The sequence below is a fragment of the Cernens ardua genome (assembly GCF_051251085.1).
GTDB lineage: Bacteria > Pseudomonadota > Gammaproteobacteria > Pseudomonadales > Halomonadaceae > Cernens > Cernens ardua.
On record NZ_JBPCZH010000008.1, the window covers coordinates 57,672 to 113,712 of the forward strand.

51 protein-coding genes and 3 tRNA genes (1 of these 54 running past the window's edge) are annotated in these 56,041 nt (G+C 48.1%); 31 read left to right on the top strand and 23 right to left on the bottom strand.

What is annotated here, in order from left to right; translation table 11 throughout:
• From LMG33818_RS12390 to LMG33818_RS12400, 3 genes are all read left to right on the top strand, one after another.
• On the top strand, positions 1-354 hold the 3' portion of the coding sequence (locus LMG33818_RS12390; protein WP_442323703.1) for a lysis system i-spanin subunit Rz. It extends 222 nt beyond the left edge of the window; the window shows 354 of its 576 coding nt (coding positions 223-576); its start codon lies off the left edge, out of view; the stop codon is at positions 352-354.
• A gap of 296 nt (positions 355-650) precedes the next feature.
• On the top strand, positions 651-1,433 hold the full coding sequence (locus LMG33818_RS12395) for a DUF4396 domain-containing protein (RefSeq protein WP_442323704.1): 783 nt from the start codon (positions 651-653) through the stop codon (positions 1,431-1,433).
• 368 nt (positions 1,434-1,801) lie between these two features.
• Positions 1,802-3,979, top strand: coding sequence for a TonB-dependent receptor family protein (locus tag LMG33818_RS12400; RefSeq protein WP_442323705.1), 2,178 nt, complete (start codon positions 1,802-1,804; stop codon positions 3,977-3,979).
• 137 nt (positions 3,980-4,116) lie between these two features.
• Here the strand turns inward: LMG33818_RS12400 and LMG33818_RS12405 are convergent, their stop codons facing one another.
• A complete protein-coding gene (locus tag LMG33818_RS12405; RefSeq protein ID WP_442323706.1) occupies positions 4,117-4,350 on the bottom strand; it encodes a hypothetical protein in 234 nt (77 codons plus the stop codon).
• A gap of 182 nt (positions 4,351-4,532) precedes the next feature.
• On the opposite strand from LMG33818_RS12405, the gene LMG33818_RS12410 reads away from it, so the two are divergent.
• On the top strand, positions 4,533-5,165 hold the full coding sequence (locus LMG33818_RS12410; protein ID WP_442323707.1) for a cupin domain-containing protein: 633 nt from the start codon (positions 4,533-4,535) through the stop codon (positions 5,163-5,165).
• Positions 5,166-5,407: 242 nt separating this feature from the next.
• Here LMG33818_RS12410 and LMG33818_RS12415 read toward each other — a convergent pair whose 3' ends face one another.
• On the bottom strand, positions 5,408-7,636 hold the full coding sequence (locus tag LMG33818_RS12415) for a TonB-dependent siderophore receptor (RefSeq protein WP_442323755.1): 2,229 nt from the start codon (positions 7,634-7,636) through the stop codon (positions 5,408-5,410).
• A gap of 865 nt (positions 7,637-8,501) precedes the next feature.
• Between LMG33818_RS12415 and LMG33818_RS12420 the strand changes: the two genes are divergently transcribed.
• Together LMG33818_RS12420 and LMG33818_RS12425 are read left to right on the top strand one after the other, a co-directional pair.
• Positions 8,502-9,686 (top strand): MFS transporter, encoded by a 1,185-nt coding sequence (locus tag LMG33818_RS12420; RefSeq protein WP_442323708.1) that lies wholly within the window; start codon positions 8,502-8,504, stop codon positions 9,684-9,686.
• 73 nt (positions 9,687-9,759) lie between these two features.
• Positions 9,760-10,134: a hypothetical protein gene (locus LMG33818_RS12425; RefSeq protein ID WP_442323709.1), complete on the top strand. Its 375-nt coding sequence runs from the start codon at positions 9,760-9,762 to the stop codon at positions 10,132-10,134.
• Between the two features lie 307 nt (positions 10,135-10,441).
• Here the strand turns inward: LMG33818_RS12425 and nhaA are convergent, their stop codons facing one another.
• From nhaA to LMG33818_RS12440, 3 genes are all read right to left on the bottom strand, one after another.
• Complete coding sequence (nhaA, locus tag LMG33818_RS12430; protein ID WP_442323710.1) at positions 10,442-11,605, bottom strand: Na+/H+ antiporter NhaA; 1,164 nt, start codon at positions 11,603-11,605, stop codon at positions 10,442-10,444.
• Between the two features lie 297 nt (positions 11,606-11,902).
• Complete coding sequence (locus tag LMG33818_RS12435; RefSeq protein ID WP_442323711.1) at positions 11,903-12,448, bottom strand: glutathione peroxidase; 546 nt, start codon at positions 12,446-12,448, stop codon at positions 11,903-11,905.
• A gap of 26 nt (positions 12,449-12,474) precedes the next feature.
• Positions 12,475-13,149, bottom strand: coding sequence for a fumarylacetoacetate hydrolase family protein (locus LMG33818_RS12440; RefSeq protein WP_442323712.1), 675 nt, complete (start codon positions 13,147-13,149; stop codon positions 12,475-12,477).
• Between the two features lie 482 nt (positions 13,150-13,631).
• On the opposite strand from LMG33818_RS12440, the gene LMG33818_RS12445 reads away from it, so the two are divergent.
• From LMG33818_RS12445 to proP, 6 genes are all read left to right on the top strand, one after another.
• Positions 13,632-14,390, top strand: a complete 759-nt coding sequence (locus tag LMG33818_RS12445) for a gluconate 2-dehydrogenase subunit 3 family protein (RefSeq protein ID WP_442323713.1) — start codon at positions 13,632-13,634, stop codon at positions 14,388-14,390.
• Between the two features lie 5 nt (positions 14,391-14,395).
• Positions 14,396-16,189, top strand: a complete 1,794-nt coding sequence (locus tag LMG33818_RS12450) for a GMC family oxidoreductase (protein WP_442323714.1) — start codon at positions 14,396-14,398, stop codon at positions 16,187-16,189.
• Positions 16,186-17,448 carry a c-type cytochrome gene (locus tag LMG33818_RS12455; RefSeq protein ID WP_442323715.1) on the top strand — a complete coding sequence of 421 codons (1,263 nt, stop codon included), beginning with the start codon at positions 16,186-16,188 and terminating at the stop codon, positions 17,446-17,448. Before LMG33818_RS12450 ends, LMG33818_RS12455 begins: the two co-directional genes overlap by 4 nt.
• Before the next feature lie 365 nt (positions 17,449-17,813).
• On the top strand, positions 17,814-18,308 hold the full coding sequence (gene purE, locus LMG33818_RS12460; RefSeq protein ID WP_442323716.1) for a 5-(carboxyamino)imidazole ribonucleotide mutase: 495 nt from the start codon (positions 17,814-17,816) through the stop codon (positions 18,306-18,308).
• A 14-nt stretch (positions 18,309-18,322) separates the two neighbouring features.
• Complete coding sequence (locus tag LMG33818_RS12465; RefSeq protein WP_442323717.1) at positions 18,323-19,414, top strand: 5-(carboxyamino)imidazole ribonucleotide synthase; 1,092 nt, start codon at positions 18,323-18,325, stop codon at positions 19,412-19,414.
• A 569-nt stretch (positions 19,415-19,983) separates the two neighbouring features.
• Positions 19,984-21,561: a glycine betaine/L-proline transporter ProP gene (gene proP / locus LMG33818_RS12470; RefSeq protein WP_442323718.1), complete on the top strand. Its 1,578-nt coding sequence runs from the start codon at positions 19,984-19,986 to the stop codon at positions 21,559-21,561.
• A gap of 161 nt (positions 21,562-21,722) precedes the next feature.
• Here the strand turns inward: proP and LMG33818_RS12475 are convergent, their stop codons facing one another.
• Positions 21,723-22,001 (bottom strand): hypothetical protein, encoded by a 279-nt coding sequence (locus tag LMG33818_RS12475; protein WP_442323719.1) that lies wholly within the window; start codon positions 21,999-22,001, stop codon positions 21,723-21,725.
• Positions 22,002-22,199: 198 nt separating this feature from the next.
• Between LMG33818_RS12475 and LMG33818_RS12480 the strand changes: the two genes are divergently transcribed.
• Together LMG33818_RS12480 and LMG33818_RS12485 are read left to right on the top strand one after the other, a co-directional pair.
• Positions 22,200-22,421 carry a hypothetical protein gene (locus tag LMG33818_RS12480; protein ID WP_442323720.1) on the top strand — a complete coding sequence of 74 codons (222 nt, stop codon included), beginning with the start codon at positions 22,200-22,202 and terminating at the stop codon, positions 22,419-22,421.
• Between the two features lie 157 nt (positions 22,422-22,578).
• On the top strand, positions 22,579-22,887 hold the full coding sequence (locus LMG33818_RS12485; RefSeq protein WP_442323721.1) for a putative hemolysin: 309 nt from the start codon (positions 22,579-22,581) through the stop codon (positions 22,885-22,887).
• Positions 22,888-23,159: 272 nt separating this feature from the next.
• On the opposite strand, the gene LMG33818_RS12490 is transcribed toward LMG33818_RS12485, so the two are convergent.
• On the bottom strand, positions 23,160-24,149 hold the full coding sequence (locus tag LMG33818_RS12490; protein ID WP_442323722.1) for an aldo/keto reductase: 990 nt from the start codon (positions 24,147-24,149) through the stop codon (positions 23,160-23,162).
• A 380-nt stretch (positions 24,150-24,529) separates the two neighbouring features.
• Between LMG33818_RS12490 and LMG33818_RS12495 the strand changes: the two genes are divergently transcribed.
• The 3 genes from LMG33818_RS12495 to brnQ all read left to right on the top strand — a co-directional run bounded on the left by LMG33818_RS12495 (position 24,530) and on the right by brnQ (position 27,627).
• A complete protein-coding gene (locus tag LMG33818_RS12495; protein WP_442323723.1) occupies positions 24,530-25,432 on the top strand; it encodes a LysR family transcriptional regulator in 903 nt (300 codons plus the stop codon).
• Positions 25,433-25,493: 61 nt separating this feature from the next.
• On the top strand, positions 25,494-25,781 hold the full coding sequence (locus LMG33818_RS12500; RefSeq protein WP_442323724.1) for a YciI family protein: 288 nt from the start codon (positions 25,494-25,496) through the stop codon (positions 25,779-25,781).
• A gap of 532 nt (positions 25,782-26,313) precedes the next feature.
• Positions 26,314-27,627: a branched-chain amino acid transport system II carrier protein gene (brnQ, locus tag LMG33818_RS12505; RefSeq protein WP_442323725.1), complete on the top strand. Its 1,314-nt coding sequence runs from the start codon at positions 26,314-26,316 to the stop codon at positions 27,625-27,627.
• 177 nt (positions 27,628-27,804) lie between these two features.
• On the opposite strand, the gene LMG33818_RS12510 is transcribed toward brnQ, so the two are convergent.
• Positions 27,805-29,280, bottom strand: a complete 1,476-nt coding sequence (locus tag LMG33818_RS12510) for a L,D-transpeptidase family protein (RefSeq protein ID WP_442323726.1) — start codon at positions 29,278-29,280, stop codon at positions 27,805-27,807.
• A 650-nt stretch (positions 29,281-29,930) separates the two neighbouring features.
• Between LMG33818_RS12510 and LMG33818_RS12515 the strand changes: the two genes are divergently transcribed.
• The 4 genes from LMG33818_RS12515 (at position 29,931) to LMG33818_RS12530 (ending at position 34,474) form a co-directional block, all read left to right on the top strand.
• Positions 29,931-31,262: an MFS transporter gene (locus LMG33818_RS12515; protein WP_442323727.1), complete on the top strand. Its 1,332-nt coding sequence runs from the start codon at positions 29,931-29,933 to the stop codon at positions 31,260-31,262.
• 205 nt (positions 31,263-31,467) lie between these two features.
• Entirely contained in the window at positions 31,468-32,607 is a 1,140-nt protein-coding gene (locus tag LMG33818_RS12520; protein WP_442323728.1) for an ABC transporter substrate-binding protein, read from the top strand.
• 15 nt (positions 32,608-32,622) lie between these two features.
• A complete protein-coding gene (locus LMG33818_RS12525) occupies positions 32,623-33,705 on the top strand; it encodes a FecCD family ABC transporter permease (protein ID WP_442323729.1) in 1,083 nt (360 codons plus the stop codon).
• Entirely contained in the window at positions 33,698-34,474 is a 777-nt protein-coding gene (locus tag LMG33818_RS12530) for an ABC transporter ATP-binding protein (RefSeq protein WP_442323730.1), read from the top strand. The genes LMG33818_RS12525 and LMG33818_RS12530 overlap by 8 nt, the downstream gene beginning before the upstream one ends.
• Positions 34,475-34,643: 169 nt before the next feature.
• Here the strand turns inward: LMG33818_RS12530 and LMG33818_RS12535 are convergent, their stop codons facing one another.
• From LMG33818_RS12535 to LMG33818_RS12545, 3 genes are all read right to left on the bottom strand, one after another.
• Positions 34,644-35,108 (bottom strand): helix-turn-helix domain-containing protein, encoded by a 465-nt coding sequence (locus LMG33818_RS12535; RefSeq protein WP_442323731.1) that lies wholly within the window; start codon positions 35,106-35,108, stop codon positions 34,644-34,646.
• 237 nt (positions 35,109-35,345) lie between these two features.
• Positions 35,346-35,525, bottom strand: a complete 180-nt coding sequence (locus LMG33818_RS12540) for a hypothetical protein (RefSeq protein WP_442323732.1) — start codon at positions 35,523-35,525, stop codon at positions 35,346-35,348.
• Between the two features lie 579 nt (positions 35,526-36,104).
• On the bottom strand, positions 36,105-36,947 hold the full coding sequence (locus tag LMG33818_RS12545; RefSeq protein WP_442323733.1) for a DUF535 family protein: 843 nt from the start codon (positions 36,945-36,947) through the stop codon (positions 36,105-36,107).
• Between the two features lie 384 nt (positions 36,948-37,331).
• On the opposite strand from LMG33818_RS12545, the gene LMG33818_RS12550 reads away from it, so the two are divergent.
• The 3 genes from LMG33818_RS12550 to LMG33818_RS12560 all read left to right on the top strand — a co-directional run bounded on the left by LMG33818_RS12550 (position 37,332) and on the right by LMG33818_RS12560 (position 39,591).
• On the top strand, positions 37,332-38,552 hold the full coding sequence (locus tag LMG33818_RS12550) for an argininosuccinate synthase-related protein (protein ID WP_442323734.1): 1,221 nt from the start codon (positions 37,332-37,334) through the stop codon (positions 38,550-38,552).
• On the top strand, positions 38,545-39,255 hold the full coding sequence (locus LMG33818_RS12555) for a 2OG-Fe dioxygenase family protein (RefSeq protein ID WP_442323735.1): 711 nt from the start codon (positions 38,545-38,547) through the stop codon (positions 39,253-39,255). Before LMG33818_RS12550 ends, LMG33818_RS12555 begins: the two co-directional genes overlap by 8 nt.
• A 78-nt stretch (positions 39,256-39,333) precedes the next feature.
• The gene (locus LMG33818_RS12560) at positions 39,334-39,591 is read left to right on the top strand and encodes a hypothetical protein (protein WP_442323736.1); all 258 of its coding nucleotides are present in this window, start codon (positions 39,334-39,336) and stop codon (positions 39,589-39,591) included.
• Positions 39,592-39,724: 133 nt separating this feature from the next.
• Here the strand turns inward: LMG33818_RS12560 and LMG33818_RS12565 are convergent.
• From LMG33818_RS12565 to mutY, 5 genes are all read right to left on the bottom strand, one after another.
• A tRNA-Thr gene (locus tag LMG33818_RS12565) sits at positions 39,725-39,800 on the bottom strand.
• 11 nt (positions 39,801-39,811) lie between these two features.
• Positions 39,812-39,886 (bottom strand) — tRNA-Gln (locus LMG33818_RS12570).
• A gap of 4 nt (positions 39,887-39,890) precedes the next feature.
• Positions 39,891-39,966: transfer RNA gene (locus tag LMG33818_RS12575), tRNA-Phe, on the bottom strand.
• A gap of 99 nt (positions 39,967-40,065) precedes the next feature.
• Positions 40,066-40,341, bottom strand: a complete 276-nt coding sequence (locus tag LMG33818_RS12580; protein WP_442323737.1) for an oxidative damage protection protein — start codon at positions 40,339-40,341, stop codon at positions 40,066-40,068.
• A 126-nt stretch (positions 40,342-40,467) separates the two neighbouring features.
• On the bottom strand, positions 40,468-41,532 hold the full coding sequence (mutY, locus tag LMG33818_RS12585; RefSeq protein ID WP_442323756.1) for an A/G-specific adenine glycosylase: 1,065 nt from the start codon (positions 41,530-41,532) through the stop codon (positions 40,468-40,470).
• An 864-nt stretch (positions 41,533-42,396) separates the two neighbouring features.
• On the opposite strand from mutY, the gene hisB reads away from it, so the two are divergent.
• From hisB to hisF, 4 genes are all read left to right on the top strand, one after another.
• Positions 42,397-43,017: an imidazoleglycerol-phosphate dehydratase HisB gene (gene hisB, locus LMG33818_RS12590; RefSeq protein WP_442323757.1), complete on the top strand. Its 621-nt coding sequence runs from the start codon at positions 42,397-42,399 to the stop codon at positions 43,015-43,017.
• A gap of 75 nt (positions 43,018-43,092) precedes the next feature.
• Positions 43,093-43,731, top strand: a complete 639-nt coding sequence (gene hisH, locus LMG33818_RS12595) for an imidazole glycerol phosphate synthase subunit HisH (protein WP_442323738.1) — start codon at positions 43,093-43,095, stop codon at positions 43,729-43,731.
• A gap of 36 nt (positions 43,732-43,767) precedes the next feature.
• On the top strand, positions 43,768-44,508 hold the full coding sequence (hisA, locus tag LMG33818_RS12600; RefSeq protein ID WP_442323739.1) for a 1-(5-phosphoribosyl)-5-[(5-phosphoribosylamino)methylideneamino]imidazole-4-carboxamide isomerase: 741 nt from the start codon (positions 43,768-43,770) through the stop codon (positions 44,506-44,508).
• Between the two features lie 31 nt (positions 44,509-44,539).
• Positions 44,540-45,313 (top strand): imidazole glycerol phosphate synthase subunit HisF, encoded by a 774-nt coding sequence (gene hisF, locus LMG33818_RS12605; RefSeq protein WP_442323740.1) that lies wholly within the window; start codon positions 44,540-44,542, stop codon positions 45,311-45,313.
• A gap of 191 nt (positions 45,314-45,504) precedes the next feature.
• Here the strand turns inward: hisF and LMG33818_RS12610 are convergent, their stop codons facing one another.
• The 3 genes from LMG33818_RS12610 to LMG33818_RS12620 form a co-directional block, all read right to left on the bottom strand.
• Positions 45,505-46,182: a DUF416 family protein gene (locus LMG33818_RS12610; protein ID WP_442323741.1), complete on the bottom strand. Its 678-nt coding sequence runs from the start codon at positions 46,180-46,182 to the stop codon at positions 45,505-45,507.
• A 33-nt stretch (positions 46,183-46,215) separates the two neighbouring features.
• Positions 46,216-48,489: an FdhF/YdeP family oxidoreductase gene (locus tag LMG33818_RS12615; protein ID WP_442323742.1), complete on the bottom strand. Its 2,274-nt coding sequence runs from the start codon at positions 48,487-48,489 to the stop codon at positions 46,216-46,218.
• Positions 48,490-48,717: 228 nt separating this feature from the next.
• Positions 48,718-49,011 (bottom strand): MGMT family protein, encoded by a 294-nt coding sequence (locus tag LMG33818_RS12620; RefSeq protein WP_442323743.1) that lies wholly within the window; start codon positions 49,009-49,011, stop codon positions 48,718-48,720.
• Between the two features lie 120 nt (positions 49,012-49,131).
• On the opposite strand from LMG33818_RS12620, the gene LMG33818_RS12625 reads away from it, so the two are divergent.
• Entirely contained in the window at positions 49,132-49,887 is a 756-nt protein-coding gene (locus LMG33818_RS12625; RefSeq protein ID WP_442323744.1) for a type 1 glutamine amidotransferase, read from the top strand.
• Positions 49,888-49,914: 27 nt separating this feature from the next.
• Here the strand turns inward: LMG33818_RS12625 and radA are convergent, their stop codons facing one another.
• Both radA and LMG33818_RS12635 read right to left on the bottom strand, forming a co-directional pair.
• On the bottom strand, positions 49,915-51,285 hold the full coding sequence (gene radA / locus LMG33818_RS12630) for a DNA repair protein RadA (RefSeq protein WP_442323745.1): 1,371 nt from the start codon (positions 51,283-51,285) through the stop codon (positions 49,915-49,917).
• A 34-nt stretch (positions 51,286-51,319) separates the two neighbouring features.
• The gene (locus LMG33818_RS12635; RefSeq protein WP_442323746.1) at positions 51,320-51,793 is read right to left on the bottom strand and encodes a copper resistance protein NlpE N-terminal domain-containing protein; all 474 of its coding nucleotides are present in this window, start codon (positions 51,791-51,793) and stop codon (positions 51,320-51,322) included.
• A gap of 253 nt (positions 51,794-52,046) precedes the next feature.
• Between LMG33818_RS12635 and hisC the strand changes: the two genes are divergently transcribed.
• Together hisC and gloA2 are read left to right on the top strand one after the other, a co-directional pair.
• Complete coding sequence (gene hisC / locus LMG33818_RS12640; RefSeq protein WP_442323747.1) at positions 52,047-53,108, top strand: histidinol-phosphate transaminase; 1,062 nt, start codon at positions 52,047-52,049, stop codon at positions 53,106-53,108.
• Complete coding sequence (gloA2, locus tag LMG33818_RS12645) at positions 53,105-53,512, top strand: SMU1112c/YaeR family gloxylase I-like metalloprotein (protein WP_442323748.1); 408 nt, start codon at positions 53,105-53,107, stop codon at positions 53,510-53,512. Before hisC ends, gloA2 begins: the two co-directional genes overlap by 4 nt.
• 71 nt (positions 53,513-53,583) lie before the next feature.
• On the opposite strand, the gene LMG33818_RS12650 is transcribed toward gloA2, so the two are convergent.
• Positions 53,584-54,777, bottom strand: coding sequence for an MFS transporter (locus LMG33818_RS12650; RefSeq protein ID WP_442323749.1), 1,194 nt, complete (start codon positions 54,775-54,777; stop codon positions 53,584-53,586).
• A gap of 105 nt (positions 54,778-54,882) precedes the next feature.
• Entirely contained in the window at positions 54,883-55,719 is an 837-nt protein-coding gene (locus tag LMG33818_RS12655; protein ID WP_442323750.1) for an aldo/keto reductase, read from the bottom strand.
• Positions 55,720-56,041: the final 322 nt, after the last annotated feature.

Below are 56,041 nucleotides of genomic sequence, written 5' to 3' on the forward strand. Positions count from 1 at the left end.
GTGCTTACACTGGAACGTCAACGTCACGCGCTTGCCAATACTATTGATCAACGCTTTCTTGAGGAAGAACGCCATGCGAAAACTCGCATACACGCTACCATTGATCGTTTGCATCGGGACGCTCTGCAGCTGCGCCAACAACCCGCCCTCTCTACATCGGGAAATGCCTCACATACCGCTTCCACAAATGATCATGCAGCCCCAATCAGAGGACTTCTCCCGGAAGATGCAGAGTTTCTTGTTCGGTTCGCCGCCGATGCTGACAGCCGAGTCCGACAGCTGACACAATGTCAGGATTATCTTCGAGCCTTATCGAACGAAAAAAATACCAAACCTGCACCAACACCTGAATGATATCTTCCAGCAGCCCCCACCATGACATAAAACAGTCTCCTTATCCGCTTCAGCAGTAGCATCTCAGGCCGGATAATCTATACTCAGGGGGCAAGGTACGAACTATTCCATGGGCATCATCTGTTGCCACTTATACCTCATATCATCCTGCGCTCTCATTAAATCTGGACAGGTCAGAGGACAACAAGGCTCACCCAATGCTAACGCTAATATCCGTCATATCGCTTGTATTAGGGGTACTAACTTGCATCATGATTGCGGGTGATATCAAAAAGCATCCTCAACACATGAAAATAATGAATATTACCTGGCCAATTACCGGGTTATATCTTCCTGTGATCGGATGGTATCTCTACACCTCCCTGGGGCGAACAACCAGTGGCGGCCATTCCATGTCACATAAGGACCACCAGAAAAATCACTCGACACGCCAGTACCCCTCCGGAGAGAGCAATACGACCACAGCCTCGGACCATGAGCACACAACTCATCATCAACCCCATGCCATGGGAAGCATGTCCCATAGCCAGCACAAGGCGGAGAATACGCATCAGGGGGATCACTCTCATCACTATGACATGAACCACATGTCACACATGCATGGGCAGAGGCATCATCATGGCGATGGAGAAAAACCTCTATGGAAAAGCGCACTCGTGGATAACACCCACTGTGGCGGAGGCTGTACCATAGGGGATATCGTCACCGCACTTGTTTCAGCAATCGTCACAATCAGTATCGCTGGTTCGATGCTACTAGGGCACTTTGTCCTCGACTTCATCGGCGCATTCGTATTTGGGATCGTTTTCCAGTACCTTCCCAAGCGCGAAATGAATCCCTCCATGAGCCGCACCAAAGCACTAGTGGAAGCATTGAAGGCCGATACCCTTTCAGTCATTTTTTATCAAATCGGCATGTATATATGGATGTTGATTTGCATGTATGGCTTCCACATGCGGCTTGATGTATTCAGCTTTTCATATTGGTTCATCATGCAGATCGCCATGCTGGCCGGGTTTATTACGGTTTACCCAGCCAATATCATGCTTATCAAACTTGGTATCAAGGAAGCCATGTAAACCACATTCGGTGAATGTTGTAATCAGCAGCGCTCATGGATATATCGCAAGAAGATTGAAATCAGTCCCACAAATAGCCCTTCTTCCCCCCTTTAAAAGAACTACTGTGCTTGAGCGTATTATTTCAATGAATACGCCTAGTACAGGCACGCGTGCAATGTCTTTCTTTACGCGTGAATTCTATCGTCCCAAATGATAATCGCCCCCGTTTTCCGCGCATCTATAGCTCTTTTTTGAATAACACATTCTTAATTACGACTTAAAAAATCCTCAATTGATAATTGTTATCATTATCAATTGAGGATAACATTTGCATGCTATTTCCACACTTGATCGCTAATTAACCATTTCTGGGAACCGAAATAATAATGAAAAACGCTGCCTCACACTGGGTGAAGCCTGCTATCACTCTTGCTTGCATGGGAACTCTATGCTTCCCCTATCAGCTCTACGCGGCAACTATTACATCCTCAACAGCGCATGACTCAAATGCTTCGGATCAAAAGATAGCCCCTGAGGCGCCCGCGAAGCCTGCCCCCGCCACTACGCAACAATTGGCTACTGTCAAAGTCGTAGGGGATTGGTTGAGTGCTGCCAGAGCCGATAATGTTTTCAATAGCCCAGGGGCCAGGGATCTGCTGGATCGTCATCAGCTCGAACGAGTAGGGGTGACCTCCATTTCCGATGCGCTTAACCGAATCCCGGGCGTATTTTCACCGGGCCCAAATGGTACGGGAGATGATGATCTTGCGTTGAATTTCGGGATTCGCGGACTAAACCCACGCTTATCAACCGAATCTACGGTATTGATGGACGGTATTCCGGTACCGTACGCCCCTTATGGCCAACCACAGTTATCGGTTGCACCGATCTCATTAGGGAATATGCAGGCAGTCGATGTTATTCGTGGCGGGGGCTCAGTACGTTACGGGCCACAAAATGTCGGTGGGATTGTGAACTTTGTAACGCGTGCCATTCCTAAGAAGAAGTTCGCCTCGGATATTAATTATCATGTTGAAAATAGCCCTTCTTCCAGCCACGGCCTCAAGAATACGATGAGTTTGCTGGCCGGTGGCACCGCCAGTAACGGTTTTGGTGCGGCCCTGCTTTACAGCGGTACACGTGGCAGTAACTTCCGCGAACACAGCCGAACCAGCCATCTGGATGACACCATGCTGAAGCTGAACTATCAGCTGGATAAACGTAATCGTTTTCACGCCATTGCACAGTATTACGATGGTAAAGGAGAGATGCCCGGGGGGTTGACTCGCGCGCAATACAATCAGAATCGCTATCAGTCCAAGCGCCCCCGTGATGTATTCTGGGCACGACGGACGTTGGTGAGTGGCGGATATGACTTCACGGGGGAAGCAAACAAGTTCAACGTGGACTATTTCTTCACTAAAACCTTGCGTAGTGGTTTCCTTGATCAGAAGGGGTTTACCTCTCTTTCACCGCGCTACTACTGGGTACGCGGTATTCAGTCCCAATATTCGCATGAGTTTGACTTGGGGCCAGTCCACGATCGCTTCACGATTGGTTATCGTTACATCAATGAGTCAAATCATGAGCTTCGCTACCGCGAACAATTTGCGGCGCACAAGCTACCCACCACGCATAGCAGAAACGACCGGAATGCCGGCGGCGGCACACGTGCCAATGCTTTTTATGCGGACAATGAATTCGATATAGGTCGTTGGACCATTACGCCAGGTGTGCGTTTTGAGGATATTCACACACGCCAAACCAATTATCTCAGCAAGAAGAAATTCAAGGGCGATTACACCACAACATTACCTGCCCTCTTTGTAATGTATCACGTGATGCCCAGTTGGAATATCTATGCCAATACGGAAGGCTCGTTCAGTAGTGTGCAGTACAGCCAAATGCCCAATCGGGTGGCATCAGGAACGGTCAAGCCAGAAAAAGCACGTACCTGGGAATTGGGTACCCACTTCGATAATGGGATTGTCCAGGCGCAACTGGATACGTTCCTGATTAACTTCAAGGATCAATATCAGAGTAATCAAATCGATAATACGGTATATGCACAGGGTAAAACCCGTCACCATGGGGTAGAAGGGTCTATCAACTACCAATTGGCAGCCCTGAACCCCGTGCTGCGTAACTTTAATGTGTACGCCAATATGGCGTGGGTCGATGCGAAAATTCGTGAAGCAGGCCCCAACAAGGGAAATCGTGTGCCGTTCTCTTCAAAACTGAAAGGGCTAGTCGGTGTGGGCTACACTTACAAAGGCTGGCAGGCTAATCTGGAGTCGCAATTCCAGACAGCTCAGTATGCAGACAACAAGAATACGAGAAAAGAAAGCGCCGATGGTAGTACAGGCCGCATTCCCGGTTTTGCCATTTGGAATGTGACGGGGAATTACGATTTCGGTCCGGATACCGACCATCTCAAGGTTGGAGTGGGCGTTAAAAACGTCTTCAACCGCCATGACTTTACACGCTCGTACAATGACAACAACCGCGGTATCTATGCAGGGTTGCCACGTACATTCTTTGCTCAAGTTTCGGCTTCTTTGTAAAACGTGCAAACAATTATGCGCTTGTAATCATGTGAGCCCCCAAAGAAACCCGTCTGTATCAAGACGGGTTTATTCTCGTCTGCTGCTTCCCATATACGTTCCTTCTTACAGACTTTATTGCTTTTGTATAGGCTGCATCACTTATTGCTATTCCCCCAGTTATATTGGAACAGTGGGCGCACACCATCATGAATATGGTTCCGATCAAGGCAATCCTGATAGGTAGAGTGCTGAATTTGAGTGTTGCTGGAGAACTGTTCAGCCGTTTGACGGCACTGGCTAATTACTTGCTGGTAATTACTGGCATTGTTATCGGAAGCACAGCCAGCTAGCAGTCCAATCACCAGCGCAACGGGGATTAATTTATACATTGTCTTTTACCTGAAAGGAGCACAGATTGTTAGCATAGCACTTTACAACGCTTATTGAGGATTGTTTGACTTAACACTCAATCCCAACATTCTTGATAAAAATTTGCCCTCTCATTTCCTTTTCTACACTATTAAACAAGACTTAAATACATTGATAGAAAAGAAAGGAAGAGTATTTGAAAATGTCTACGATTGCCCATCGCAATAAAAAAAGCTTCTCCCCGAAAATGAAAGTCTTTTTAGGGGCACTATCAAGCATGGCAATGCTATGTATCGGCGTCACCAGTGCTCAGGCAGACACTGGTCAGAAAGGCGAGATTATTGGCGAACCAGTGGGACCAAATGCATCTACAGTTTCACATCATCATTTACAACCCGCGTTGAGTTATATTTCAGAGTGGGCCGATGCCTCAGGAGCAACACACTTTACGCATTGCAGAATAGAGAATGAGAAATTCAAGAGCTATGCGCCACCCGCAGCGCCCCAATGGATAGGGATATCTCCCGATAAAATAGAGAGTATTTCCTATGCGGCATTGCCCGTTGGTTATGAAGGTTCCTGGCACCATGCGCCAAGCCCTCAGTGGGTGATTACACTTGCCGGTAAATGGTCAGTCGAAACAACAGATGGTAAGCGTTTTGTGCAAGGGCCAGGAGAAATGCAATTCAATGACGACTCCAATTCACACCCACGCAAGGATGACGCTCACGTTGGGCATGTGTCCAAAACTGTTGGCAACGTTCCCAACGAGCAGCTTATTATCAAACTAAAACCCGGAACACGCCTTCATCAGAAAGGTCACTGTGTTTACTAATTCATGGAAAGATATTGATATTCGATCAGAGATCATCATTATTCATGAACGGTTCCGGTTACCCATGTAGTCATGTTTTTCGGAAAGAATTGCACGTTACTTTCCACATGACAAAAGTTGATAACAGAAGTTGTCGTAAAGCAAGTGGTGGCATTTATAACTGCCTTGGAAAACGAAACGATACAAGATGGAAGGAAACAAGGCCCCGGGAAAAGGAGCCTTGCTGTCTTTGACTCAACTCATTAGAACGTCACACTTCCTGTGAAGCGGAAAGTTCTACCCTGCCCGTACGCGACACGGGTAGAGCCCCCTGAGCTGGCAAAATAGTTTTTATTGGTCAGGTTCCCCGCATTAATCTGGAAGGATGTCAGGTGCCCAAGCAGATGGGTGGAGCTCCAGCCAACAAAGGCATCTGCCGTAACATAGCCGGGCAGTGAGAACGAGTGATTATCGTCACCAGCTCGGCGCCCTACATAACGCACGCCTGATCCAATATTCAGTTGACCACCCCACACCTGTGTCGGCACGTGATATGAGAGGAATGCACCCGCCTGATTTTTGGGCACGTTCTGGAAGCTGTTACCTTCGTCCTCTGCCCCACCGTCTTTGTGAATGTTCGTATGGGTGTAGGCATAATCTGCCAGAACGCTCCAGTTCTTGCTAATGCGGCCCGTCAGGCTCCATTCAATGCCTGAAGAAGCACGTTCACCTGAAATATGTTCGCCCAAACCATCGCTGTCCTGTGCTACCACGTTTTTCTTCACGATATGGTAGAAAGCCAATTGAGACTGCCAGTTTTCGTTCTGATACTTGATACCCAATTCACCCTGGCGCCCTGTCGAGGGTTTATAACTGCCATGGAAGTCTGAAGTTACCTCGTTGGGCGAGAACGATGTCGAATAGTTACCATAAAGCGATATATTCGGCGTCCATTTATACACCACACCAATGAATGGCAAGAGCTTCGACTTGCTCGCGTTGGTATGGGTACGATAAGACATGTCAGGGCCATCATCCTGCCCCGTATTTTCATAAAGGTGCTGATAACGTATACCCGGTGCTACAATCCATTGATCGTTCAGGTAGATATTATCTTTTGCATAGACAGATTCACCGGTAGATTTCACATAGGTGCCGCTATTACTGGCGGGTACCGCAAAGGAACGTAATTCATCATATGAATACATACCTGCCGTTTTCCATCCACTATTCAGAAAATCATCCGAATGCGTAATGGCATGCTGATAATCAGCCCCCAGCAGAATATCGTTACGGATACCCATAACCTGTTGATTCGTCATGTAATCGAGCGCGAAATAGCTGTTACTGCGCGGTGAGTGAACCTGCCGACGAAAACGCTGTTGCTGCTTACCCTTGTTGATGCGGCTATCTATCTGGTTATCCTTGTGCTCATCATTGTTCCAGGCAGCAGTCAAACGTACTCGGTTATCATCATTAAAGCGGTATTCTGTCTGCGATGTCACCGATTGTCGGATACCATAAGAGTTCACTCCCTTGGCATCGATACGATGAAAGCGGCTGCCCCAATAACCATTACCGTTCCACACTGAACCACGATCCAAGGGTTCATCGTAATTCAGGTATTGGTATTCCAATACTGAAGAGAGTTTCTTCCCGACATATGAAATGGAAGGAGCGAACAGTTTATTATTGGTATGACCATATTCGCGCCAATATCCTTCATGGTTTCGTTCCCCAATGACACGATACGCGAATCCTGAATTCCCCATCGGACCTGTCGTATCAAAACTACCGTCTCCCCCACCATGATTGGTAACGTTTCCGGAAAGGGTCGTCTGTTGATGAAAAAGGGGTTTTTTAGTGATGATGTTAATCACTCCACCCGGCTCTCCCATGCCATATAGAAGCGAAGCGGGGCCTTTAAGCACTTCCACACGTTCTGTAGTTACGGCGTCGAAACTCCGCGTTACCGGTTGTCGAACACCATCCATCAGGATACCGCCATCACCAATTTCACCAAATCCACGACGTAACAAACCATCCTGAGTACCGCCGAAATTATTGCCAATGGCGACACCCGGGATATAGTTCACCGCATCATCCAATGTTTGAGGCTGCAGATCCTTTATTTGCTGATGCGTGACGGTATTGGTCGTTTGCGCTTGATCGAGATTGCTGGTAGGCGACATGTCTGCGGTAGAGCTATATGTGGTGGCATAGCTATTTTCACCGGTGACTTGATGAGACCCAACCACATCAACCGTACTCAATCGTGTTTGTTTTTGAGATGTCGCCACGGAGGAGATTTTTTCAGGCGTAGCTGATTTTTCGGCCGCAGCCACAGGTGTACTATTTATTTTCGCACTACTCATTTGAGTACTATTCGTTTGAGTAATATTCGTTTGTTGAGCTATTGCCGTCGAGACACTGATGACTCCGCCCAAAAGGCCTGCTGAAAGCAAAGCGGCCTGCTTTGAAACCGATTTCATATCCACGTGCGCAAGTTCCCTTGATTTTGCTGTATGTGCTACCTATTCCACGCCAAGATCACCTGGTCTTGCGCGATAGGATTTATTTTTCGTTTCACTCTTCACGTACCGTCATCACGAAAAAAGGTATGAAGAAGAAATAATCAAATGATTGCTGAGGGTGAAATATCATTTAAATGATAATCATTGTCAACTGCATTTTTATTGCATATAGGCAAAATGGTGAGTGGCTCAAACGAAGAAAGGCTAGCGGAGCAAGTAGTATTGCTGGCGGAGCAAGTAGTATTAATAGTAAGGGTACGAGCTATGACGGTACGTAACCATGAAATGCCGTGAGGGATAAGGTATTCGCGATAGCTACTTGCATGAGAGTGGAAACCGAAGCGAAATGAAAAATGTAATAGCCCTATAATGAAGCAATACGCCAGAATACAATAAATTCACTTTAAACGTGTGCGTTAAAAACGCGACAAGGTAGGTGTACTGGAAAGCAAATATTCATCCAGAGATACAGCTAAATCCCTTAGGAGGATGGCATATAAATCTGACGATGCTGGACCATCACAAATAAAACAGGATTGATATCTGGCAGTCGTTATATCCTTCGTTATAATAGAGAGCTTACTGTTTTAAACAGAAATCCCGCGCATAACGTGCAGTTTTTCAAGGGCAACACCTATAATTCATGGTGATGAAATGAGGGTGGTTGTTCTACAAATACGAAATATCACGGCAAATACAATATCTTTTTGTCTGCCACCCTATCCGGGTTTGTTAATCATTCCTTTCGGCATCAACAGCTTTTGAATAAACGGGATAGGTAGAATTTCAAACAAAACCCAATTACCTTTATCAGGAAATTTTTATGTCTGCACCTGAGCAAAACAGTGCCCGGCCACTTATTTTAGGACTGGCCCTTGGTGGATTCGCACTGGGGTGCACCGAATTCGCCTCAATGTCGCTGGTACCCTTTTTTTCCGCCTCCCTGGGCGTTAACGCAGCGCAAGCCGCGGACGCGATCTCTGCCTATGCACTGGGTGTATTGATTGGCGCGCCCATACTCTCAATATTGAGTGTGAGGTATCCACGCCGTTCCATCCTGATCGCATTGATGATTGCCTTTGCATTATTCAATCTGTTCTCGGCTCTGGCACCCAATTTTGATCTGATGGTTTTGTCTCGTTTTCTGTGTGGTCTCCCCCATGGGGCCTACTTTGGTGTAGCAGCCCTTGCCGCCGCTGCAGAAGTACCTTCGAAACAACGAAGCAAGGCCATTTCCCGAGTTATGTTGGGCCTCACCATCGCTACCATCGGTGGTGTCCCCGCTGCTAACCTGATGGGGCAAACCATTGGGTGGCGCTGGTGCTATTTCGTAGTCACCCTGTTGGCTCTGGGCACGGCATATGCTGTCTGGCGTAATGCGCCGCACGACAAACCTGACCCCGATGCCAAACCAACACGCGAACTGACTGCATTAAAAAATCCTCAAGTGCTCTTGAGTCTTGCCACCTGTGCCGTAGGTTTTGGTGGATTTTTTGCGGTATATACCTATATCGCCTCAGCCGTTCAGAATGACATGCATGCCTCCGTGATATTGGCCCCCTTCGCGCTGGCCGCAATTGGAGCAGGCATGACCCTGGGTGCATTGCTGGTAGGTTCCATCAGTACTCGATATCAAACACCTGCTATATTCGGCTTCCTTACGCTCTCTATGGTAGCGCTGCTGCTCTATCATGCATCAGCCAGCCACATCGCCACTTACCTTATTGATCTGCTGGTCATCGGCATTAGTGGCGGAGTTACTGTATTGCTGCAGACACGCCTATTGGATGTTTCCGGTAAGGCACAGCGGTTGGCCTCAGCATTGAACCAGTCAGCCTTTAACCTCGCCAATGCACTTGGGCCATGGCTCGCTGCAATTTTCATTTATCGCGGGTATGGTTTTCTCTCTGCGGGGTATGTAGGGGCAGCACTTTCCCTGGGCGGTATCATCATGTTTGCACTGACTTCCATGCACTATCGTAAAAATGCGGCGCATTATCAGGGTTGAACCTTGATACAAAGCACTATACGGTGACGAGTACTACTTGTTCGGTCAACCCACAAAATATGGGATATTATCCATGAAAAAAGTCATTCCCCTGTTGTTCGCCAGTGCATGTGTTGTTGCTACACTTCCCTCTGCTGCCAATGCTGATAGTCTTCTTTCTCAAGGGAAATCACTGTTGAGTCAATCTTCATCCAACAGTACCAGTACGAGCACTAACTCAGCTGCAGAAAGTGCCCTCAATGGATCATCGTCCCTTAGCATCAAACAACAGGCGCAGGCACTGGAGAAAAAATACGGCAGCAAGGCTTTGGAAAAAGCCGAAAACTCCAAGGCAGGCAAAAAAGTGACTGAGTATCTTGAACAACAGGCTAAAAAACGTGCGGAAAGCAGTGCTAAAAGCTCAATAGAAAGTGGCCTGAAAAGCCGTGCATCCAGCCTGCTGAACTAATTGGTTCGATTGGCAAACGTTAAATAGCAAGAAAAGCAGAATCCCATCAATAGAATCTTTGGGATCAATGCCTATCCTGCTTCTTGTTACTCATCAAGCCCAGCCTCAGCGCTGGGCTTTTTATTTTTCCAAAAGAGCCCTCAGACATCACAAGCATGCTTTATACACTGCAGGAGCGCGGTACTGTGATGGCTTGAGACACACTCTATTTTCACTTGTTACGTATATGTCCCCCTGTACGTGGCATGTTGGTCAGCTTGTATGGATGCTTCCCTTTTAGAAAACTGACTAACCAGATAGGACAGCGTTATTGACTATCGGAAGTTTGATGATGCCTGGCATGCGCATGGCGAAGCACCATATAGCCGCCAACACCCGCAATAAAAGAGCCAAGCAGTATGCCAATTTTTGCTTCAGCAATCGCACTTGCGTCCTGGAAAGCCAGTAGGGAAATGAAAAGGCTCATGGTAAATCCTATGCCACACAGGATACAGACGCCTAATAACTGTCGCTGATTGGCACCATGAGGAAAAGCCACCCAACGTGTTTTCACAAGGGCATTCACCACGCCAAAGATGCCGAGTGTTTTACCAGCCACAAGCCCGCAAGTCACTCCCAGGGTAATCGGTGAAACAAGGACATTTGCATCAACGCCTATAATGCTCACCCCTGCATTGGCAAGCGCGAAAATCGGCAATATAAAAAATGAGGTTGGCTGGGAAAGCAAATGCTCCAACCGATGTAACGGTGAGGTATGGGGTGCCTGTTGAGAGCGGCTCAATGGGATCGTTAACGCCAGAAGAACCCCCGCCAGTGTCGGATGAATCCCGGAGCCATAGATCATGCACCAAAGCACTATGCCCAACAGCAAGTAGGGCCATAGGCGCCGAACACCGACCAGATTACAAAGGCACAGGCAAATGAATACCGCCAGCGCACCCACCAAATCCAATACATTGACATGGGGGGTATAGAAGAGCCCGATTACCAATACGGCCCCAAGATCATCAATAATGGCAAGCGCTGTCAGAAAGAGCTTGAGCGAGCGAGGCACACGACTACCCAACAAGGAGACGATACCCAGGGAAAATGCGATATCCGTCGCCGAAGGTATCGCCCACCCTTGCGCGCTGCCGTGCCCCCAATTGAAAGCAACGAAAATCAAGGCAGGAACGACCATTCCCGCCAGAGCAGCGATCCCGGGCAAGAGTCGTTTGGCCCATGAGGCCAATTCACCTACGACCATTTCACGCTTGATTTCGAGCCCAACTACCAGAAAAAAGACAGACATCAGGACATCATTGACCCACCCTTCAAGCGAAAGAGGCCCCACATTCGCATGCAACAGGAAAGTATACGTAGTACCCAAGGGAGAGTTGGCAATGACCAAAGCAACAAGACTCAGGACAATGAGTACAATACCGGGGGCAGACTCGCGTTTGAAGAAAGAGAGGGGAAATAAAGACGACATACAGGCCTTCCTTTTTATTCGAAAAACAGGACAGAGTCAGTACTCTGCAACATGTCTCCGTCATTAAGGAAAACCCTAAGCGCACGCAGCACACGCTCATGACAATAACGTCATTTCCACTATTTTAGCGTGTGATGAATAAGGGAAGAAGAAAAACCGAACGCTCAGAAACGGTTTTTAAGCTTCGATATAGGAAATACTCACGATGGGCACGACTTCATATAAAGGGTACTTGGACAGTGTTGCAACGTGCAGTTAAAAGTAGCCGATGCAACACGCCCCTTTGAAAAATGCCGTTTACTTTAACGCGTCTTCGATAGCAGAGACAATCTGAGGTGCTTGCGGATCAAAATCAGGGGCAAAACGAGCCACGAGTTCATGATCGCGATTCAACAAGAACTTCTCAAAGTTCCAGCTCACTTCCTCTTCGCTGTCACCGATCAACCCTCTATCCACCATTTTCTGACGGAAACCACTCCCAGGCGCCCACTCCTTGGTGGGTTTTGCTTCTGTCAAGGCTCGATACAAGGGAGTTTTATCCGCCCCAGTAACAGTCACTTTAGCGAACATGGGGAAATCAACACCAAAGGTACCACGGCAAAATTCCTGTATTTCCTCATTGCTGCCGGGTTCCTGACCAAGAAAATCATTGGCCGGAAAGCCCAGTACTTCCAACCCTTGATCCTTGTACTTTGAATAAAGAGCTTCAAGTCCTTCATATTGGGAAGTTAACCCACACTTGGACGCCACATTAACAATCAACAACGCCTTGCCCTTAAACTCTGCCAAGGTGGTCGTAGAGCCATCAATTCGTTGTAGCTCGATAGAATCAAACGTTGACATGATAATACTCCTGTAATTGAAAGCCGCTATACAAGACGCGATTCAGCAAGAAGTTCGCCATCAAGCGTCAGTTTTACCTGCTGACCACGCACCAGTTGACCCACACCTTTCGGTGTACCCGTCAAAACAATATCCCCCGGTTCCAGGGTGAAATAGTGGCTCATATAAGCCAGCTGGGCGGGTATTGTGAACAGCATCTCGTTTGTCTTGCCATGCTGCCGAATCTCTCCATCGATTGCCAGCGTAAATTCATGCGGTTCATTCTGACTGAAAAATGCGTTTGGGTCCGTGAGAGGAATAAAGGGAGTCATGGGGCAGGAATGGTCAAACGCTTTGGCTACTTCCCATGGATGGCCTTTGGCTTTGAGTTCACCCTGTCTATCACGGAGGGTGAGGTCAAGGGCCAGCCCAACGCCCTGAATGGCAGAAAGTGTTTCACTTTCCTCGGCATTGGTGAGGGATCTACCCATAAGAACCGCGAGCTCTGCCTCATAATGGATCTCGCCCAAATCAAACCGCAGGGCTGTCTCCTGCTCCATCAGGCAGGCACTCGTATTTGGTTTGATAAATATCAGAGGTTGGGACGGTACAGGGTTATCCAGCTCTGCAGCATGTTCAGCATAATTTCGCCCTATACAGACGATTTTCCCTAATGGTTGTGATACTTTTTTCCCGCTCTTCCACTGTGCATAAAAGCCCACGTGGTCTCCCCCTTGTTCATGTCATGCATTTTTTGCATGGGCCACATTCAATAGCTGCCTTACCCCAACACCACCCATTGTTGATAAAAAATCCTTTATTTTTCAATAATATAAAGAACAAACCATCCATTTCATCCAAAATGTTCAACAATCCAGGCCAAACGAACATCATTTATAAAAGACCGGCAATACTCTCCCGTTTGATGTAGGATTAGCATCAACATGTCAAGGACGTAAATGAGACAATTCCATTAAACCAATGGCTATTCATGGCCTTTCGTTTAAAATACATTAATTCAGCACTATCTAGCCAACGCAGCAATGCCAATCACCTTACAGGATGAACACATCGGGTATATTCCGTTGTGCGCTCTGCCACGCGTTGGCTGAAAGACTGTTACTGAAAAGAAAACTGATTCAGAACAGCCATAACTATATAAAAAATAAACAACCAAAGAACAGCAGCTAGATGAGGGAATATTATGGCCGATGAATCCGGAAAAAAATCCGGTGTTACGCGCCGCCAGGTAATCGGTACAGGGGCAGCTGGCATTGCTCTTGGTGCAAGTGGCAAAGCGCTTGCGCTGACCTACACACATCAACCTGACTGGGTGCCTTTTTCACACAGTGCGCCCCCTATCGCCAACGACAGTGAAGGTTGGCAGTTCTTTACTTCGGATGAAGGTGCAGCCATCGAAGCAATTGTTGCTCGATTAATCCCAGCCGATGATCTTAGCATCAGTGGCAAGGACGCAGGTTGCGCGATCTTTATTGATCGCCAGATGATTGGCTCTTTCGGTGATTTCTCTCATTACTATATGGAAGGTCCTTTCCAGGAAGGCACCCCTTCACAAGGGGATCAATCAAGTTTGGTTCCGCAACAACGTTATCGCCTTGGGCTGGCGCAGCTCGAGAAGTATTGCCAGTCCAAACACCAGCAGTCATTTGCCCAGTTAAACGAATCTCAGCAGGATGAAATTCTTCATTCGCTGGAACAGGGTGATATTCCTTTCGATCATATCCCAAGCGACAAGTTTTTTGCGCTGGTACTTCAGAATACCATGGAAGGCTTTTTTGCTGATCCTATCTATGGCGGCAACAAAGACATGGTGTCATGGAGGATGATTGGCTTCCCGGGTGCTCGTTATGACTATCGTCAATACGTAAACAAGCATAACCAGACTATAGATTTGGAACCCTTGAGCATTGCCGGCGGCAGTCACTGGAATACGGAAGGATAAGTAAAATGGGAAGCATACCTTACAAGGGAACACCAACAAAACTACCAGCAACGGATGTGGTTGTTGTTGGTTTAGGTTGGGCTGGTTCTATCGTCGCCAATGAGCTGGCTGACGAAGGGCTCAATGTCATCGGCTATGAACGAGGCCCATGGCGTGATACCGCACGTGATTTCAGCGTAGCGACTGCACCCGATGAATTGCGCTACAACACACGCATGGAACTGATGGTGCGTGCACGTCAAAATACGGTCACCATGCGTAATAATCCGGGGCAGACAGCCCTGCCTATTCGCCAGTGGCAGTCTTTCCATCCGGGGAATGGTACTGGTGGCGCAGGCCTGCACTGGGCAGGTATTACCTATCGCTATGACCCGAATGAATTTCGCATGAAAAGCCACCTGATCGAGCGTTACGGTCAGAAGGCCTATGATGCTGCCAACCTGACCATGCAGGATTGGGGCACCGATTGGGATGAGATGGAACCTCACTATGCCCGATTCGAGGCCATCTGCGGTACGTCAGGCAAGGCCGGAAATATCAAGGGCCAGATCCAGGAAGGCGGTAACCCTTTCGAGGGACCACGTTCAGCGGATTACCCTACTCCACCCATGGAACAGCCCTACGGTCCAACCCTCTTTGCCGAAACGGCTAAAGACATGGGTTACAAACCATACCCCGTACCGTCTTCACTGGTTTCCGAGGCCTATACAAACCCGCTGGGTGTTACCATGGGGCCCTGCACCTACTGTGGTTTCTGTACCAACTATGGTTGTGCCAACTATTCGAAAGCCAGTGCGATCACTACTATTTTGCCCGCGCTGATTCGCAAGCCCAATTTCACTGCAAAAACCAACTGTGAAGTGCACCGTGTTGTCATGGATCCATCCGGCACACGAGCAACAGGGGTTATCTATACCGACTCTTCAGGCCGTGAATGGGAACAACCTGCCAGCCTGGTCATTGTTGCTGCGTTCGTATTGGAAAATGTACGTCTCATGTTGATGTCCGGCGTTGGTGAGCCCTATGATCCTGAAACAGGCAAGGGCACCACAGGGCGTAACTACTGCTACCAGACAGCCAACTCGGCTCAGTTGTTCTTCCACGACAAGAATTTCAATCCCTTCATCGGTGCCGGTGCGGTGGGAATGGGTATTGACGAAACCAACAATGATAACTTCGACCATTCTGGTCTAGGCTTCTTTGGTGGTGGCAGTACGCGTGTTACTCCCATCGGTGGAGCGCCTATTGCCAACTCAGTGACACCTCCTGGCACACCCAAATGGGGTAGCCAATGGAAGCGTGCGGTCAAGGATACCTATCATGCCAATATGAGTATTGGTTGTGAGGCTAGCTGTTATCCTCAGCGTACCAACTACTTGTCGCTCGATCCGACCTATCGTGACCCTTATGGCGATCCATTGCTCCGGATGACGTTTGATTTCTCTGACAATGACCTGCGCATGGCTCAATATGTCACCAACCGCATTGCCGAAATTGGCAAACGGATGGGGGCGTATCAGATTGTCAAAAAACCTAGTGTGGGGCCGTGGAGTAATGCCAAGGGTTACGAATCCACTCACTTGGTAGGCGGGTTCATCATGGGTACAGATCCTTCTGTCAGCTCCGTCAATAAATATCTACAGGTATGGAACGTTCCCAATCTCTTCGTGGTAGGTGCTACTGCAGTACCCCAAAACCCCGGGTATAACCCGACGGGCACGGTGGGGGCATTAGCCTTCAAGGCAGCAGATGCCATTCGCCGCCTCTACTTGAAAAACCCAGGGGAGATGATTGCATGAACAAGCTGAATACCATGCTGGCAGGTGCAGGTATCGCCTTGCTGGGTGCTGTTGGGGCCAATATCGCCATGGCACAGGCTATTGACGATGGTCATAGCATGTCCGACGACTACGATGTTATTGCCAAAGGGCAATACATTGCGACGCTTGGTGACTGTGCCGCGTGCCACACGGCTCCCGGGGGCAAAGAGTTTGCAGGTGGCGTTGCGATCAATACGCCTTTCGGCAAGTTGGTAGCACCCAACATTACGCCTGATCAGGCTACCGGGATCGGTTCCTGGAACTATGAACAGTTCAAGAAAGCCATGACAAAAGGGGTTGCGCCAATTGGTCACCTCTATGGCGCCATGCCTTATACCGCGTATACTCGCGTCAGGGACAGTGATCTACAAGCGCTGTGGCAATACTTGCAAACTGTGCAACCGGTCAGCAACGACATAACAGCGAATCAGCTCCCGTTCCCTTTCAACATTCGCCTTTCGCTGATCGGCTGGAACCTGTTGAACTTCCACCCTGGAGAGTTCAAACCGGATCCTCACAAATCAGCCGAATGGAATCGTGGGGCTTATATTGTTGAAGGACTTGGCCATTGCGGCACATGCCACACACCGAAAAACATTATCGGCGGTGACAAAAACAGCGAGTTCCTGCAGGGCAGCTCACTGGAAAACTGGACTATTCCCAACATCACTCCCGACAAGCAGAAAGGGATTGGAAGCTGGTCAACCCAGGATCTGGTGGCTTATCTGAAAACCGGTGTTAACAAATACACCATTGCCTCAGGCCCCATGGCAGAAGAAGTCCATAACTCTTCTCAGTACTGGAGCGATGCGGATCTCAAGGCTGTGGCTGTTTACTTGAAAGAGGGAGATGGTCATGCCACGCAAACCGAGGCTCCCAAACCTCTTGCAAGCAACAACCCTCATATGGTCGCCGGCAAACACATTTATGAGGATCGCTGCTCCGCCTGTCACACCCCAGATGGTGCAGGTGTAGAAGGCTTGTTCCCACGTTTGGCCGACAACCCATTAATCCGTCAGGATGACACTACCTCGCTCATGCACGTTGTGTTGGCAGGGGCTCGTGCAGGTGCGGTAGATTCGCGCCCGACAGCCCCCTCTATGCCTGCATTTGGTTGGGACATGACCGATCAGAATATTGCTGACGTACTGACGTATATCCGTAATAGCTGGGGCAATGCGGCAGCACCGGTATCGGCCTCTGATGTAAGTAAACTGCGCTCAACCATGGGTGAATAAGGCAGTTTTCCCTGTAACATGGGCTCTTTATGAGTAATGACGGACCCCGCACTGCTTCAGTGTGGGGTCTTGTCGTTGGTTTAAAGACAAAATGCGATTTATCGGCAAAATTCGCACCCGCTCTCTCAATTTCAATGGATCATGTGTAAACTATGCGACTTTCCCGCCGGTAGGCTTGCGTGTGGGCCATGTTGCTTCCACAGATACCTGCAAATGAGGCCAACATCAACACTACCGGTAATAAAAGGCATTAATATCCAGCAGCTGTATACATTCATGTATTTTTTGATTGCCTTGAAAATAATATGCCGCATAGGTACCTCACCGGTTATCTACTGACATAAAGAGACTTTCCTGGAGCAATAATGAGCGCAAGAGTCGGTATCATCATGGGTTCCAAGTCAGATTGGTCCACCATGCAGCACACGGTTGATACACTGGAAACATTGGGCATTCCCTACGAAGCCCGTGTGGTCTCAGCCCACCGCACGCCAGACCTCCTTTTCGAATATGCCGAAACAGCGGCAGAGCGCGGTATAGAGGTGATTATCGCTGGTGCTGGCGGAGCCGCACATCTCCCGGGAATGTGTGCGGCAAAAACATGGCTTCCTGTGCTGGGTGTCCCTGTCAAATCGAGTACTCTTTCCGGCGTTGACTCATTGCTTTCAATCGTCCAGATGCCGGCCGGTATCCCTACAGCAACACTGGCGATCGGGCGCGCTGGAGCTATCAATGCGGCCTTGCTTTCAGCATCAATTCTAGGTGTTCACGATGAAGGTATTCGTCAGGCTCTACAGCAATACCGACAGGAACAAACCCAACGCGTTCTGGATGACCAGGACCCTCGTCCCTCTCTTTAAGGAGCCATTCAGGCATGCGTATTGGTATTGTGGGCGCCGGTCAATTGGGCCAAATGCTTGCTCAGGCAGGCCAACCCCTGAATCTGGAATTCATTTTTCTGGATCCATCTCCACAGCCTTGTGCGGCGCCTTATGGGGAGCACATCGAATCATCATGGGATGACGATCATGGCATTCATTCTCTGATCAGTGCCGCCGATGTAGTCACTTTCGAGTTTGAAAATGTTTCGCCTCAGGCACTGGAACAAATCTCTCGAAAACGCCCTGCCTTTCCACCACCCAGGGCATTAGAAACCTCTCGCGATCGGTGGCATGAAAAATCACTTTTCGCCTCGCTGAACATTCCCTTGCCTCCCATCGCACGAATTGATAGCCAGAGTGATCTTGAGCAAGCTGCCAAGGATATTGGACTTCCCGCCGTACTTAAAACACGCACCATGGGATATGATGGGAAAGGTCAAAAAGTACTGCGGGATGAAAAGGATATTCCCGGTACATTTGAAGAGCTGGGGCACGTACCGCTCATCATGGAAGGGTTCATCGATTTTGATCACGAAGTCTCCGTGATCGCCGTGCGCTCTCAACAAGGTGAGGTAAAAAGCTGGCCACTTTGTGTGAATGAACATCGGCAGGGCATTCTACATCGCTCAACACCGAGTCAGAACCATCCCCGCAAGGAAGAAGCAATACGCAATGTCGAGAAAGTGTTGGACGCACTCGATTATGTAGGCGTCATGGCCTTTGAGTTCTTCGTCACGAAAGAAGGCCTACTGGCCAATGAAATTGCGCCTCGCGTGCACAACTCGGGCCACTGGACCATCGAAGGCGCTTGCACCAGCCAATTCGAAAATCACGTACGCGCTATCGCAGGCTTGCCTTTGGGTGACACAACGGTCCTCACCCCATGCGCCATGCTGAATATCATCGGTAACATGCCTGACAAAAACACATTGCTTTCCGTTCCCGGTGTTCGCCTGCATGATTACAACAAGGCCCCTCGCCCGGGAAGGAAGATAGGTCATGTGTGTGTGTTGGCCCCGGATGAAAAAACACTTGAAACGCGTGTCAGCGAAGTAGAAGCGTTACTCGTGAATAACCTCGGCTAGCCAAAGGTGACCAAGTCACGGGGTATTTCAAACGGTAACACTGATTTTATGGCTGGCTGTTCGGCCAGTCATATATCAGGTCCATATCCAGTAGGCCTTTACCGTATGGTTCGATAACATCACAAGCTCATTACATGACATGCTGAACAGGAAGTAGTCTCGGCATATACTTCTTCCCGGTTTTACTCCACGTTCCTCTTCATTAACAATAATCACTTTTCATCAGTAATATCAGTTTATAAACTGCGCATGGAATGTCGTTTAGGGATGAACAATCCCTTTTTATTACCCCCTTAAATTTCAATATAACCTCAATGCTTTGGGCAAGGCCGTGCGGCCTGCATATGAGAGTTAACGACATGAAATATATTATTATTGTTCAGACTCTGGATAACCCCTTTTCTTTTTCCTATTATTGAAGAAAAGCTGACATCGGGCTTTCCCTCCCTTTATGTAAAAACACAACTATTTTGATAATTTACTGAAATAGTTACCCAGCTTGTTTATAATGATGCGTTTTGCACATATACAACAACCCATCTTAACAGGGCTGCGAAGGAGCACATTGCATGAGTAGTAGCGAGCCTATTAAAGGGCATCACAACCCTTTCAAGAAGCGCAGACGCAAAAAACGCTTGCGCCTTGAAGACATCACCGTCATTGACCACGCCACACTGAAGCGCGCCGTTGCGGCAGCTGCACTGGGTAATGCCATGGAGTGGTTTGACTTCGGTGTTTACAGTTATATTGCCGTTGTTTTGGGGCAAGTCTTCTTCCCGGGTAGCAGTGGTACAGTACAGCTTCTGGCCACATTCGGCGCTTTTGCCGTTGCTTTCCTGATCCGCCCTGTAGGTGGCCTGTTCTTCGGTCCCCTGGGCGATAAAGTCGGGCGCCAAAAGATTCTGGCCATTACCATGATCATGATGGCGATCAGTACCTTCTGTATCGGCCTGATCCCCAGCTACAGCACCATAGGCGTTTGGGCCCCCATTCTGCTGCTGCTTGCACGTCTGGTTCAGGGGTTCTCTACCGGTGGTGAATACGGCGGTGCGGCCACCTTTATTGCAGAGTATTCGCCTGACCGCAAACGTGGCTTTATGGGTAGCTGGCTCGAATTCGGGACCACAAGTGGCTATTTGCTCGGTGCGGCCATTGTGACTGTCCTCTCAAGTGCGCTGACACATGAACAGTTGCTTGATTGGGGATGGCGTATTCCTTTTTACGTTGCAGGCCCTCTTGGTCTGATCGGTTTGTACCTGCGTATGAAACTGGAAGAAACTCCAGCCTTCCAGGAACAGGCGGAGCAAGCGGAACAACAGCAACAGCCAACACCCAAAAACGAATTTGTTAATATGGTGACAGGCCATTGGAAACCCTTGCTGGTCTGCATTGGCCTGGTACTGGTGTTCAACGTCACCGACTACATGTTGCTGTCGTACATGCCCAGCTACCTGTCAGCCAACTTGCACTATGATGCTGATCATGGATTGTTCCTGATCCTTATCGTTATGGTTGTGATGCTGTTTATGCAGCCCATTGTAGGTCGCTTGAGCGATAAATTCGGTCGCAAACCGGTCATCCTCACCGGGTGCATTGCATCCTTCGTACTTGCAATTCCCTGCCTGATGCTTATTCAGACCGGTAGCACACCGTTGATTCTGCTTGGCCTGGTGATTATGGGGCTGATCCTTAACACCTTTACAGGCAGCATGCCATCGACACTACCGGCACTGTTCCCAACAGCAATCCGCTACGGTGCTTTGGCTGTAGCCTTTAACGTGTCCGTATCACTGTTCGGTGGTACAACACCCTTGGTAACAGCATGGTTGGTAGATGCATCCGGTAATCTCGACATGCCGGCCTACTATCTGATGCTGGCTGCCATCATCGGAGCAATCACTATCCTGAGTACGCCAGAGACGGCCAGTAAGCCACTGAAAGGCTCTACACCGTCTGCTACTGACAAGGCCGAAGCCAAAGAACTACTGGCGGATTACCACGATAATCTGGAAGAAGAGGTTGAACATCTGGATGGCGAGATCAAACGCCTGACCGAGCGTCGTGAAAACCTCATTTACGAGCATCCCGAGCTCTACAAGCAACAGCAGGAAGAAATCCGTCAGGAAAACGGCAATACGCCATCCTGATCATTAATACCAGAGGCGTTAAGTATACCTCTCCCCTCTGGTACTGCTGAGGGTGTTCAGATAAAAGGCATCAGGGTTAATCACCCTGGTGCCTTTTTTATATCCACGCATTCGATACTCACGTGTAGTACTCAAACTTCAAAGAGGCAGCATAGTACTACCTAACGTTTGCCGGGCTTACACATAATATCAATGTGCCAATCAAAACTATCCTCATGATCAATATCAATGGTCTGATAACCCTGCGGACAATACTGGTGCGCTCGCGTCATTATCCGCTTATACGATATATCGGTGACGGAATACACACCGGTATGAGCACTGAATACAGGGTCAGGGTTGGCATAGGGTGAAGCAGTACAGCCATTGAGGGAGAGATTGATTGATAGTAAGGCAGCTGAAAGGAGCACTTTATAAAAACAAGGGCTTGTTGTCTTCATGATGTCCCCCTATCAAAATTCGCGGATCCGGCTTATTAATCGCGATAATATGTGACTAGACCAAGCTTTTATTGCTGATTGCAACATAATAATGCGTCTTGGGTATTGAAGAATCACGCAGAGCACATATAGTAACTACTACAGTAACTTTTTAACCGTTATTTACTGTACAATATATAACCTTGAAGGAGCTTCCCCATGAGCGATGAAAATCAGCAGCCAGAAAATGATCAGCAGCAACAGCCTACCAATCAGGCTGATGATCAGAATAATCAGGAAAATGACCAACAGTCAGAATCCAACAATGGTGAGAACCAGTACGAACAGGCTTACGATAGCGTTATGGATGCTAAAGGCAAAGTCGAAGACGCCATCAATTCTGCTAAAGAAACGCTGGGCGGCCTGTTCAACAAGAAATAAGTTGAAGCAAAAGGTAAGTGCTTAGACATCCCACAATGTGTGTTTGATGTCTTGAAAGGGGTGACTTGTGTCACCCTTTTTTATCATCAGGTACATAATCATCCATATTACTGTTGGAATGTCCCCGTACATCCTCGACGATAGGAAGGTAATGTGCATGACTTCATTGAAAAATACATCACTTGCCGGTATTGCTAGTACTCTGATGGTTTTTACGTTGGCAGGGTGCGCTAGCCATTCACCTGATACACAACGGACACAATCATTCAATACCAGCCATATATTCAATAGTATTCCTGAACATCCCAACACCAACAGGCTTGCGGCTAACTATTGCCTAACGCAGGGAGGTCAGCTTGAAGTCAGAAAAATGCAAACAGGTGAAGAACAACTGTGTCATCTTCCGGATGGGAAAAGTGTTGATGCATGGCAGTATTATGCCGAACAACATGCCACATGCCATTGATAACATATCCCTGACAGGCTAACTGATTATCCTCGATATCAAGCAAAACGCTGGCTATTCAGCACCTGTCGAATTTCGATATTGACCAACCTTCACTATTGACCAAACCTCAACGTCCGCCTGATTTCGGCGCGTGTCAGTTATGGGTAATCACTCAATATTTGTACTGACTCGTCAATAATAATGCCCCATCCGGATTCAGACAGGGCAAAAAGGCCATAATAGCAATAACCCGGCTTTTTACACGCATGTTCTTAGAGGAAAGGGAATCATCAGAGCCCCGTTGTTGCCATCAGTTCTGGTGTATACCGCTCACCTTCAACCTGGATGGCAGACGCAGCACTATCGATCTCTTCCAGTTCGTTTGCGCTCAATTCAAGCTGAGTGGCGCCCAGATTTTCTTCAAGGCGATGCAATTTGGTGGTTCCGGGGATAGGAACAATCCATGGTTTCTGTGCCAGCAACCATGCCAGCGCAACCTGTGCAGCTGTACCTCCTTTTGCAGTGGCTACACGCTGGAGTAGCTCAACAAGGGCCTGATTCTTTTTCAATGCCTCCGCCTGAAACCGTGGCAGCTTACTGCGAAAGTCATTGTCGGCAAAAGAGGTATCTGCTGTCAGTGCGCCTGTCAGGAACCCCCGTCCCAAGGGGCTATAGGGCACAAAACCAATGCCCAGTTCTTCACATGTGGCTAGAATACCATTGCTCTCGACCCCTCTTGTCCACAATGAATATTCATTCTGCAATGCTGTCACTGGCTGAACCGCATGCGCTTTTCTTAAGGTCTCGGCGGAAGGTTCAGACATACCAAAATGCTTTACCTTGCCTTCTTCTATAAGTTGTCTGACCGTACCGGCCACCTCTTCGATCGGCACATCCGGATCAACACGATGTTGATACAGTAGATCGATATATTCCACCCCGAGGCGTTTTAGCGACCCTTCCACTACCGACCGTATGTGATCAGGATGGCTATTTACACCAACCGGCTTGTCGTCATGAATGTCAAAGCCAAACTTGGTCGCGATCACAACCTTATCCCGAAAGGGTCGCAGCGCTTCCCCAACCAGCTCTTCATTGCTGTAGGGTCCGTATACTTCAGCGGTATCAAAAAAAGTGACGCCGATATCCACAGCCTGACGTAAAAGATCAATGGCGCCCTGACTCGACAGACTACTGTTGTAGCTTGAATTGAGCCCCATGCATCCAAACCCTAAAGCCGATACCTGCGGTCCACGGGCTCCCAGATGACGCATTTTCATAATGTTGCTCCCTGTTTCCATTCATCGAAGTCAAAATAGGGCGAAAGTAGGTAAGCACCTGCCTTCGCCATTAAAAGCACACATAAACATCTCCACCCTGCAGATCATTACAAGGGCTATCGTCCTGTCATCCTTCACTTTGTGCGCGAATCGGACATGGATCAATATTAACCCCGATCGATTCATATTATTATCAGCTTTATAAACATCGTTCTTATATTGATAATTCATTAATCATAAAGGTATAACCAAGGAGGATTTTCTTCTTGTCCAACATGTTCCTAACGTTTTCAAGGGATTCCCAATAGCGTGCTCATCGCCCCTATCCGAACAAAGCACTCAAATATCATTGAAGGTCATTGTTAGCCGTGAATACTCAAATGAAACGTCATACCATTGCCGATTTGCAGGCCTTCATGGCAATCTCGGAGGCAGGTAGCTTCACCCGTGCAGCTGCACAGCTGGGAACGTCACAATCGGCGCTCAGCCATACTCTACGCCGCCTGGAAGAAGAGCTTGATGTAAGATTGATGACACGGACCACGCGCAATATATCGCTGACTCAAGCGGGGCAACGATTGCTGAATGAAATAAAACCGGCCTTTCAGAACATTAGCCATAGCCTGAAACGACTGGATGAATTCACACAACAACCTTCAGGGCATCTTAGAATTACCAGTAGCTTCAGTGCTGCCCGGCAATATCTGTTACCCGTGGCAGACCAGCTCATGCAGCAGTACCCTGACCTCAATATCGAGCTTTCAGTGGAAAATAGACTGGTCAATATTGTCGAGGAACGCTTTGACGCGGGTGTCAGGTTAGGAGAACAGATTGAAAAGGACATGATTGCTGTCCCCATCTCAGGGGATGTCAGCATGGCCGTCGTGGGGTCAGCGGCCTATTTTAAAAAATACGGCTATCCGCAACGACCATCGGACCTGCCCCAACACCGTTGCCTGAACATACGCTTTCAGTCATCAGGCGGCATTTATGTGTGGGAACTCGAACGTGACGGTCGGCCCATCAATATTCGCACGGAACAGCATTTCGTCTCGGATAATGATCAATTGATACTGGATGCCGCCTTGCGTGGCATGGGACTGGCCTGCGTTCCCGATAATCTGGTCATGACACATATTCAGGAAGGTCGGCTTGTCAGAATACTTGAACCATGGTGTCCTCCTTTTCCGGGATATCATCTCTATTATCCGGATCGTCGACGCAATTCGCTGGCATTCAATTTATTCGTGGATGCCTTGCGTTCCCAACGCGAAAGGACGTAACGTTCCACATTAGTCATTTTTGAGGTAATAGGCCTCATGTTTTTTACGGGAGCACCACAGTATGTATGTTGTAGAACTGACGTTTACTCAACCGGTTGAAGAAGTAGCGAAGCAGGTACAGGCACACCTGGACTATCTTGATAAACACTATGCACAGAAACATTTTATTGCCTCGGGCGCCAAAAACCCCAGAGACGGCGGTGTGATCCTTGCTCGTGCTTCATTGAGCCGTGAACAACTGGAAGCCATTCTGGAGGAAGATCCTTTCAAACAGCATCAGCTGGCCGATTACCGTATTATCGACTTCGTCGCCGATAAATATGACCCGGCGATTGCATCGCTCATCTAAACGCTGTGAGCGTCGAATCCTTACATCCTAACGTGGCCCCCGCGTCTTTTACCTTGCAAGCGTAACGGCTTCCTGCGTGGCGCCTGGGGGCTGATACTTCTGTGTATCCAACGCATCCTTGCGTGGATCGCACCGTTTCTCATAGCAGCCCGCTATCACAAGGAGTGGGTGCTATCATCCTGATAGCCTTCCCCTGATCGCATGAATCCACGGTTGCGTATATACTATGCCACCGAAGCGATGGCCTGCTGTATACCCGTTCTGTTTGCCCGCATACCCCGCGCTCAAGAGCCTATACAACACTACCCCGTACCATTCCTTCCACATTATGAACTCAGCTGTCTTGTTTCAATGATCATTTTCAGCACTCAGTGATCCTGTGCACGCCTCAATTCTTGATTCAGGCTGAATATTAAATCTTACAGGAAGACACCCACGTCCAGATTTGTTTGGATACGGTATCAGTATCAGGCTCTGTCCTCGTATTGAGACGACACGGCCCAAAGAGCACACTTTATTTGTAGGTTATCCAATGAAACAGTTGAAAGGCCGGGATATCTGGATTCTCGGTTTCATGTACTTTGCGCTTTTCGTCGGGGCGGGCAATATCATTTTCCCTCCCATTATCGGTATGCAGGCAGGAACTGCCGTTATTCCCGCAGCATTGGGTTTTCTGGTCACAGCGGTGGGGTTGCCGGTCATTACGTCAGTTGCCATGGCCCGCGCCAACGGATCAATGGCGGGGATCACAGCCCCCATGGGCAAAACCGGCGGTATATTGCTGACGCTCGTCTGTTATCTATGTATTGGCCCTTTTTTTGGCATTCCACGAACGGCTTCTGTCTCCTATGACCTTGCGGTACAGCCCTTCACTCACTCTGAAAACAGTTTATGGGTGTGGAGTCTTGCCTATTTTGCGATTGTCATATTGGTCTCTTTCTATCCGAGCAAGCTCATGGACAGTGTCGGCAAGATACTGGCACCACTGAAAATCATCGCCCTTTCCATATTGGGTATTACCGCCTTTGTGGTTGCTGCCGGCAAACCCTCATTCCCCAAAGGGGCTTGGCAAGTAGCCCCTTTCTCGGAAGGTATTACCAACGGGTATGTGACGATGGACACATTGGCCGCCCTTGCTTTTGGATTGGTCATCGTGAATGCCATTCGCTCTCGTGGGGTGGATTCCCCCCGATTAATCACTCGCTATGCGCTATTGGCTTCGCTGATCGCGGGGGGCGGGCTGATCCTTGTCTATGTGAGCCTGTTTCGACTGGGGACTGTCAGTGCCAGCCTTGCCCCCAATGCCAACAATGGTGCTGAAGTACTAGGCGCCTATGTCCATTACAGCTTCGGCATTGCAGGCACCCTGTTCTTGGGAATATTGCTAACGATTGCCTGCCTGATTACGGCCATTGGCCTTACCAGCGCGTGCGCCGCCTACCTCAGCCATTTAACCGGTAAGCCCAATGCATTGTTTGCCTGCATCATGGCGCTCTTTTCATTAATCGTAGCCAATCTGGGACTGACGACGTTACTCACGATTTCGGTCCCTATTCTGACCGCTATCTACCCCATGTTTATCGTTCTCATCGGGGCCTATTTTATACGTCGCCACTTTAACTCAGATGCGTTTGTCGTCATGCCTGTGGCATTACTGGCGCTATTTTTCGGTATAGCCGATGGACTTCATTCGGCCAATCTAATGGTTCAGCCCTTTTCACTTGCCCGCTACTTTCCACTCTACAGTCAGAATCTAGCGTGGTTATTACCTTCATGTGTGTTATTCGTGCTTTTATTTATTATTGATCGAATACGCTCACCCAAAGGACTTTATTCACAGTCATAAGAGATATACCTGTGCATAAGGCCTTTTTGTTGTAGCAGGAAAAGGGAAGGAATTCTCTCAAAAAGAAAGCCGCTTTCTCTCCCACGTGGAAAGAAAGCGGCTTTTTAGATGCGCTCGAAAATACGACATGTTATCCCCTGAGGAAGTAACGTCCCTCAAGGATGTAATAATCCAGCGTTACGGAGCACCTACCTGGCTACTCACGCGATCCGCCGATTTCAAGGGCTGATAAGGATCCATCGAGAAACGCGATGCCGGATCCGATTCGGATTGCCCGTCGAGACTAAGCGCACCAATCGCTGCATTGCCGAGGTTGTAGGGGTCAGGCCAAACCGTGGCATGGCCATTGACCAAATCTACACGTGAATCAATGGTACGCACAAGAATCCGCCCCCTGACAGGCAAATACAGTGTATAGCGTTTATTCAGAGCATCCTGCAAGCGCTGCGGTGTTAGGTCACCCAATACTTCAGCCAATTCGGGCCAGTGCTTCACGCGGATACAACCGTGCGAAATTGCACGCCAAGAACGGGCAAACAACCAATGGTGATCCGTGTCATGCAGGAAGATGTCCTGTGCGTTATTGGTCGTAAATCGCAATAGCCCCAGAGGATTACTCGGGCCGGGCGGTACACGCATGTATGTTTTACTGATGGACGATGGAGCAACCCAGTCAGGCGACACTTTCAGACTGTTGATACGCGTCCAGAAGATCGGCGTCTGGTGATTGACTGCTCCCACAATAACCGGGCTCTCCAGCACCTGTACCCCGTCAGACACACGAATAAGATGCAAGGTATATGATGGGATATTGATCAGCACCAAATATTTGGCACCGGCCGCATAAGCGCCCGAGTTGGCTTCATCTATGGCCTTGGCCCATAAACGCAACGCATTGGCTTCATGAATCGGGTTCACATTGATGGCCGCGGCTACCTGAGGACCAACAACACCATCGGCGACCAAACCATGGGCCTGCTGGAATTTTTTGACGGCAGCTACCAGCGAGCCATTGTACTGATCAGACTCCACATCCCCTGAATAATATCCAAGCTCGGTAAGATGATTGGCTAGAAGTGTTACCGAGCTACTTGTAGCCCCAGGACGCAGGGATGGACGCCCGGGAACATCCGGGAGGGTAGGCACACTATCATTGTTCAGGTTTTCAACCAGCCCATTGGCTGCCGTACGAATCTGATTCGCAAAGCTTTTGGTCGGAAGATTACCCTGCAATGGAGATGGATTATTAGCGGCAATATTCGGTACCGGCCAATGCCCCGGATGGGAAGCATTCAATCCAATGAGATTATTATTTTGGGATGTATTGTCGTTCCCTGCTGACGAAGAACGCCTCGGTTTTGGCGCTACAGATCGCGAAGGTGCCGATTTGGAAGCACTCGGCTGAGGTGTATTGGCGGCAGCCGAAGTAGCTTGAGGTGACTGTTGCGCCGACTGTCCTGATTGATCGGATGCTGATCCTGCACCGAGTGTTGAAGGCACGGAAACACTACTGCCTGCCCCCAACGAGGAAGGAACAGAGTCTCCTCCGGATGAAGCGGAGTCGGCGAGGGCCTGATTCCCTATTCCAAGGAAAAGCCCGACAGCCAGCACACCGCCAAACTTGCCTGCCTTATGCATAACGTATTTTGACATAACCCTATGATCCATATTTTGACAATGGACTTTATATTGAAAGCCCACTGCTCCGCGGCTCTGATGTTAGTCATTCCGCGTTTTATATAATTTGGAGTTTAAAAAGAGAAACGCTTTTCATTGCCATTACCGAGTGCAACATTCTGCTAAACACTCACTAACAGGCACTCCATTAATGATCCCGTTAGATAGGATTGGAACGCAGCATTTACAGCGCCTTATTCATCCTCATAGCCTTGTGCAAGAGCCTACTTACATACCAAAGCTCCCATCTGAAAGCCAACCGGGCAATCACTTCAAATAAACAAGCCTCAAGAGCTGAAACAGCAACGCTATCAACTGACGCTATCAATTGAGTGATTCATCATGAGATACAATCACCTTTCTCCTGCTACTCAATTCATTAATACATCCATCAATGAATGAAGGAACACGGGTTGGCATGTAAACGTGTGTCTCATCTACCTAATGAATTACGTGCATGTATCAACAATAGCACGACTGACCAAAACGCGCGCTCTTGATTACCATATTTAACAAGGCCTGTTGCTAAAACAGGCAAGTAGACGCAGCAGGGTTGAATCAGTAATATTTCCCATTCGCAATTGATGACACACTCGCGCGAGCAAGATTTTCAAACCGGGAATCGTATGTTTATAGACAACGCATTCAGAAAACCTTATTTCCTCATGTTCCTGGGCATTGCGTTTTCGTTCTGTTGTTCATCGCTGGTCAACGGTGCAATTCCCTCTTTTGTCTCAATGGGGGAATTATCGACCGAGTGGATTCCGCTACTCACCACCGTGTCAGGTATATTAAGCGCCATGGGGCTGTTAATTGCGCGTTTGATTGAAAACCGCAATCCCTATCGCATCATCATGGCCTGTAATCTCTATGATATTTTTCTCAGCGTGTTGGCAGCATTCAGCACCACACAACATTGGCTTACCACCCAACAAACATTGTGTAGCTATCTGTTACTGATCTCCATTACACCCATTGTGACCAGCATTTCCCAACAAGTGTATTCAGGCGAGCTTTCAATCACTTCGACCAGCACATCATCCTTTTTCAATACGCTATCGTTCTCCTTTACGCCCTTTATGTCGCTGGCTATCTCTTCCGCCGCGGGTAGCCTCCTGGCAGGCAGTTCGCTGACAACAATCATTCTAGCCAATATTGTACTGTCATCCCTGTCTTTTCTGTTTAGCCTGAATGCCTATCGCCTAAGCAGGTACGTCTCTCAAACAGGAGAAAAGCGTCAAGCAGACGAACAGCAGGCAATATCGGACAAAAATCCAACGCCCGAACCTACTTTTTCGCCTTCAACACGTTCTATCAAGCATTTGCTAACCCATGCCTTTCACTACCATTCCTTAAAAGAAATATTAAGGATTTCGGCCCATTCACCACTCACTATCGGACTACTCTATTTCACGCTGGATATCTATCTCTTTTATCTTCCCGTGTGGATATCCCATCAAACAGTACATAAAAACCGTACTGTTGCCGTCATTAGCTTCCTCTCCGGGATAGGTTCGACGGTTGGCCCTATTCTCTACTACAAATGGAGACAGAAAGCTTCTTTCAAGCGCCATGCTGTTTTAGCGATTGCCATCATATTGCTGGCCGAGCTATTGCTACTCATCATGGTGAATCATGCAGGACAACATACTCGGCTATTTGTCGGCCTCTTTGGCATGCTGATTCTCTTGATTAGCGGCATGGCATCCTACGCCAGTATGGCATTGATGGGCGCAAGGCAGGAGGCCTATGCACGTGACCGATACAATCTTATCGTGGGCATTGCCTACTCCTGTTTGTCACTCGCCATGATTGCAGGGAGTTGGACGGGCTTTTATATGTCAGTCGTGAACTCGCCCTTCCCTGCCTTGTTACTTGCATTCATATTGGGCAGCTCATTACTTTTTGCGATCCAGAGGGGCCCCACACCAATTTCCCCCCATACCAGCAGCCGATAAGAGTCACTTAAAGGGGATACGCTTCTTTTAGGCAGCTTTTTTCATTGCAGGGATATGACTCTCACTACTATTTGTAAATAAGAGTAATTATCGTTATCATCGCATCAGTCAATTTTCAAGAACTCTGTCTATATAATGAATGAGTGATCGTTTATCAGGGCGAGATCATCCAACAGCGCGCAATATTTGACGGTGGAGAACATCCATGAACAAGGTCAGTGGGTACAATCGTGGCATTATGATGTTGATAACGGGTATTGTTGCTCTGTTCATCTCATTCACGGCTCTGGCATCACCGATCACCGTCAAGGATATGGCAGGCCGTACGGTCACCTTCGATAAAATTCCCACCCGAGTTGCGCTACAGGATGGTCGAGTCGGTTTTGACTTTGCTCTCCTTTTTCATGGGACCGACCCTTTCTCCCGCATCGTCGTTTGGAATAATCTGATTCGTCGCCAACTGCCTGGTTTCTGGCAACTGATGTCACAGAAATGGCCGGATACAAACAAGATTCCCGACATGGTTTTCGGGGATAACGGGCAAGTCAACGTTGAAGAACTCATCGCACGCCATCCGCAGGTATTGATTGCTGAACTCCGTGCCCGTCCTGTGTTGGAACAGTCGAATGCAGTGACTCAGCTAGCCGCTGCCGGAATCAAGGTGGTATATGTTGATAATGCTGTGAATCCTGTACCGAATGCGGCCAAAAGTTTATTACTGTTAGGCAAGCTATTCGGCAAGGAAAAGGAAGCACAGGCTTATTATGACTTTTACCAACAGCACCTGCATGCATTGGACAAGACGATTGCCCAACAACCTGCTCCCCATCCACTTGTATTTGTTGAAGCCCTCGCTGGTCAAAACGACGCCAATAACTGCTGCTTCACCCACGGTAACTTTGGATGGGGCAAACTGATCCAGGCTGTCAAAGCCAGAAACCTCGGTTCACAGATCCTACATTCTCCTTCCGGGATTGTATCGCCAGAAACACTACTTGCGAATCAGCCCGATGTCTTTATCATGACCGGCCGAGCACCCAGTAACGTCATGCCTGAACTCGGCTTTAACGTAACCCCTAAAAATATCAACGAACGTATGCAATCACTTATGCAGCGGCCGGGGTTGGCGGAACTTAACACTGTTAAAAATGGACGAGTGTATGGCATTTATCATCCCTTCTATTCCAGTGTGTTGAATATTGTAGGGCTTGAATATCTGGCCAAGGATATCTATCCAAATGCATTTACATCGCTGGATCCAAACCAAACCTTCCAGCAGATTTTGTCCCAATTTACCGACTTGCCCAAAGGCAACGCCATACTAGGCATGCAGCTTCAAAAATGATGTGCAGAAAAGAACATGAATAGTGGACTCAATATCGATTTGAATGAGACCGCATTAACGCAAAGATACAGCACCCTGCTTAAGCGCAGGATCTTTATACTTACGTTACTCGGGGTTGGGTGTATCCTGGGCTTCTTTGTATTCCTCGCCATTGGAGGGGAGACACTTAGCCTACGAGAAGTCCTTCAAGGGCTTCTGCATCCCTATACCAGCCCTCCCGCCATCCGAGTCATTATCTGGCAATTGCGCTTGCCCGTTGCTCTTACAGCAGTGATCGCCGGTGCTGGATTGGCTATCGCGGGCTCCATGATGCAACTGGCCCTCAACAACCCACTTGCTGAACCCTTTACCCTTGGGCTTTCCTCCGCTGCCGGATTCGGTGCCGCATTGGTATTAGTACTTGGCAGTGGCATGACGAGTATCTTAGGCAGCTTTTCATTAGGGATGGCAACGTCCATTTCAGCCTTCTGCTGGTCCATACTGGTTGTCATACTGATTGGCCTGATTGGCAAGTATCGAGGGATGCGCCCCGAAACCATCGCATTGGTGGGGATCGCCATTCATTTTACCTTTTCATCGTTGCTGGCCTTCACACAGTATTCAGCTAACGTGGATCAGCTACAAAGTCTGGTTTTTTGGCTACTGGGTTCCGTTCAGCGCACCAGTTGGACGCAGGTTACGATTGACGCCATCATCATGGCAATCGTTGTTCCGCTTCTCTTGAGCAGAATCTGGCTACTCACCAACCTCGCCAGCTTTGGTGAATTGGCCGGGGCCATGGGAGTACGCGTAGCCAAGGCGCGCTTCCTGATCCTGTTTGCGGCCGCAATGCTGGCAGGATCAGTGACAGCCACTGTGGGAGTTGTCGGCTTCGTGGGATTGGTTGCGCCACATATTGCGCGTCTACTTGTTGGCGAAGATCAACGTTTCAGTCTATGTGCTTCGGCAACCTGTGGCATCCTGATCATGCTCGTAGCATCCATTGCCAGCCAGACCATCATCCCGGGAGCCGTGCTGCCTATCGGTATGCTAACGGCTCTACTAGGCGTTCCCTTTTTCCTCTGGCAAATCCTCAAAAAGGGGAAAGGCGTTGCTTGATATTCAGAACTGCTCCGTCGTGCTGGGGCGTCAGATCATTCTGCACGGTATCAATTTTGACCTCGAGCCGGGCAAGCTGACGGCTATACTGGGACGAAATGGTGCGGGGAAAACGACACTAGTCCGTGCGCTGGCAGGGCTGATTCCCTATTCAGGCACTGTCAGCATTGATGGAAAGGATATCCGCAAACTTCGCCCATCAACCCGAAGTCGTCTTATCGGTTATGTGGCTCAACAAGGTCTGGATACTGCTGCACAACTTACTGTACTCGAGCTTTTGGTAACGGCCCAAAGTACACATCATCGAGGTTGGAGTGCACCTAAAAATGCCCTTCACGAAGCCAATAAAGTATTACAAGCACTGGATTTAGGGAAATTTGCCCACCGTTTGTTGAGCCAGCTCTCAGGCGGACAGCGGCAAATGGTTTCCCTCGCACTGGCATTGGTCAGTCACCCGGAAGTACTGTTACTGGACGAACCGACCTCAGCATTGGATCTAGCCAACCAGATACATATCTTTGAATTTGTCCGCAGTTATACGCGTAAACACAACATCGCCACCTTGATGATTCTGCATGACCCGAATCTTGTCACACGGTTTGCAGACGATGTCATGCTTCTTGATAAAGGGCATATTGCAGTGAAAGGCCCTGTCGATGACGTCATGACAGAAGACAATCTAGCAGGTGTTTACGGGGTCAAGTGCCACGTCACCACCCTTCCAAGTGGGCATCGTGTCATTTACCCGCTGGGGTTTCAGGCAGTATGATTCATTACAAAGTGTGCCATCTGGTGAGGAGCCCACAGGGCCGGTAGACACCGCCGTATACTCAGAGCTAAGGTGAATCAAATAACGACTCCTGCTCACCTACGGTAGTGGAGCCTTATGAATTGGCAGATACCACACTGGATGCATTCAGCTTTTTAGCAAGAAAGCCTTATTCCCCGCGACCTTCCAGCTCATTGGCAAGCGACCGAAGCAATTCCGCATAAAAACGGGTTGAACGGTCGAAGGTCGAAGCTAACCGTTCTACGATTTCATCGTGTACAGTACGGCCATTATCGCGCGCAGCCTTGGCAACAAGGGTTCTCAATTCGCTCCCCAAGTGGACAGGCGTTGCGATGATACCTTCAGGAATCGCTTCAAAGTCGTCAGCTTCTCGTTGAAGCGCATCTATATCCACTTCTCGGGTATCTCCAGACAACCATACAGGGTCCAGACGAAGTCGCTTGGCCAAGCGCAATAGAACTGCAATCCGTGGGACCGATTCACCAGACTCATATTTCTGTAATTGATCCGGAGTGATCCCCACTTCGTCTGCCAGCTCTTTGTGACTAAGTCCATGCATCGCACGAGCATGCGTGATGCGGACGGGAAATTCATCGGAAAAAGCAAGAGGCATAAGAAGCTCGCCTATGACATTAATGGTTAGTTATACAGCACTATATATGATGTTTATCGCATTGTAAGAGGCAACCGTCATTTTACACGCCTGTCCATAGCGGTAACATGGCATTCAACACTTGCAATGAAGTAAAAAAGCGTTCAGTGCTTTCGAACTCCTCACAGCAATATCTTAATGAGCAGTTTAGACGTGAAAACGGCGTTCGAAAATACCCAACATCAAAAGTTGTACACATCAATTTACAATATTGTCATAGTCCGAGGGGATATTAAGATAAAAATAAACCTCAAGGATAGGAAACCCGAAGGTGATACCCCAAGACTGCATACGATACCATTGGTCTAGAACGATTCCGGAGGATTTTATAATCACATTGACAATTTCCCAGGCAATGGCAAGAAAGAGTTGCGCCATGACAGACTCCCCCTTTCTTTGAGCCAAGTGCATCTTTACCTCTATCCGTGTGTAAAAAGATCAAGGGAATTTCTCAATCTTAGATGCCATTTAGACCCATTTAGTGGATATTGAACTAAATTCTGTATTTTATCTTAATATTAATGATTCAATTATTTGCAGTTGGCATACATTCATTACATCTAAAGATAAAAACCGATGAGTCTGCCTATTATGGGAGCATCCTGAAACATCAGTTAAATGCCAGCTCCCCAGCCGCACACCCCTCGGATCACGAATGAGGTCATAACAATGTCACAAAAAGCAAAATCATCCATAACAGTGTCACAAAGAATTCTGTCAGGCATTATCCATCTTGTGCTGGCGCTCTCTTCGGCTATTGCAATATCGACGTTAGCCCCTGGCTTGTGGATATCTGTCTTTGTACTGTCCCTGGTTACTGCAGGCATAGCTGAGTGGTATCTCAAGCAAAGGGATAGCTGCGCTAAAACTAAATGCTAGTTCATTTTAACGTCAACAAAATCAGGGCCACATTGCTACAAAAGGCCGTTTGGAATAATTTTGTATATCGCCATGCCATCAGCATGCTAATTGCGTGATTCTTGCAGACTTTCCTAATGTGCATTGCATTTGATGGTGAATATGATCCATTAACAACATTCTACGGCGATACATGGATCGATGCTTACTCTTCACCTCCATGACGTCTTTGCGATGCATACTGTCCGGCAATCGATACCAGCCACCATTCAGCACACCACCTATATTTTTCCAATAACCATCATAGTCCAACCTGATTTTATGCCCGTGGCCATAGTTATTGGCAAAACGCGCAGGAATACCATAAATCGAGCGAACTGCTAAAGTCTCCTTGAACGCATATATAGCACACATAAGAAGCTCGAATGGACGAGTATTGTGACAAGCACGATAAAAGGCCTTGATATCCTCGTTAGCGGTTGAGTGCTTACCCCCTTGCAACGAACCTATATAAATAGCATTATCTTCCCTATCCATACAGAAGGTCAGACCAAAAACAATGCGCCCCTCCTGATTACGAATATAAATCCCTTGCTCACCTTCCTTGCAATAACGGCTTCGCTCCAATTTAAGGGTCCATGTTTCATCAATTGTTTCAACCGTAAGTCCATACCCCTGATAGATCTCCTCAAAGGCTTTACCTGTTAAGAAACCCAACATGAACTCGTTATGACCGCGAATGACGCTTAGTTTTTGCTGCGCTGACCAACGCCGATGAACATAAGTATGCAAGTGCCTTTCACTTTTATTCCGCACCATTGTCATCAACCGAGGTTCACTTTGTAGCGCATTCATCCAGCATTTATGACGTTTTCTTATAGGCAAAACATTGAATGACCGCGCGGCCCATTTCTCCAGGCTACGAACTTTATTAATTGCCAAACCAGAAATCCTTGATTGTCAATTCATAAGAGAGGAGATAACTCCTTCGACCTGTCATTATATTCTAACAAGGTGTAAAAAACAGGGACAATCCAGCAAATTAAACGAATGGTTTTTATCAATCATATAAATAGGTTCATAGTGCATATCAAACAAATTAAACAATCTTTGATAGTCTAACCATACTAATTAGAAAATAAGTTCAGCGCAAATTAAGATAAATAATTCTCTCTACAACTATACTCAGCACCGTAATCATATTTAGCGCTTATACATCTTTATTTAATAATGCTTATTTGTATCAAGCAGCCCCTTATGTTGCGTAACAAGACATGCATGTCTGAACGCTAATCAACAAGTATACTATGGAAATATGGGAAAAACATGAACGATCTCTCTAGAACGTTAGCAATGAACAAGAATAATCAAAATTATTCAAGAAAAATTACCTCATTCATTGATCTAAAAAAAATAAAAAATAAATCCGAACCAATAGGGCTTATGTATAGCGGTGGCCTGGATAGTACCTACGCACTTTATAAGTTATCCACAATGGGATTTACAAACATACATGCTATCTCGATAAATATTGGGCAAAATGAGAATTTCGATGAAACCAAAAAAGTAGCTGAACAATTGGGGGCCCATTTTCATCATCTTGATAAACAGAATGATTTCGCAAATCTTAATATACTGCCAGCTATACAAATGGGGGCAAAATATCTGGGACATTATCCAATAAGTAGTTCACTGAGCAGGCCCCTCATAGCAGATACTGCCGTTCAACTCTCTAATGAGATTGGCATTACAACACTCATACACACAGCTAATTTGTCACAAAATAGTTTACCCAGGCTCAATAATCGTATCAATGCAAGTAATTTTATTGGTAATTTTGGTAGTCCTTATATTCACTCAGCTATTACCCGTGAACAAAAGTGTCATGAATTAAAGCACCGAAATTTACACTTTATTTCACAACGGAAGTTGAGTGGTGATTCAAATTTATGGTGTAACGAGTATGAATCTGGCCCACTGGATGATCCTGAGAACTTCATCATTCCGGATGACATATTCACTTGGACACAAGCCACTAATACTTCAACGCAGGCACTCTCCATAACAATAGAAAAGGGCATTCCCATAGGGGTTAACAATGATCAACTCCCCATTTTAAACATAATAAATTCTCTTAATAAAATGGTGGGCAGCTTTGGACATGGTCGATATGCTGGATTGGAACATTTAGCGAATGAACGAATAAAAGTACTCGAAGTACGAGAAGCCCCCGCTGCGATGATTTTATTTGATGCTTATGCTCAACTGGAATCGGCCACTTTAGATATAAAATCTCTGGAGTTAAAACAGTATTTATCTACCCAATGGGTTATTGAGTCCGTAAACGGCCATTGGGGAAGTATCAAGCATAAAGCGTGTCAGGCAGCTGTACATGATATGTCAACAAGGGTGAGTGGTGTCGTTACTTACATCATTAACCCATCACGTTTTTTTCCGATATCGATAAAGGCGAAAAATCCTCTCTACATTCGTGATAGAGATACTTGGGAGATCAAAAAAGCAAAAGAGGGATCATATTATGGGTAATACATATACCAACAGTATGGTAAAAAACAATTATATAATATCGTCGGCTGCGGATACTTTCTTAAATTTTTCAATTTCAAGAGGTCGAGATTGGCAGGATTTTTGTGCTACATGGGATAACCTATTACTAGACCGATATATGAATGATGGTGGCTCCTATCGGTACAGAAGATACAGTGCGTTTGAAATTGATCTTGGAAAGCAGAGGATTACCCAACTTGAACATACCCCCTACCAACAGAGCTTATCCATAAACTCATTAAATGGCGGAATACAACGACATTATGAGCCTCTGGAAAGAAATTTTACTGAAAGTCCAATACTCCAAAAGATCATACATGGATTTTCATTTCTCATACATTCCTTCACTGCGCATAACAGGTTTAATATCAAACTACACCCCTATAGAATAATTGCGACAGAGGGAAAGCTTGGCGAACCCGCACCAGAAGGTTTACATCAGGATGGTGTTGATTATGTCATTTCTTTTATGATTAAAAAAGTCAACATTTTTGGCGGAGAAAGTTATATTGCTGATAATCACAAGAATATTATCAAAAAAACAACACTTAACAAACCAGGGGAATTTATACTTACTGATGACCGTAAATTATTTCATGGCGTTTCATCTGTTTGCGTAGATAATAAATACAAAGCTTTTTCGTATAGAGATGTTCTGGTTATCGCCTATAGTCTTATCTAAATTTAAAAAATCTATTTTTGTAAATTCAAATATTAATCCATATTTTTATCAATCAACAAAACTCAGGAAAAATGATACATGAGCCATATTTTAAGAAAAGACCATAAGAACTCTTTTTTTGAACTTTCCAATGAGGAAGAGAAACTCGTATCGGGTGCAAACTTTTGGAGTGAAGTAGAAGCAGGTGCGGCTGCAGGAGCAGCATCGGGTGCTGTTCTGGGGGCCATCGGAGAAGGCATTGGTGCAGTGCCAGCAGCGATGATAGGAGCGCTTGGCGGAGCCGTGGGGGGTAGTACCAGATACCTGGTGGGTCGGTTAAACCAGAAAGAGGTTTAGCCCGATTACTTTTTATCTCTTTATGAAATCAAGGTAGAAGATGCTTTACCCAACCATTTACCCCGTTCAGATATTACCTGAATACTGAAAAAGAAAAAGCCCTGTAACTCATTGAGCTACAGGGCTTTAAAATTGGTGCCGGCACGAGGAGTCGAACCCCGGACCTACTGATTACAAGTCAGTTGCTCTACCAACTGAGCTATGCCGGCTTAACTACATGTGGCTGGGGTACCAGGATTCGAACCTGGGAATGCCGATACCAAAAACCGGTGCCTTACCACTTGGCGATACCCCAAAAGTGGTGGCCAGAGACGGAATCGAACCGCCGACACGGGGATTTTCAATCCCCTGCTCTACCAACTGAGCTATCTGGCCCCTTGCCAACGGCGCGTATTAAACCGAAATCTCTCCGTTAGGTCAAGTACTTAAGCAGACTTTTTACCAATTAATTACTGTCTGCTTAAAAAACAACCGCTACACCGATGATTCTGGCGGTACATATCCCTGTGCGATATCGGTTTCCTTGTTATCAAGGAAAAGGTCTAGTTGTGCCATCAAGTAGCGTCGATTCTCGGCATCCAGCAAATTAAGATGCTTTTCGTTGATTAAACGGGTTTGGAGCGCTTGCCATTCATCCCACGCTTTCTGGGAAACCGTTTTCTGAATTTCCAACCCTTTGGGGCCCGGGAGTGGCGGCATGGCCAGCGCAGGCAGCTCTTGCTGATATTTACGACAAAAAACAGTAGTCACAGATAACCTCAACAACTCGAATGGATACGTTTTCTATATAGTGCATATTATTCCATAAAACAGCTCATCTACCCATGAAGCCAATCTATCGTTTATCACCGTCTTACTCATCGATAAGTCGTATCATCATAGGGATAACAACAGTGTTTTGATGGGTGCAGGCAATCCAAGTCCTGATAGATCAGCCGGATCAACCCAGCGCAGCCCTTCGTCAGCAATTCCAAAGGGTATTTCCTTTACCCGAGCAGGGATCGGTTGCATCTCCAGGCGAAAATGGCTGAATACGTGCGTAATAGTTTGCCACTCTTGCTCTATCTCCGCACGCGGGGCATAGGTGTCTAGCCACGCCTGTATGGCCGATATTGTTTCAAACTGAGGTAAACTCCATAGTCCGCCCCAAATACCACGTTCGGGCCGACGCTCAAGGAGCACCTCCCCACCTTCACTCATCAACACCAATAAGCGTGTATGTCGTGTGGAAATCGCTTTTTTGGGTTTGGGCTCGGGGTAAGCCGTCTCTTTACTATAACGGTGTGCCAGACAGTTCGCCTCGTAAGGGCACAGCAAACAGGTAGGATTGGTTCTGGTACAAACAGTAGCGCCAAGATCCATCATGGCCTGCGTATAGTCCCCCACTCGCTGGTGAGGCGTATATCGTTCAGCCAAATGCCATAGAGCACGTTCTACTGCAGGTCTGCCTGGCCACCCTTCAATGGCGTGCACACGGCAAAGTACGCGCTTCACATTGCCATCCAGAATGGGGGCTCGTCCATTACCGGAAAGACTGATGATCGCGCCCGCGGTAGAACGACCAATACCAGGGAGTTCACACAGGGCTTCAACGCTCTCTACTGGAAATTCTCCTCCATATTCATTGACGACGACCTGCGCCGCACGATGCAGGTTACGTGCGCGTGCATAATAGCCAAGCCCGGTCCATAAGTGCAGAACCTCATCAATAGGAGCACAAGCAAGGCTCTCTACATTGGGAAAGTGCTCCATAAACCGTGAAAAATAGCCAATGACAGTGGCTACCTGTGTTTGTTGCAACATGATCTCCGATACCCACACGCGGTAAGGCGTCTGCTCCTGTTGCCAGGGAAGATGCTTTCGACCATGTTCATCAAACCATTCGAGGGTTAAACGCTCGAATGCCGAAGCTGAGAGCGAGATAGGCGAAATACCCTCCACGCTGTTATTTTCAAGCGCGACCAATGTGCCTTCTTTCTTGCTTTTGGAGCTCAATGAAACAACCCTTCCAATGCGTTCTTGATGCGATGACCTGTTTTTGATTTCAACGCTTTATCTATTCCTTCATTAATCTTCTCTTTAGCACCACCGCCAATATATTGCTTCGGCGATTAACGAATCATCTTATCATTCAAGCGGCCCCATGGTGTGGAGACTGTACATATCGCCTTCAGACCCCAGAGGAATAATGACCTTGAACAAGGGGAAAAAGTCCATGATAGAGGCCCTTTCGGTGATCTTTCACTACCTGTCCGTTGGTTGACGGTTTTGATAACACCGGTGTTGTGATCATTGGGATTGAAAAAGACAGTAATATGGCCAACGACACCGATTACGATCAGCATCCGCTAAGCGATAGTCGCCCCACTATATGTCAATCGTTTCTTCCCTCGCCTTTTCCTGTTCTGTTGTATCAATCACTTGCCTGACATGGGTAGGACGCGTGCCATTGTGATATCAGCTATCACACTGCTGTCCTGGCTGGCAGGAAAAACCTTCAATTCATGAGGTGTGTTGTCGGCTATTGGATCATCGCAATGGCCTGCAGGCTATTGAAGGACCGTGTTTCGTAGGACCTTGGGCTGAGTCGCCGTTAATAGGCTCAGAATGAAAACAAAAGCCGTTCGTTTTCACTGGAAAATATCCGGCCATTTAGCCCCTGCTATATCCAGTTATATAAAGTGGCATGTACTCTTGTTGATTCATTATACTGTATGCTTTATGCAACTTAATGTTTAATACTGGCGGTGAATGCTCGCCCCTTGTGCATCACGCAATGCTGATATTCCCGGGATCAATCAAGCCATGACGAACGAAGCCACGACTACAGTTACTTCACAACGCGAAGCACGGGTACAACGTAACACTGCCGAGACCCATATCGACGTGCGCATCAATCTTGATGGCAGTGGTAAATTGGACGCTCAGACAGGTGTTCCCTTTTTTGAGCACATGCTTGATCAAGTGGCTCGTCACGGATTAGTAGACCTGTACGTGCATTGCGATGGCGATACTCATATCGATGATCATCACACGGTAGAAGATATTGGTATTGCGTTGGGCCAGGCATTTCGTGAAGCCCTGGGTGACAAACGTGGCATTCAACGCTATGGCCATGCCTTCGTCCCACTGGATGAAGCGCTTTCCCGCGTTGTTATCGATTTCTCCGGCCGCCCCGGGCTTTATATGACGGCCGACTTCACAAGCGCCACGATTGGCCGCTTCGACACACAGTTAGTGCGTGAATTCTTCCAGGGATTTGCCAATCAGGCACACGCGACGCTTCATATCGATAATCTCAAGGGTATCAACGCGCACCATCAGGTAGAGACAATCTTCAAGGCCTTTGGGCGTGCCATTCGTCAGGCCATCAGCCATGATGATCGAATGGCGGGAAAAATTGCCTCAACCAAAGGCTCACTTTAAGCGAAATACCCGAAAGGTGATGGCAACACACTGGTCCGTTCCCCCTAACTCAGCACTATTTTCAGCGAGTGACCAATGAGCATTGCAGTTATCGATTACGGCATGGGAAACCTTCACTCCGTCGCCAAGGCGTTGGAGCATGTCACCAAAGAACGCGTTCTGATTACCCGTCAGCCTGAAGAAATCAAAAATGCCCGCCGTGTCGTGTTACCGGGTCAAGGTGCCATTCGCGATTGTATGGCCGAACTTGAACGCACCGGGCTCACTTCATTAGTCAAAAATTTGCTTGATGATGCCGATAAACCCCTTTTGGGCATCTGTGTAGGCCAACAAATGCTGGCCGATACGAGTGATGAAAATGGCGGTGTGACGTGTCTGGGTTACCTGCAGGGCAAGGTGAAACGTTTTCCTTCCAACATGATCGAAAACGACGGTAGGCTCAAGGTCCCCCATATGGGGTGGAACAATGTTGAGCAACGCCATGCTCACCCCTTGTGGAAGGGTATTCCTGATGGCGAAAGCTTCTACTTTGTACATAGTTACTATGTCGCATTGGAGAATGAATCCGACATATTTGGTACAGTCCGCTATGGCGATGTCGTCGCCCATGTAGCGACGGGCCGTGATGCCACATTCGCTGTACAGTTCCACCCGGAAAAGAGCGCCAATAGCGGCTTGCGCCTGCTAACAAATTTCGTGAACTGGGCGCCTTGATCCGCGTTCCAGGCCAGTCATAAGGTAAGCACTCCCATGCTAATCATTCCCGCAATAGATTTGAAAGATGGTCACTGTGTCCGTCTTAAACAAGGTCGGATGGAAGACGCCACCAGTTATGGCGCTGATCCCGTTGAAATGGCGAAACGCTGGGTAGACGCCGGGGCTCGCCGTCTGCATCTGGTTGACTTGAATGGTGCCTTCGAAGGCCGCCCGGTCAATGGCGAAGCAGTCACTGCCATTGCCCGTGCCTACCCCGACCTCCCCATTCAAATTGGTGGCGGTATTCGATCACGCGAAACAATTGCCCATTATCTGGATGCGGGGGTGACACACGTCATCATCGGGACCCTGGCTGTCAAGGAACCTGATTTTGTCACCGAGATGTGCAAGGAATTCCCCGGCCATATTATTGTAGGACTGGATGCCAAGGATGGCTGGGTCGCTACAGATGGTTGGGCTGAAGTTTCAACCATCAAGGCAACGGATTTGGCTCAGCGTTTCGCCAAGGATGGTGTTAGCGCCATCGTATATACCGATATTGCACGGGACGGCATGATGCAGGGCGTCAATGTTGAGGCAACCGTTGAGCTGGCCGAAGCCGCAGGAATACCTGTGATAGCTTCGGGTGGTGTTACCAATCTTGATGATATCAAGGCCTTGGCCCAAGTGGCGGACCGTGGCATTTTAGGTGCCATCACCGGACGCGCTATCTATGAGGGCAGCCTTGATCTTTCTGAAGCTCAAACTCTAAGCGATACCATTGCTCAAGCATAAAATCGTGTTTCTTGCCTTTTGAGGACTCTCGATGAGCCTAGCCAAACGAATCATCCCATGTCTTGATGTCGATCAGGGCCGTGTAGTCAAAGGGGTCAACTTTGTTGGTATTCGTGATGCCGGTGATCCTGTTGAAATTGCCAAGCGCTACAACGATCAGCAGGCCGACGAGATCACCTTTCTGGATATTTCTGCCAGCCATGAGGGGCGCGGCACAACACTGGAGATGGTAAGCCGCATTGCGGGCGAAGTATTTATTCCGCTCACCGTGGGTGGAGGGATTCGTACGTGTGACGATATTCGTGCCTTGCTTAATGCCGGTGCTGACAAGGTTTCCATCAATACAGCCGCGGTATTCAATCCGGAATTTGTTCAGGAAGCGGCTGAACGCTTCGGTAACCAATGCATTGTGGTTGCCATTGATGCCAAGAAAGTGTCCGCAGAGGGTGAGCCTGATCGCTGGGAAATATTCACGCATGGTGGCCGCAAGGCTACCGGACTGGATGCGGTGGAGTGGTCGAAGAAGATGGTCGCACTGGGCGCAGGTGAGCTTCTCGTCACCAGTATGGATAGAGACGGCACCAAGGCCGGTTTTGACCTGGGTGTGACACGTGCCATCAGTGATGCCGTTGATGTACCCGTCATTGCATCTGGTGGTGTAGGTAACCTGGATCACCTGGTAGCAGGGGTTGAAGAAGGCCATGCGGATGCCGTACTGGCGGCCAGTATTTTCCACTTTGGGGAATATACCGTACCACAGGCGAAGGAATACATGGCTGAGCACGGTATCAACATGCGTATATAACGCATTAGGGAATGTTGCGTCACACGCCTATAAAGCAGATGAAAAATGGCAAACGACTGCCAGCCAGTTCGTAATCATGTCCTGGAAGCTGCAGCGACTGGGCGCATGATCACGGGTTGATTGCTAGTCAAGGAAGAGCACAAGGGAAAGGCAGGAAGGAAGTAAGAAAAGGTAATGGATGAAGTGAAAAACTACTCTTCGTCCAGGGTGAGTCCAATATTACTCACACCCTCGTTATACCCCAGCTGCTTTAATGCCTTTAGCGCTGTTTTATCCAGGGGATGACTGGCAAGTGGCTCACTAGCCAGTTGGGCCAGCACTTCCCCCTGAAAATCGGCTTCGTCTTCCAACAATGCATTATTCCATTCAATACGCTGCAGTTCGCTTGATTCATCATGACCCGACTCTTCATTTCCTTCAGAGAGACGGATCATCTGTAACGCGCCACTACGGGAAAGGCGAGACACCTCCAACGCAGCGCCGGGCCGGTTACCCGCCGTGCTCTCCAGACATATTGAAAGTGCCAACAAGGCATCCTGCGCCATGTGTAGTCCGAAACCGGCCCCCTCTACTTCTACCTGAGCATCCAATGCATCATTCACTTCAGAGAGTTTGACCTGCTGAAGCTCGAAATTGATCCGTGCCTCTTTGGTTATCAACGACTCCCAGACCAACGCCATAATGTTATCAACGCGGGGCCGCGCATCATCGCCAATAGAAGCATCATGAGTGAGAGCATCATAGAGCCTGAAATTGTTCAGCATTCGGTCAGAAAGCACGGCCACAAAGACCGTGGCTTCCCGATCATTAAGCTGACTAACCCGGGTATCAATCGAAGCAAATAATTCAGTATCGGATAAATCAGTCATCACATCACAACATGGACAAAAAGAGCACAGTAGCTATACCGCCTCTTTCAAGGTTTTTACCGGAATGGATTTTGCGGCCGGTGTGCCACTTGTACGATCATAATAATCCAACGGCAATAATGGATTCAGCTCAGGATAATAACCTGCGATTGAACCGCGTGGCATCGGATATTCCAGAACCGTCAACGCTGCTACTTTGCGCTCTGTAGTATCGGTACTCATGGTTTCCAACGCAATTTTATCACCGGTGACAAGCCCGCGCTCGTTCATGTCTTCATTATTCATGAACACCACCATACGATCGTTGTGAACTCCACGGTAACGGTCATTATTGCTATAAATCGTGGTATTAAACTGATCGTGCGAACGAATGGTAGAAAGCCGTAGCATTTCTGCATCATCTATCGGGGTGTTAACATCCAACCCTTCCAGCACAAGGAAGTTGGCTTTGCCGTTTGGCGTGTGCCAAACACGTTCGCGAGGACCATTGTAAAGATGGAACCCTTTTGGGTCCTTGATCTTTTCAGAGAAGTTGGCATAGATATCCGGATAGACATCCGCAATGCGATCCCTGATCAGGTTGTAGTCTTCAATATAAGAAGCCCACGGTATCTTGCTGTCCGGAAGCGCGGCCATCGCCATACGGCAGACAATTTCAGTCTCGGGTTTCAGGTGTGAACTGGCCGGCTCCAGCACCCCTTTGGAGGGTGTTACATTCGACATTGCATCCTCAATGGTAACGAACTGTTCCCCTTTGGATGTTTCAATGCGCTCAGAGCGCGCAATAACCGGCAATATCAGAGCTTCTTTTCCATGGACAACATGACCCCGATTCAGTTTCGTGGCAATGCCTACCGACAATCCCACATTGGCCATGGCGGCATAAGCAACATGGGTATCAGGCACTGCTCGGATAAAGTTCCCCCCCATACCAATGAAAACCTTGGCTTCCCCCTTGACCATTGCTTCAACGCTTTCGATAGTGTGGTGGCCCGCATCTCTGGGCGGTTCGAAATCAAAGACCTTCCCGAGTTGATCCAGATACGCCTGAGACGGCTTTTCATCTATCCCTACAGTTCTATCGCCTTGAACATTGGAATGCCCACGGATGGGAACGATCCCCGCACCGGGCTTACCATAGTTGCCTTTCAGCAATAACAGGTTACTGACCTGCTGCAAAAGCTGTGAACCCAGCTGATGTTGCGTCAGCCCCATGCCATAGCAGATCATGGTGGCATTTGACTGAATATACACATTGGCTATACGCCGAATTTGCTCTTCGGTGATACCCGAGTGTTTTTCGATATCAGCCCAACTAATAGTGTCCAACTCGCGACGAACATCATCAATACCGGCCGTATGTTCTTTAACAAACGCCCAATCGATGATATTTCCTTCTTTATCATCACGCTCGAAAAGAACCTTCATCATCCCTTTGAGGATCGCCAGGTCACCACCGATTTTAACGTGCACAAACTCACTTGAGATTTTGTCTGTGCCGAAGGTTGCCATCTGGATAACGTCCTGCGGAGACGTGAACTTGATCAACGCACGTTCAGGCATTGGATTGATAGAGATGATCGGGACATCACGTTTACGTGCCTCGACAAGGTCGGCCATCATTCGTGGAGAGTTCGTCCCCGGATTCTGTCCAATGATGAAAATAGCTTCTGTGTGCTCGAAATCATCAATAATGACCGTTCCCTTCCCAATGCCGATAGCAGGAGGAAGACCACGACTGGTCGGCTCATGACACATGTTGGAGCAATCAGGGAAATTATTGGTACCAAATTGACGAACGAAAACCGAATAGAGAAAGGCAGCTTCGTTGGGTGTACGACCTGATGTATAAAATTCTGCCTGATGGGGGGAATCCAGCTCACGCAGATGTTTTCCGATCAACTCGAACGCATCATCCCAGGAAACGGGAACATAATGATCAGTGGCGGCGTCGTAACGCATGGGAGCAGTCAGGCGCCCCTGCTTTTCAAGCCAGTAATCGGATTTTTCCTGAAGCTCGCTAACGCTGTATTTAGAGAAAAAATCTTCCTCTATACGAAATTTTGTGGCTTCGTGAGCAAGGGCTTTAGCACCATTCTCACAAAACTCCAATGTCTGTTTACACTTGGGGTCCGGATAGGCACAGCTTGGGCATTTGAAGCCACCGGGCTGATTCATCGACAATAACGCTTTTGAGCCTTTAACCAGTACGCTCTCCTGCATCAGTACCTTGGCAGTAGCTGCTGCAGCGCCCCAGCCTCCGGCGGGATGTGTATAGGGTTTATAGGATGCAGGCTTATCGGTCATTTTACGTCTCCATGCAGTCAAAGGGTTGGATGCACGCGCGGGTCTATTGTTTTTTATCAGCTGGTCAGGAATATTCTAAGCCTTCCAGACCCTCTTGTGTATATTTTTTAAGCTTTCTTTAATTATTATTAGCCACAACGATTATGTCGATATCATGCAATGAGGCCAGATGTGCCTACAACGGTAACCATCATGGCTATAAGTCGGTTTTGTAAAAAGAAAACCCGTTTATGGCCACCAAATATCCGAAGATATCCGTTGCTTTGAGTCCAATAATACGCCTTCCTCGCATAATAATCGCTTTTGTTTTTCTGCACCTGTATGATCCGCCACCTTTCCAGTAGATGAAATAACACGATGCCAGGGCAAACCATGCCCCGGGGGAAGATGTTTCAACGAGGAGGCCACCATTCGGGGCGTGGCTCCATCGGTCATATCAGCGATACGTCCGTAGCTCGTAACACGCCCGGCAGGAATTCTTGCGATAACGGTAAAGATCTGTTCACGAAGAGGGACTTTCATATTTTTATACCCAACAGGCTACCGAATATGCGAAACATTTGTTAAAACAATAAACAGGCTTGGATCACCCTATGAATGATCCAAACTACCCCACCCATTTCGACGGCGGGAGTTCCTACAATGCATGTTTATTTCCTGCAGCACCACCCCGACTATGGGCCAGCCCGGTTTACTGATTGGTTAACAGGTATGGGGCATAGCTACAATACATGTCTTCTTTATCAGGACGAAATCCCCCCCAAACCTTCCGATTTTGATGCTCTTATCGTGCTCGATGGCCCAGACAGCGCACTTGAGCCAGAGCCGTATCTTCAAATCAAGCGTGAACGAAAACTCATTCAGAAAGTGCTTACAAGCGCAAAACCGTTGCTCGGCGTTGGCTATGGGGGATTATTGATTGCACAGGCATTGGGTGCAATTATCTCGCCCGGAACCTACCCTGAGTTGGGATGGCACACGGTACGCAGGGCTCCTGCATGTCCACTGGCGCTTCCGGAATCCTTCGATGCCTTCCATTGGCACAAGGAAATCTTCAGTTTACCTGAAGAAGCCGTGCCCATTGGGAGTACAGCAGCCAGCCCAATCCAGGGGTTTTGTTGGGATGAAGCAAGGGTTATCTCGCTACTTTTCCATGTTGAAGCCACCCATCGTTCTGCCGAAGCACTTATGGAAGCGGCAGTAGAAGAGCCGGTGTTGGAAGAGCTGGATTCAGTGTCAGCCAGAAACTCTAGAGGAGGACATGCAGGATTTAGCGATTATGGATTAGCACATTCATTTGTGCAGTCTCCCCAAGAAATACTGGAGGGCGGAAGACGCTTTGACAGGCTCGCACCACTTCTAGACCGTATCATGCTGAACTGGCTGGCGCTTGAGTAAAAACTATCAAGAACTGACACCGCTATATCACAAGGCCGCCAAAGCCTCTGACAACTTTTCTACTCCGATAACGTCCATCCCCTCAGGGGAATGCCTGGGGGCATTGGCCTTGGGTACAATGGCACGAGTAAAACCGTGCTTGGCAGCTTCAACAATACGGCTCTGCCCACTAGGTACGGGCCGGATCTCCCCGCCCAAACCGACTTCACCGAAGACAACCAGTTCACGCGGCAACGGTTGATTACGCAAACTCGACACAATGGCTAGCAAAACAGCCAAGTCCGCACTGGTTTCCAATACTTTAATGCCACCCACGACGTTCAGAAAAACATCCTGATCGCCACTGAACAAACCACCGTGCTTGTGTAAAACAGCAAGGAGCATGGCCAGACGCTGAGCATCAATGCCCACCGCCACTCGCCGTGGATTGCTCATCTGGGATTCATCCAACAGCGCCTGTACTTCAACCAAAATGGGGCGCGTACCTTCCCACACCACCATCACGATACTACCAGCGGCTTGTTCTTCGGTTCGTGTCAGAAAGATAGCGCTGGGATTTTTGACCTCTTTGAGCCCATGCTCCAACATGGCAAAAACGCCCAGCTCATTCACGGCACCGAAACGGTTCTTCTGCCCCCGAAGCGTACGGAAACGTGAATCAGCACCACCTTCAAGAAGAAGTGAAGCATCGATCATATGCTCCAATACCTTGGGGCCCGCCAACGTGCCATCCTTTGTCACGTGACCCACCAGCAATAATACCGTATTGGACCGCTTGGCAAATCGAGTCAGAGAAGCTGCCGACTCCCGGACTTGTGCAACACCACCCGGCGCAGAGGAAATTTCTTCCAGGTGCATGGTTTGGATGGAATCAATAATCAGGATTTCCGGCTGCTCATTTTCAGCAGTTGCAATGATTGTTTCGATGCTGGTTTCTGCCAGCATGCGCAAGCCTTGCGTAGGCAAATGGAGACGATGCGCGCGCATGGCAACCTGTGACAGCGATTCTTCCCCGGTCACGTAAAGCACTTTACGGCTTTGCGCCAGTTTACAGGCCGTTTGTAGCAAGAGTGTGGACTTGCCTGCGCCCGGATTCCCTCCCAACAAAACAGCTGAACCGGGAACGAGCCCGCCCCCAAGCACCCGATCGAATTCTTCAAAGGTGGAGGTAAAACGCGGGACTTCAGTGAGGTCCACAGTGGCAAGCTCTGTCACCGCACCCGAGGCAACACCTGCATACCCCTGACGCCCACTTGCCGCTGCGCCTACTTTGGGTGTGCCGCCTAACCGAACTTCACTCAGCGTATTCCACTCACGACAACTGCTACATTGCCCTTGCCATTTCGAATATTCTGCACCGCATTCCGAACAGACAAACGCAGTCTTTACCTTAGCCATGCGTGGTTACCCCACCCTTTAACAAATCAAAAAACTACTGCCGCTTGAGGCGTAACATCGAACCATTTTCGAAGGTGTAAAGCTGAGGGCTGATCAGTTCCAACACCCTGTTATTACGCTGTAGGAAATAATAGGTATGCCCATCCTGCTGATCCGGCTTCAATACCACTACCTTCGCCTGAGGGTCCGTGGGAATACCTGTCTGCGTATACCAGCGCCCAGTATAGTGCTGATCACTGTTGCTGTAATCAGTACCACGGTGAACAGCATTAATGTCAAAGGTGCGACTCTGGGAAGTACTGGAGGGGTCCATACCTTTCATGGTTAACGCTACATCAATGCCGCTACAGCTTCGGCAAGGGAACGTTCCTTTGTAGAGAGCGTCACCCGCTGGAATTGCAGGCGCTGCACTGGTCGTATTCAGGGGGCCGCCCGATTCAGTCGTACAGCCAGCTACTGCCAATGTTAGAGCTACTCCAAAAGCAGTCACAAGTGTTTTTATGCCCATCTCTCTTCCCCATACACATGAATGAACGTTAATGAATCAGCGAGTAAAAGGCTACTGATACCACCTTCAGAAGGAATCCCGCCGTAAACAGCTACCACATAGGGTCATATGATAGCAGTGAGGAGTCTGGTACGGGTATTACCAGCCTTAATTTCTATATTATCAGGCTGTTAAATACCCATTATTTGCGTATTATGGAATCAAATGAATCATGCAGTAAGCCTGCACCTATCTGGTTGGAGCGAGTACCCTGATGAGCCGTTTCTGGAGTCCTGAAGTCAACAATCTAACGCCCTATGTTCCCGGTGAACAACCGCGTCAGAAACTGATAAAACTGAATACCAATGAAAATCCCTACCCGCCGGCTCCGGGTGTACAGGAAGTACTTGGAGAATTCGATACCTCCTCCTTGCGACTTTATCCGGACCCCACCTCGCAGGATCTACGCGAAGCCTTAGCACGTGAATATGACGTAACACCGGAACAGGTGTTTGTCGGCAACGGGTCCGATGAGGTGTTGGCTCTCGCTTTCATGGCCTTTTTCAAGCAAGCGCATCCCCTCTATATGCCTGACATAAGCTATAGCTTTTATCCCGTTTATTCGAATCTTTACGGGATAGAACGACGCACATTGCCACTGAATAAAAGCTGGCAAGTCGATCTGGAAGCTTTCCCTGACGAAAATGGTGGAGTCATCTTTGCCAACCCCAACGCGCCTACGGGACACGCTCATCCAAGGGAGGCCATTCGGCAGCTGATGACTCGCCAAAAGGATAGCGTTGTGCTCGTTGACGAAGCCTATGTGGATTTCGGCGCTGAAAGCAGTGTTCCCTTGATCAAGGAATTTCCCAATATTCTGATTACCGGTACGTTCTCCAAATCACGTAGCTTGGCGGGGTTACGTCTGGGATTTGCGATTGGTTCAGAAGAGCTGATCGAAGGCCTCACCCGTGTGAAAGACTCATTCAACTCGTATCCGATTGATCGACTGACCAGTGCATGCGCTATTGCCTCTCTCAATGACAAGGCATACTTTCAGGCGCAGGTTAATAGAGTGATCAACACACGGGAACACACTGTGGCTGCGCTTCAAGAGCGCAATTTCGATGTCCTGCCATCACACAGTAATTTTGTCTTCGCACGTTCCAGAAAAGTCCAGGGAAGCACGTTATATCAATCATTGCGAGAGCAAGGCATTTTGGTTCGGCACTTCTCTGCGCCAGCCCTGGATGATTTCCTCCGTATCACCATTGGCACTGACGACGAAATGAATGAGCTCATTCAGGCCATAGACAGGATATACAGCGCATCATGAGTATAGGCATTACAGGGATTCATCACGTCGCGATCATTACGGCCAATTACTCAGTATCAAAAGCCTTTTACGTCGATATATTGGGAGCCTCTATTATTGCTGAAACCTGGCGGGCGGAAAGAGACAGCTACAAGCTCGACTTGATGCTTCCGGGTGGTGTGCAGATAGAATTGTTCTCCTTTCCTTCACCCCCATCACGGGTAAGCCGCCCTGAAGCGTGTGGGTTACGTCATTTGGCTTTCTCGTGCGAAGATATCGACGCAACACGTGATTACCTGGAATCCAAAGGAGTACCTTGTGAAGAGATCCGGGTTGATGAATTGACGCAACGCCGATTTACCTTCTTCAGCGATCCGGATGGCACGCCACTCGAACTGTACGAAAGCCACTTGCAGAAACAATAGTAAATAGGATTGAAAGCCAGTTGACACTCTCTTTCCCGATAGAGTCCATGCCAGTCAATTTGATCAAATTGTTAACCAGCGTGAGCTTTTCTTTCAGTGAAAAAGGCAAGCAGGGCCACCAAAGGGCAGAGAGTCCCTACAGTCGTCACCCATATCCATCCGCCATGTGTATACAACGCCGCTGAGAAACCGGAGCCCAATGCGCCACAAATAAATACACATGTCATGAAAATGCCATTCAGGCGCCCCCGCAGCTCGGGAGCCAGCATATAGAGACTTCTAAGACTCAGCACCTGGCATACTTGAACGCAGGCATCCAGCACGATAGCCGCCAGAATTAATATCATGAGATGATGATAATTTCCTGACCACCCTGCCACGATAAAGGCACATAGTCCTATAAAGAGGGAGCTACCCGTAGCAATGCGTGAGAGTCCACGATCCGCCAAACGACCTGCCAAAGGGGCGGAAAGTGCTCCACCTGCCCCGGCAAGGGAAAATAGAGCGACTTCTGACTGTGAAAAATGAAATTCATGGATCAAAAGAAGTGGGCTTGCCGTCCAGAAGAGATTAAATGCAGCAAACATCATCCCCTGATAGAGGGCTCTTCTCCTTAATAATGAAGTAGTGAGGAAAATTCCCGGCAAGGATTTGATAATACCGCTGTAACGGTGTCTGGTGCAGGGAAAGCGCTGAGGCAAACGTCGTTGTAAAAGAAGTGCCGTCACCACCATAAGTGCTGCCGTGATCCAAAACACAGCACGCCACCCCAGTATGTCTGCAATAAAGCTTGAGAATGGGCGCGCCAGCATAATTCCGCCAAGTAAGCCAGCCATTACATTCCCAACAACACGTCCACGGTTTTTCTCTGTTGAAAGATGGGAAGCCATGGGAACAAGGACTTGGGCTGCTACCGAGCATATTCCTACCAAACCACACGACACCAGAAATAGCCAGGACGCATGTGACAAGGCGATACCGATCAATCCAACGATGATGCCAATCATTAACCGGACGATGAGACGCCGATTTTCAAGTACATCCGCAACAGGAACCAAAAACAATAATCCGAGACCATACCCAAGTTGAGTGAAGGCGACAATCAACCCGGCAATGGAAGGAGGGATACCAAGTTCCGGCGTAATGAGCGCAATAAGAGGCTGAGCATAATAAATATTGGCAACAGCAAGACCACTGGCGGCAGCAAAAAGTGTGACCATACCACCGGACAGTTCAGCTTCTGAGGAGACTTTAGAGGACATCATCGAACTCTCGTATGTGTATGGTGAGCCCCGTTAATGGTCAACCTCCCTAATGGTTAACCACACACTATGAGCGAAGGGCCGACGACTTATTTACAATGTCTTATTTCACAACGTCTGCAGCTTTATCTTTTTGGTGGGCGGAGGAAAAGCCGCATCAATCTTCTTTAACTCATGATCCCTGAGGGTCAGCTCCAGGGCAGCAATATTTTCATACATGTGTTCCCATGAACTGGTTTGGGGAATAGTGAGTACATTCCCACCTCTAATACTCCAGGCAATAAGTATTGTAGCTGGAGATATATTTCTATCTTGAGCAATTTCATTAATCACAGGGTGATTCAGGAGCGAATGTTTTTTCCCGCCTAAAGGCGAATACCCCATTGCTGTGACACTATTTTCACGGAACCAATCAAACAGCGTGTATTCAGCCCCTCTCGCCCGAGGTGAATAATAAATCTGATCTACGACACAATGAGAACCAACAGGCACATGGCGCACATCATCCATATCCCGAATATCGAAATTGGAGACTCCCCAGTTACGGATCTTCCCTTCTGTACGTAAGCGCTCCAGGCTCCATATGGCTTCCCCAAGAGGAATGATTCCTCTCCAGTGAAGTAAATAAAGATCCAGATAATCTGTCCCTAATCGGCGCAAGCTACCGTGACACGCTTTTTCAATGAAAAAACGATTTGCCTTCCAGGGAAATATTTTACTGGTGAGATAGACATCTTCACGTCGCCCAGCGATTGCCTTACCTACCAGCTGCTCTGAACGACCATGGCCATATATTTCTGCAGTATCAATCACTCGCAGTCCAGCATCCAGCCCGGTTTTGAGCGCAGCAATTTCAGAGCGTTCTTCCATTGGGCTTCGGCCCAAATGCCATGTTCCCATGCCTACAGCAGGCAGAGATTGATTATTGATTGAAACCCTGCGCATCAAGTCATTCCTTGATAATTAGTAATATATAGGCATGGGTATAGCCGCTTACATCTGCGTTAAAGTATAAAGGCGATTTTAGCGACAAGTCATTTTATTGTGCCTGAAGATAGCAGTAACCAACACACACGAAACATCAACTTCCATGCTACCACACTGCCATTGATACCCAGGGAAAGAAAAGAAATAAAAAGGTGGGAGAACACCCAACATGAGAGGTACCGGGCAATTTTTCTACAGACAAAAAGAAAACCCGCTGTGCCTTCCGACACAACGGGTTCTCTGGGATAGATGCCTGACGATGACCTACTCTCACATGGGG

Excerpts from the sequence above, each read along its gene's own strand:
- LMG33818_RS12395 (WP_442323704.1), top strand. The coding sequence starts at position 651 with ATGAATATTACCTGGCCAATTACCGGGTTATATCTTCCTGTGATCGGA.
- LMG33818_RS12400 (WP_442323705.1), top strand. The coding sequence starts at position 1,802 with ATGAAAAACGCTGCCTCACACTGGGTGAAGCCTGCTATCACTCTTGCT.
- LMG33818_RS12405 (WP_442323706.1), bottom strand. The coding sequence starts at position 4,350 with ATGTATAAATTAATCCCCGTTGCGCTGGTGATTGGACTGCTAGCTGGC.
- LMG33818_RS12410 (WP_442323707.1), top strand. The coding sequence starts at position 4,533 with ATGTCTACGATTGCCCATCGCAATAAAAAAAGCTTCTCCCCGAAAATG.
- LMG33818_RS12415 (WP_442323755.1), bottom strand. The coding sequence starts at position 7,636 with ATGAAATCGGTTTCAAAGCAGGCCGCTTTGCTTTCAGCAGGCCTTTTG.
- LMG33818_RS12420 (WP_442323708.1), top strand. The coding sequence starts at position 8,502 with ATGTCTGCACCTGAGCAAAACAGTGCCCGGCCACTTATTTTAGGACTG.
- LMG33818_RS12425 (WP_442323709.1), top strand. The coding sequence starts at position 9,760 with ATGAAAAAAGTCATTCCCCTGTTGTTCGCCAGTGCATGTGTTGTTGCT.
- nhaA (WP_442323710.1), bottom strand. The coding sequence starts at position 11,605 with ATGTCGTCTTTATTTCCCCTCTCTTTCTTCAAACGCGAGTCTGCCCCC.
- LMG33818_RS12435 (WP_442323711.1), bottom strand. The coding sequence starts at position 12,448 with ATGTCAACGTTTGATTCTATCGAGCTACAACGAATTGATGGCTCTACG.
- LMG33818_RS12445 (WP_442323713.1), top strand. The coding sequence starts at position 13,632 with ATGGCCGATGAATCCGGAAAAAAATCCGGTGTTACGCGCCGCCAGGTA.
- LMG33818_RS12450 (WP_442323714.1), top strand. The coding sequence starts at position 14,396 with ATGGGAAGCATACCTTACAAGGGAACACCAACAAAACTACCAGCAACG.
- LMG33818_RS12455 (WP_442323715.1), top strand. The coding sequence starts at position 16,186 with ATGAACAAGCTGAATACCATGCTGGCAGGTGCAGGTATCGCCTTGCTG.
- purE (WP_442323716.1), top strand. The coding sequence starts at position 17,814 with ATGAGCGCAAGAGTCGGTATCATCATGGGTTCCAAGTCAGATTGGTCC.
- LMG33818_RS12465 (WP_442323717.1), top strand. The coding sequence starts at position 18,323 with ATGCGTATTGGTATTGTGGGCGCCGGTCAATTGGGCCAAATGCTTGCT.
- proP (WP_442323718.1), top strand. The coding sequence starts at position 19,984 with ATGAGTAGTAGCGAGCCTATTAAAGGGCATCACAACCCTTTCAAGAAG.
- LMG33818_RS12475 (WP_442323719.1), bottom strand. The coding sequence starts at position 22,001 with ATGAAGACAACAAGCCCTTGTTTTTATAAAGTGCTCCTTTCAGCTGCC.
- LMG33818_RS12480 (WP_442323720.1), top strand. The coding sequence starts at position 22,200 with ATGAGCGATGAAAATCAGCAGCCAGAAAATGATCAGCAGCAACAGCCT.
- LMG33818_RS12485 (WP_442323721.1), top strand. The coding sequence starts at position 22,579 with ATGACTTCATTGAAAAATACATCACTTGCCGGTATTGCTAGTACTCTG.
- LMG33818_RS12490 (WP_442323722.1), bottom strand. The coding sequence starts at position 24,149 with ATGAAAATGCGTCATCTGGGAGCCCGTGGACCGCAGGTATCGGCTTTA.
- LMG33818_RS12495 (WP_442323723.1), top strand. The coding sequence starts at position 24,530 with ATGAAACGTCATACCATTGCCGATTTGCAGGCCTTCATGGCAATCTCG.
- LMG33818_RS12500 (WP_442323724.1), top strand. The coding sequence starts at position 25,494 with ATGTATGTTGTAGAACTGACGTTTACTCAACCGGTTGAAGAAGTAGCG.
- brnQ (WP_442323725.1), top strand. The coding sequence starts at position 26,314 with ATGAAACAGTTGAAAGGCCGGGATATCTGGATTCTCGGTTTCATGTAC.
- LMG33818_RS12510 (WP_442323726.1), bottom strand. The coding sequence starts at position 29,280 with ATGTCAAAATACGTTATGCATAAGGCAGGCAAGTTTGGCGGTGTGCTG.
- LMG33818_RS12515 (WP_442323727.1), top strand. The coding sequence starts at position 29,931 with ATGTTTATAGACAACGCATTCAGAAAACCTTATTTCCTCATGTTCCTG.
- LMG33818_RS12520 (WP_442323728.1), top strand. The coding sequence starts at position 31,468 with ATGAACAAGGTCAGTGGGTACAATCGTGGCATTATGATGTTGATAACG.
- LMG33818_RS12525 (WP_442323729.1), top strand. The coding sequence starts at position 32,623 with ATGAATAGTGGACTCAATATCGATTTGAATGAGACCGCATTAACGCAA.
- LMG33818_RS12535 (WP_442323731.1), bottom strand. The coding sequence starts at position 35,108 with ATGCCTCTTGCTTTTTCCGATGAATTTCCCGTCCGCATCACGCATGCT.
- LMG33818_RS12540 (WP_442323732.1), bottom strand. The coding sequence starts at position 35,525 with ATGGCGCAACTCTTTCTTGCCATTGCCTGGGAAATTGTCAATGTGATT.
- LMG33818_RS12550 (WP_442323734.1), top strand. The coding sequence starts at position 37,332 with ATGAACGATCTCTCTAGAACGTTAGCAATGAACAAGAATAATCAAAAT.
- LMG33818_RS12555 (WP_442323735.1), top strand. The coding sequence starts at position 38,545 with ATGGGTAATACATATACCAACAGTATGGTAAAAAACAATTATATAATA.
- LMG33818_RS12560 (WP_442323736.1), top strand. The coding sequence starts at position 39,334 with ATGAGCCATATTTTAAGAAAAGACCATAAGAACTCTTTTTTTGAACTT.
- hisB (WP_442323757.1), top strand. The coding sequence starts at position 42,397 with ATGACGAACGAAGCCACGACTACAGTTACTTCACAACGCGAAGCACGG.
- hisH (WP_442323738.1), top strand. The coding sequence starts at position 43,093 with ATGAGCATTGCAGTTATCGATTACGGCATGGGAAACCTTCACTCCGTC.
- hisA (WP_442323739.1), top strand. The coding sequence starts at position 43,768 with ATGCTAATCATTCCCGCAATAGATTTGAAAGATGGTCACTGTGTCCGT.
- hisF (WP_442323740.1), top strand. The coding sequence starts at position 44,540 with ATGAGCCTAGCCAAACGAATCATCCCATGTCTTGATGTCGATCAGGGC.
- LMG33818_RS12610 (WP_442323741.1), bottom strand. The coding sequence starts at position 46,182 with ATGACTGATTTATCCGATACTGAATTATTTGCTTCGATTGATACCCGG.
- LMG33818_RS12615 (WP_442323742.1), bottom strand. The coding sequence starts at position 48,489 with ATGACCGATAAGCCTGCATCCTATAAACCCTATACACATCCCGCCGGA.
- LMG33818_RS12620 (WP_442323743.1), bottom strand. The coding sequence starts at position 49,011 with ATGAAAGTCCCTCTTCGTGAACAGATCTTTACCGTTATCGCAAGAATT.
- LMG33818_RS12625 (WP_442323744.1), top strand. The coding sequence starts at position 49,132 with ATGCATGTTTATTTCCTGCAGCACCACCCCGACTATGGGCCAGCCCGG.
- radA (WP_442323745.1), bottom strand. The coding sequence starts at position 51,285 with ATGGCTAAGGTAAAGACTGCGTTTGTCTGTTCGGAATGCGGTGCAGAA.
- LMG33818_RS12635 (WP_442323746.1), bottom strand. The coding sequence starts at position 51,793 with ATGGGCATAAAAACACTTGTGACTGCTTTTGGAGTAGCTCTAACATTG.
- hisC (WP_442323747.1), top strand. The coding sequence starts at position 52,047 with ATGAGCCGTTTCTGGAGTCCTGAAGTCAACAATCTAACGCCCTATGTT.
- gloA2 (WP_442323748.1), top strand. The coding sequence starts at position 53,105 with ATGAGTATAGGCATTACAGGGATTCATCACGTCGCGATCATTACGGCC.
- LMG33818_RS12650 (WP_442323749.1), bottom strand. The coding sequence starts at position 54,777 with ATGATGTCCTCTAAAGTCTCCTCAGAAGCTGAACTGTCCGGTGGTATG.
- LMG33818_RS12655 (WP_442323750.1), bottom strand. The coding sequence starts at position 55,719 with ATGCGCAGGGTTTCAATCAATAATCAATCTCTGCCTGCTGTAGGCATG.